We start from the raw sequence: 57671 nt of genomic DNA, 5'->3' as shown, positions 1-57671 counted from the left end.
GGTATCCCGGTTCTCCGAAGATCGTGGTGCCCAAGGACAGTGATCCGCTGAAGCCTGTTAATAATTACAGCGTCGACAACGGTGTGCTGTATAAGATCAACAAACTTTTTTATCCATTCAAATAAGCATTCAGCAATGATGATGCATCATCGCCATACAACCATCACAAGGTTCAGTGTACTTGCAGTGTTGCTGCTGGCAGCAGTTGCTTTCAACGGATGCAGCAAGGAAGATGATCTTCCTGTTCCGGAGAAGATCGACAGAACCCGCATCGGATATCTGATCGAAGACAATTTCAGTCTTTCCACGCTTTATAATATCCTGCATTACACAAAATATGATGCAGAGCTTCGATCAGGAAAAAGCTATACCATGCTTGCACCTACCAACGAAGCTTTCAACCTGGTAGGCATTGTAGCCTCCGGTAATTTTCAATCGGATGATCCCTGGTTCCCAACTGTTATGCGCAGCAGCATACTCACCGGAGCGCATCTGGTGGGAGGAATGCCGTTGGGTGAAAACCAGCCGCTGCCCAGCGCCAGCGGGTTCTCTGCCTACATCTCCAGAATCAAAGTGGGGGAGGATATCGTCACTACTGTAAATGGTGCCAGACTGCAGAATACCGATGTGAAGGCAGGGAACGGTTATATGCAGGTTACTTCGGAAGTGGTGCAGCCGGAACTCACTAAAAATATCTGGCATTTTTTTCTGAATGATACCACCTACACTTTGTTTTCACTGGCGCTGCAACATGCTGGCATCATGCCTGCACTGAAAACAGGCGACTATACAATACTGGCTATTCCCAATGAAATATTAAGAAAGGCAGAGAATATCAAACCCGGCATCAATCTCAGTTCCGCCGATATGGTGCTGGCCTCCGATCCCGTAGAACTTGCGGGTCTGCTGAAATACCATATCCTGGGCACTAAGTGTTTCATGGACCGGCTTTACAGACAGGCAAAGGCTTCAGGTGATGCAACTATTACAACACTGAACGGAGCAAAGATCACTGTGTCGGGAAATGAGAACATTTACAATGATATCTCCCTGAAAGGCACAGGCAACAGCATCGCTGCGAGGATCTACCGGCCGTCCTATGCATCTCCGAACTATGCGAACATACCTGCGGGTAACGGTGTGATTCATGGCATCAACCAGGTGCTGATACCTTAATACTGCATTATAAATTTTTTACGATGTTGAAGCAAACAATAATCATTGCCGCCTGCGCTGTTGCATTGTTTTTCTGCGGATGCTCAAAGGAGGTGGTGAACAAGCAGACCAATACAGCCAATAAAACATGCATGCAGTTCATTCAGCACGATCCTGAGCTTACCTGTTTCAGTGCTGCACTGGAAAGGATAGAACTGTCGAAAGATATTACCTGGCTCGAAAGCGGCCCCTATACCTTCTTTGCTCCTTCCGATGCATCTTTCAAAAAAGCTGGACTGGATCTGCAGACCATCAAAACATACGATAAGGAAGCGCTGAAAAAAATCATATACGGTCATATTCTCAATGGCAGACTCGGAGGCATCGGCGGCGGAGGTTTCTACAATATAAAAGCACGCAGTCTGCTGAAAGATTATCTGCCGGTAGTTTCACGAAACTATTTCGGACTCTTCCTGAATGGCTGCAACAGCACAGCAGCTGCGGATCTGGGAGATGGCGTGGTACAGAAAATCAATGGAGTGGCGCTTCCCGGAACCCAAACCATCTGGGAAACAATACAGACCTATCCTGAGCTCAGCATGTTTGTTGAGTTGATTAAGAAAAGTAAAAATGACCGTCATCCCGGCTACATGGACTTTACCCGTTTGCTTCAGGAAGGCGTGAACACCCCCGACCTCAAGTGGCCGAACTCAACGGCTCTTTGCCCTACCAACGAAGCATTTGCAAGAATAGGGTATCAGACACCGGAAGATTTCGACAGATTGGATCTGGTGCAGGTGATAGGTCTGATTTTTCAGCACGTCAGTTACGACTATTCATTCACGTCGGACTATCTGCAGAGCTATTTGCTGGAACCTGGCTCCAATGTGCTGAAGAAAGGCAGAAGCGTAGTTTTTCCCCGACTGCTGCAAACAAATATCAAAGCATCCAACGGTGCGATACATATCATCGATCAGGTTATCCTCTGATACTTCTAACACAATCGCAAGATGAAACATACATATACCGGTAGTATTTTCAGACAGCTCACCTTATTTTTTCTATTGGCAATTCTATTGTTTCAATCTTCCACATTGTCTGCACAGGAAACAAGCGGTGCATTGGAAGGTTGGATAAATACTGCCGGCAGCAAGCCCGTTGAAGGAGCAGCCATCACATTAACCCATATTCCTTCCGGAACGCGTTATGCACAGGCATCGCAGCGCGATGGTCATTACTATTTCGGCAACCTCAGAATCGGCGGGCCTTTCAGGCTGGAAGCCACGCACGTGGGTTTGAAGAAAACCGATACCATCATTGCCCGAATCACACTCGGAGATGCGCAGGTGGTGAACCTGAAGATGTTGGAAGAAGCTTCCGCACTCACTGCAGTAACCGTTACTGCCACTGCATCGAAGAGCAAGGCGATGCCGGTTGGTTCAGGCGAACATATCAGCCGTCAGATTGTGCAGAACATGCCCACCATTTCACGCAGCCTTACCGATATTACCAAGGTGGTACCTCAGGCCTCGAAAGACAATAGTTTTGGCGGAACCAATTTCAGATACAACAACGTTACGCTCGATGGCGCAGTGAACAATGATGCAATTGGGTTTAGTCCTTCACTGGGTGGACAAACGGGCACTTCCAACATGCCCGGAAGTTCCACCCGTACCAATCCTGTTTCACTCGATGCCATCGAAGACATGCAGGTATATCTTTCACCTTTTGATATCAAGATCGGCAATTTCACAGGAGGCAGTATCAATGCAGTAACAAGATCGGGATCAAACGAAGTTCATGGCTCTGTTTATTTTTATGGAAGGAATGCTTCATTGGTGGGCGTAGACCAAACGAACACGGAGAAGAGCAATAAGCTTCCTTCCTCTTTTCATGATCTGCAAACCGGCTTCCGTATTGGGTTTCCGCTGATCAAAAACAAACTGTTCTTTTTTACGAATATGGAGATCACCGATCGTAAAGAGCCGGTTCAGCAGGTGGCGGGCAGTGCAGGATCGGACAGAATCCTCAGCCTCGCAGATGCTGAAGCCATTGTGGCACATTCGAAGAGCCGGTACAATTTCGATCCGGGTGAACATCAGGTCTTCAACTCCAATGCACGATCGAGAAAATTCTTCAATCGCCTCGACTGGAATATCGATGCGAACAATCAACTGGTGATCCGTAACAACACGGTATTGTCCGAAGCTTTTCAGATGGAACGCGATCAGCTTAATTTCCGTTTCTCCAGCATCGGTTACAAACAGGTGAACAACCAATCCTCCACCGTAATAGATCTCAAAACGAAATTCAACAACAGAATTTCAAACAACCTGATTCTCGGTTTTACAACTATTCACGATTACCGCGAACCCGGCAGCAGGTCCGACTTTCCGCAGGTGCAGATTGTAGGCCGAACTCCCGGCAGTACCATCTTCTTTGGTACCGACCGCGAAGCCAGTATCTTCAATCTGAAACAACGCACATTCGAGCTCACCAATAATTTCAATGTCCGCACAGGTAAGCACAATCTCACCTTCGGTACACACAATGAACTGTACAATATCGATTATGGATTTGTGAACAGCTGGAATGGCCGTGTAACTTATCAAAGCATCGAGGATTTTCTCGGCAACAAACCACAGCGTGTGCAGGGGAATTTCAACTTCTTCAACAATACGCGTGAACATCTGTACAATAATCCTCCTGCAAGTTTTCGGGTGAATTTCCTCAGTGTGTATGCGCAGGATGAGATTAGGATCTCTCCGCGTTTCAAAGTTACACCGGGCATCAGATTAGACTGGGCTTACATTCCAGACAAAGCGCCCTTGAGTGGCAGAACGCAGAATGCGCTGCGTGATCCTTACTTTGGTAAAACATACACCTATACTCCGTTGGGAGAGATCTCACAGAAATATCTTTCCAAACCATTGGCATCGCCGAGGATTGGATTCAGAGCTGAGCTGAACGAAAGTCGTACAGTGGTGTTACGCGGAGGCTCCGGAATCTTCACCGGCCGTATTCCATTGGCTTGGATCGGATATGCCTACTACAATACCGGCAATGAATTCGGATCGATTGATATGCGTACCAACGGAGTGCCACCGAGTCCGTTCATTCCCGGAACTGATCCGTTGTTGCGTCCGCAGGATAGTCCGTATGCAGGCATTGCTGCTTTTGCGCATCAGCAGGGACGCGTAGTGGACGATGCCAATGCAGGACAAACACAGATCGATGTGATCGACAATAATTTCGTAATGCCCTCCGTGCTGCGAAACAGTCTGGCGCTGGATTACACCGATAAGTTTGGATTCACTTATACGCTGGAAGCCATCTACACCAAAACACTGAAGGATGTGAAGTTCCAGCAGATCAATCTTCGTGATAATCCATCCTGGTATGCTTATGATTCCGCAGCGGCATTGAGAAAGCAACCTATCTATTCCGGAAGTACCGACAGCAGACTCGCGAATGCTTACCTGCTCACCAATACCAGCAAAGGTTTCCGTTACAGCATTACCGGGCGTGTTGCCCGTAAGTTCAGCAACGGGTTCAATTTCTCAGTTGCTTACACATATGGACAATCAAAGGATATTTCAAACGGTATCCGTAATTCGATGGAATCGAACTGGCAATTGAATCAGGCACTCAATCCGAATGATCCTGCATTGTCGTGGTCTAACTTCGATGTGCGTCATCGTGTGATCGCACTTACTGGTTTCGATCGTCAATGGTCCGATCGCTGGCGTACTGTAGTGAGTGTGTTCTTCTCTGCACAGTCTGGAAGTCCCTTTACATATGGGTTTGTGAACTACACACCACAGAATACACCGCAGCAGGTTTCACTGGCATACATCCCTGCGAAAGGAGAGACAGTGAATTTCTTCACCAACATCTACGCAGCAGATGGAGTAACGGTTATCAGAACTGCAGATGAGCAGGCGAATGCATTCGATCAGTTCATCGACAACAACAAATACCTGCGCAAGAGAAGGGGAGATTTCACGGAACGCAATGCCGGTCGCACTCCGTGGAATATAAATGCAGACCTGCATATAGCGCAGGAACTGAGTTTGTTTACGAGTCGCCCGCGCAGTCAGCGGCATACCATAACCTTATCACTCGATATTGTGAATTTAACTAACCTCCTGAATAAAGAATGGGGATGGGTGTATTTTTCACCGAACACCTATAACTCTACTGCGAGTATCGGATTGCAGCCGTATATCCCGGCACGCAATGCGCAGGGGTATCCTTTGTATCAGTTCATAGATCCGGGTAAGCCATATGCCATCGATGCACTGGCATCGAGATGGCAGATGCAATTCGGTGTTCGATATAGCTTTTAGTTTTCCGGTTTGAGTAGAGAGTATTTCTTCCGCCTGTGCAGGGCCGCGACTGATTTTTTTCAAACACTACAGTCCGGCCTTGTGCAGGCGGTTTTTTAGAAACCGTTTTCTTTCAGCCAGCTTTTGAAATGGTTGAACCAGTTTTCACCACTGTTAAGGTCGGTCAATGCAAAGCCATGATCTCCGGATTGAAGTATATGCATCTCTGCTTTCACTTTCGATTTCAGCAATGCAGTGAAAAACTCCAGCGTATTCTTAACCGGAATTGTTTCATCATCTGCAGCGTGTACCAGAAATGTAGGAGGAGTATTGGGTGTGACGTGTTTGTTGGTGCTGTAATAATCCAATGCCTGCGCGGATGGATTCTTCCCGATCAGATTTTCTCTTGTTCTCGGAACTTCAGGATCGTAGATGATCACAGGATACAACAGAGCCATAAAATCCGGACGAAGATCGGTGTGTTCTTTGTTGTCGATCACAATTCTGTTGAGTTGAGTGCCGAGCATCGACACCAGGTGTCCACCGGCTGAAAGGCCCATCATACCTACTTTTTTCGGATCGAGTCCCCATTCCCTGGCGCGTGTTCTTACGAGCTTGATGGCTGCCTGAGCATCCTGCAAAGGGCCAATGGATTTATCATTCATAGTAGCATCAGAAGGAAGGCGGTACTTCACAATAAAGGCAGTGATGCCGGCTTTATTCAATGCCTTTGCAACTTCCACGCAGGCGGGCATAGACAATAGAAAATAACCGCCGCCTGGGAAGATCAGTACAGAAGTTCCTGTAGCTGTTCCTTTTTCGGGGAGGTAAGGGATGAGTGTCGGCTGTGTTACATATTTGATGCGGTCCGAGCTGTCGAGCTCTTTCGGATAATCGGCAGGTGGCGTTTTTGAATTGGGTACTGCCTGTTCATAGAGTGAAATAGGGGTTTGCTGTGCATGAGCTTGCAGGGTAATCAATGCAATGGCCAGCAGAAAAAAAGTAGTTCTCAATGTGTCAGTTTTTTGTGGGATAAATGAGTGCTTTCAAATATATCTCCGTGCAGGATGGGCCACTATGCAAAAATGCTCAATTTCAGGCGCGTTGTTTTCTGTAGGCGGTGGGTTGGAGGCCGTATGCAGATTTGAAGGCACGGCTGAAGGCGCTGAGATTTTCGAAGCCGCATTTCCAGGTGATATCCTGAACAGGAATATCTGTCTGCTGCAACAACCTTGCAGCATGGTCGAGTCTGATGCGGATCAGGTATTGATGAGGCGTACAATCAAAGGCAGATTTGAACTGTCGCACCAGCTGGGGCACCGAAAGAAAGGCCTGGCTGCTGATGGTCATGAGATCGAGCTGTTCGTTGTAGGATGAGTGCAGCAGGTCTTTGGCCATGCATAACCTTCTGTAGATCTCGTGGCGTGTACCTGCTTTTACAGCGGTCACCTGTTGTGTGCGCGTTAATTCCGAGCGGTGAGAAGAAATGAGTTGACGAAGCAGGAATACCATGGATTCATTCACTCTGTTCTCATCGTATCCGAATTGTTCGAGCTCGTTGATCAGTGTCGAAAAGTGTTGCTGCAATGCAGGGGTGACCTCATTCAGCGTTTGAAAGAATTCCGGTACTGTGCTGCCAACACCCCGATCGTCGAGCAGATTGTATTCATTGTGCTGAGCATCGTGCAGCACAGAAGCGGCAAAATCCCGTTGAAAGAAAATGGAAAGGCATTTGACCTTTGTTCCGGGATCGATGCGGCAACCGTATCGCTGCTCATTATTCAGCACCAGAAATTGTCCGGGACGGAGTATCAGTTTCCGCTGATCCACATCGTAGAATTCTTCTCCTTCCATTACAGTTTTGATGCTGAGACAACCAACGTGATCATCACAAAAACTTTCTGTATTCACTGCATTGACGATGATGTTCTGCTGTGAGAATTTTTTGAAGTAAGCAACTTCATCAAACAGGGGATCGGTATGGTCGGGAAGGCTGGTGAGGTACATGGCTTCAAAACTGAAAGTAATGTTACGACAAATCCCTGAAATGCCGGGGCAGGGGATGATTCAAATACTGTTAATGTTTCTGTTCCGTGGTAGCTCCGTGATTGTTCCGTGGTTGTTTCGTGGTGGGCCTGCACTAACCCCGTGATTATTCCGTGGTTACTCCATGGTTGGCCTGCAGTGGTTCCGTGGTTGACTCGTGGTCTGTCCGTGGTTGTTCCATGGTCTGTCCGCGGTTGTTCGTGGTCTGTCCGTGGTTGTTCCGTGGTCTGTCCGTGGTTGACCCGTGGTCCGTCCGTGGTCGACCCGTGGTCTGTCCGTGGTTGACATCGGCAAATCCCGCTCTGCATTGCGGAAATCCGCGCCTTATTGCGCCGGATTTCAATCCTGCCATATCAACCATCAAATAAAACGATCCGGATGATTTATGACGCTTTCAAATCCGAATTTTCACTACATTTCAGTATTCTTTCCCATCTCTCCGTGTGATCACAATTACTTAATCTGACTGACGTCGGCGAAGTCGGTTTTACTGCTATTTTTGGCCGCCTCCACGCAGCCATTCCTATCTGTAATTCACGTCCGGTTTTCTTTGAAAAACTGCAGGCCTCCTATTTAATTACACAACCAAAGGCACATGAACAAAATCTACCTGAACAGAATCTTATTGCTAATGGCTATGCTGCTTTCTGTAAGCATGTATAGCAATGCGCAGATTGCCGCATGGGATTTCACCGGCGAAAATACCGTGGCCACTTCTGATGCTGAAGTATTCAATGCTAATCTGGATGCTTCCAAAACACTTACCAGAGGAACCGGAGCTGCTGCCAGTGCAGGCGCCAACTCATTCAGAACAGTAGGGTTTAAGAATGATGGCATCAGCACAGCCAATACCGATTATTTTCAATTCACGCTTTCTGCAAGTCCGGGGTATACCTTATCGCTTTCAACTATCGATGCGAAGTTCGCAGGAACGGCCACTTTCGCGGTAACACCAGGCGTTTCCTCACAGTTCGCCTATAGCCTTGATGGAACCAATTTTACTTTGATAGCATCACCCGTTGCAACCGTGGGCACTCCCGCAACCTTGCCACAGGTGGATCTTTCATCGATCTCCGCCTTGCAAAATGTACCTGACGGAACCACCATTACATTCCGGTATTATGCAAGCGGACAAACCGCTACCGGTGGATGGGGATTCAATTCCCCATCAGCAGGACAATACGGATTAAGCATCGGCGGTTCGCTCACTGCATCTGTTCCTTCGCCGGTTACCAGTTCTATCTCACCATCTTCTGCAACAGCCGGTGCTCCTGCATTTCCATTGACAGTGATTGGTTCCAACTTTGTAAATGGCGCATCAACTGTTACATGGAATGGTGCATCGAGACCAACAGTTTTTGTCAGCGCTACAGAACTCACTGCAACCATTGCTGCTGCTGATATTGCAGCAACGGGTTCATTTTTGGTAGGGGTAACAACAACAGGCGCATCATCACCCTCCAATACACAGACCTTCACAGTAAATCCAGGTACTTCGCCGGTTGTAACGGTTGCTGCTCCGTTACCGGTGTTTGGAAATGTGTGTGTAAATACTACTGCCGGACCTAATTCATTCAAGATCGATGGCAGCAGTCTGAATGGAACCAACATCACCATCGACGCACTGCCGGGATTCAGTTATTCGGAAACATCCGGAGGTGCATATGCCGGTACGCTATCTTTCTCCTATGTTGGCAGCAGTTTTACAGGCAAAGAGATCTTTGTAAAATTCAATCCCACTGCTGTGCAGTCGTACAGCGGAAATATCAATATCAGTGGAGGAGGAGTAACAGGAGTTTCTGTCGCTGCTTCGGGAACTGGTGTGAATGCTGTACCAACAGTAACAACCGGCGGCAGCTCTGCTGTAACAGGCACTACTGCCACGGTTGCATCAGGCATCAACGATGCAGGTTGTTCGCCTGTTACCGATTACGGAATCGAGTACAGCACTGCATCAGGATTCCCCAATGGATCAGGAACGAAAGTATCTGCATCCAATCTCAGCGGAGGCAATTACAGTGTTAATCTCAGTGGTCTTTCACCCAATACAAGATATTATTACAAAGCCTACGCTACCAATGGCGGAGGCACAGCATACGGATCGCAACAGGCTTTCACCAATACTGCTCTGCCTGTTGTGATGTCGGCCCAGCCTGGATTGAGCTATACACAAACATTTGATGATATTGCCAGCTGGGGCAATTTCTTCACCAGCGGTAATGGCGCCAATCATTTCAGCGGATTATCTGCAGGTGGATCCGGAGCTATTCCAAATGCAACTGTTACAACTGCATCCACTTCCAACTTCCAAAGCAATTTATCTTCGGGTGGTGTTCAGCGCGGAACCGATCAAACACCTGCATCACAATCGATAGTGCTGTTGTCTACGGGTGGTACCGATAACACTTCAGCAGCCGCTCTCGATTTTTATATGGATTTCACCGGACTGAATGCCGGTACACTCAGCTTCGACTGGGCAAGTATCGATAATTCTACCGGCAACAGAAACGGATCAGTTCGTGTGTATGCCACTACCGATGGTGTGAGCTTCACTGAACTCACATTCGCCAATGTGCTCAACTTCACCAATAACGCGGCTACCAGCGGATCCAAGAACAATATTGCATTGCCCGCGATTTTCAATAACAGCGCTACTGCAAGACTTCGTTTCTATTATCACAATGGAACGGGAGGTACAACCGGATCGCGACCAAAACTCAGCATCGATAACCTCACTGTAACTGCTGTTGCTACCACGCCATGTTTAGCGCCAACCGCAGCGCCCACTGCGCTTGCATTTGGAACAATCAATGATGTTAGCATTCAGGGTAGCTTTACAGCCGCTGCTCCTGCTGCTGATGGATACCTCGTTGTGGCAAGCACCAGCAACAGCCTTACATCCAACCCTGTAAACGGGCAGATCTACAGTGTTGGCGATAATGTAGGAGACGGAACAGTTGTATCCAATGGAAGCAGCGTAAACTTCACTGCCAGCGGACTGAATGCTTCAACCACTTACTACTTCTTTATTTTCTCTGTGAACAGTATCTGCACAGGCGGTCCATTGTACTACACAACAACAGCACTAACCGGACAGGCAACCACTAACGCAGGACTTCCACCCTGTGCTGCGCCTGCATCGCAGCCCACCGGGTTAGTGTTTGGTACTGCAACGCCAACATCCATTCAGGGTTCTTTCACTGCTGCAACAGCTGATGAATATCTTGTACTCAGAAGCAGTACATCTACCTTGAGCAATAACCCTGTAAACGGACAAACATACAATGCCGGTGATCTGATCGGCACAGCAACAGTTGTGCAAAGAAGCAACAGCACCAGCTTTACAGCCAGTGGCCTCACTCCGAACACAGGGTATTATTTCTTTGTGTTCAGTATTGGTTCGCAGAATTGTGTAGGCGGACCAGCATACAATACGGTGAATCCGCTTACCGCTTCTCAATCCACAGCTCCATTGCCACCATGTGCAACACCGGTTGCGCAACCGGTTTCACTGGCGCTCAATGCAACCAATACAAGTATTTCCGGATCATTCACTGCAGCAAGCGGCGCTGATGATTATCTCGTTATCAGAAGCACAACAAGTACATTGTCTGCCAACCCTGCCAATAATGTGGATTACAATGTGGGTGATAATCTGGGAGGAGGTATTGTAGTTTCTAATTCCGCAGCAACTAATTTTGTGGCAACCGGTCTCAGTGCAAATACAGTCTACTACTTCTTTGTATTCTCAGCCAACAGAAACTGCATCGGCGGAACAAAATATCTTATCACCAATCCGCTGAAAGGAAACAAGCAAACCACCAATACGCCGCCGAACAATATTTACTTCGGCACATTGCATGCGCATTCCGATTATTCAGATGGCAATCAGGATAATCCCGGTTTCACGCCCGCGGACGATTACAACTATGCCATGAACTCGGATTGCATGGATTTCCTGGGCATTTCAGAACATAATCACTTTTCAACAGCCAATAACCCAGGCAACCAGATCAGCAATTATCATTCAGGCAGTGTGCAGGCGAACAATTTCTCCGCTGCGCATCCAAACTTCCTTGCATTATATGGCATGGAATGGGGCGTCATTTCCGGAGGAGGACACGTACTGATCTATGGAGACGGTATGGATCTGCTTTTCGGATGGGAGAGCGGAAGCGGCACATGGGGAGCTGGCAATAACTACGATGTGTATGTTGCCAAAAGCGATTACACTGGTGCCAACGGATTGTTCAAAACAATCAATGATTATGCTGCACAGAATACATTCGCATCGCTGGCGCATCCGAATTTCACTGATTACAACAACCTCGCAAATGCAGCGTACAACCCGGTTGCAGACGAGGCAATAGTAGGAACAGCAGTGGAAAGCGGACCAGCAAGTTCTACCAATACCACGTATTCCGATCCGGCTTCGCCCATGTCTTACCTGAATTATTATCAGGCATTGCTGGCGAAAGGGTATCATCTCGGACCCACTATCGATCACGATAATCATAAAACCACTTTCGGAAGAACCACACGTGCGCGCACGGCAGTGATTGCACCGGCGCTTACAAAAACGGAGATCATCAAAGCTATCCGCAATATGCAATACTATGCAACGCACGATTGCGACAGCAAGGTCGATTTCTCCATCAATGCACGCATCATGGGAGCAGTGTTCACAGATCGTAATGCACCGGTGATTTCAGTTACATTAACAGATGCCACCACTAATGTGAGCAATGCTGTGATCAACATTATGCACGGCATTCCGGGAAGTGGTGTTGCGGCGCAAAAGATTGCCTCTGTTACCGGAAGCTCCATCACCTATGCCGATGTGAATCTGGCGAATCATGCAACCGGTTACTACTACATCGATATCACCAATGGAACGGCAAGGATCATTACTTCTCCCATCTGGTATACGCGCGATGATCTGGCTACGCTTCCATTGCAGCTCGTTGCATTCACTGTGCAGAAACAACAGGAGGCTGTACAATTGAACTGGACCACATCACAGGAAGTGAACACCAAATCGTTCATCGTAGAAAGATCTATCAATAATGGAGGATGGGAAGCTGTAGGTACAGTAGCAGCAAAAGGCAAGTCTGCGAATTACAACACGATGGATGCGCATCCTGCAAAAGGATTGAACGTATACCGCCTGAAAATGATCGATCAGGATGGAGCCTTCAGCTATTCCGATCTTCGCCGCGTGAACTTCAACACAAGTTTCGTGTACAATGTGTATCCGAATCCTGCACGGTCGTTCCTGCATATCACAACAGACAACCTGAGTGCAGCTATCACCGTTGAAGTTTTGAACGTACACAGTCAGTTGTTGATCACGAAAAAATATGCAGACCATAACAGCAAACTGGAACTGGATATATCGAGGCTCACGCCCGGTGTATACTTCCTGAAGATCCTGTCTGCCAACGGCAGCTCACATATGGAAAAATTTGTGAAGCAGTAATTGGTTAGTCATAATAAAAAACTGCCCTTTGAACGCCAGTTCTGAGGGCAGTTTTCGTTTGTACAGCTGTTGCTGTTTAAGCCACCGCTTTCGTGGGGTGGGCTTTCTTTTTTCTGAACTCCGATAAGCTCATGCCGCGTAGCTTCTTGAAGAATTTATTCAGATGACTTTCGTCGGTAAATCCGAATTCGGTGGCAATTTCATTGATGCGCATATCACTCAGCTTCAACCGGTGCTCGATGAGGCGCAATTTGTAATTGGCAATGAAATGCTGCAATGTTTCTCCGCTGCGGTTTTTGAAGTAGCTGCCCAGATAAGTTTCTGAAATGCCGAACTCTTTGCTGAGATTCGATGCCTTCAGCTTTTCAGGGTCATTGATATTGCTTTGGATATAGGTGATGATCTCCTGTATTTTGGTTTCTGCACCCGAAGGAAGATTCTGGGGTTTTATCTGAGCAATATTTCTTGCAGCAATCACAACCAGCGAATTTACCAGATGGAACAGCAGGTCTACAGTGTATTGTCCCTCCGTCTTCATCGTGTGTATCATGCTTTCGATGATGCGCTCAATGAGAAAGCGGTCTGCAGAGTTCTTCATCATACATCCTGTAAGATGGCTTGAATGGTACAGCAGACTTTCTACATGATCGATGGTCTTCCATCGATATTCCCTGATGTAATCGTTGTTGAAACGTACAACCAGCTGCTCCGTTTTTTGATCCGGCCCGAAACGATGTTTATCGTTCGGTGTAATAAGATACAGGCTGCCAGTCCCATACCGGATCTGGTTTCCATTGAGTTCCAGAAAGCCGGTTCCTGAAACTATGTATATGATTTGGAAATAGAGATTGGCTTTTTCTCTGGGCGGGGTTTTACTGATTGTCTCGAAACTTACTTCGGTACAGTGCTTTAGGCTTGCGTTAGGCATATACCAAATTTACTTCTTTTTCATTGAAATGTACCGGAAGCCCGGAGCTGCTGCGGGTAGCTTTGCATCATAAATAACCAAACAATGGAAACTAAAATTATATCAGACACTGAACTGATCAGCGAAACAGGAAAAGATAAACTTCCGGTATCGGCATTGCTCGCACTGGCTATGACTGGCTTTCTCGCATTGCTTACAGAAGTTTTCCCTGCAGGATTATTGACGCAGATAAGCCGGGATATGAATGTCAGCGAATCCATGGCCGGTCAACTGGTATCGCTGTATGCTATCGGATCACTGATTTCCGCAATACCTCTTACCGCTGCTACCCGTGGCTGGAACCGTCGCCCACTCTTGATTACAGCATTGGGAGGTTTTCTGGTATTCAATATCATCACAGCATTTTCAACCAACTATATACTTACACTGGGTGTAAGATTTCTGGCAGGTATGGCAGGCGGATTGATCTGGGGAATGCTTGCAGGTTATGCACGCAGACTGGTGGTGGATAAATTAAAAGGAAGAGCCATGGCCATCGCAATGGTGGGTGCTCCGCTGGCACTTTCATTTGGTGTGCCCGCAGGCACTTATCTCGGATCGTTGATCGGATGGCGCAATACTTTTATCGTGATGGCTGCAATTGCGCTGCTGCTTATCCTTTGGGTGCTTTTCAAAGTGCCTGATTTCCGCGGACAGGATCAGCAAAATCAGATTTCAGTGAAGAAGGTGTTTCTTATTCCCGGCCTTCGTTCTGTACTCGCAGTGATCGCCGCATGGATCATGGCTCACAGCATTCTTTACACCTATATCGTTCCATTTCTGGGGCAATCAGGGTTAGACAGTAAGATAGATCTGGTGCTGCTTGTATTCGGACTCTTTGCACTGGTTGGTATCTGGCTCGCAGGTCTCTTTGTAGACAAGATGCTTCGTGCACTTGTACTTTTCAGTCTGCTGATCTTTTTGCTGGCAGCGCTGGTGCTCGCTATGGCTGGTGAAAGTAGCATCGCAGTATATTTTGCTATCGCAGTATGGGGCTACACATTCGGCGGTGCCGCAACACTGGTGCAGACTGCAGCCGCGGATACTGCCGGTGAAAATGCAGACGTAGCACAATCGATGGTGGTAACGGTATGGAACCTCGCCATTGCTGCAGGTGGTATTCTCGGAGGGATTTTGCTCACCTCCGGAGCCGGAAACTTAGCCTGGACGGCCTTTGCATTCACTTTCGCAGGATTGCTCATCGCAATGGGCGCACGCAAATATGGCTTCACGCCTGGCCCACGCGTGAGTCAGCAGAAACAGTAGCACTAACAACCTCAATAAAAATGGACGATCAGCAATGGTCGTCCATTTTTATTGAGGTGATTTCCTTCATCAGAATTTTACGTCAACACTCAGTATGGCTCTTCTTCCTCATAATGGCTCGTACAATCCGCTTCTGGCAAGGTATCCTGTCTGATCGGTGAGATTGGTTACATTGAATCTTGTAAAGAAATCTCCGATGCTGTAACCTTCGAAGTGATTCTACAAATGATAAAAGAAATTATTTGTTTCAAGTTGAGTGGATACGGAGTATTGTTAAATCTATGCTGCAATTGGCAGTAGTGCTGCGAACTCACCGTAACTCTCAGTAATATTATTGCATGAAGAAAATGTTACTCCTTTTACTGATGTGCAGTTTTATGGCAGGCCTGCATGCGCAGGAAATTAAATCGGGCAGTTACCAGACCATGTATAGAATCAGCAGTGATGGAACTATCAAAAACGGCAGCTATAATACTGTAGGATATATTAAGAACGGCACTATCAAAAACAAAAGTTATGCTACTATCGGATACATAAAAGACGATGGTAGTATCAAAAATTCCAGCTATTCCACCATTGGCTATGTAAAAAAGGATGGTACCGTTAAGAACTCCAGCTATAGCACCATCGGTTATGTAAGCGGTGTTCCGAAAGAATGGGCCGCTGTAATCTTCTTCTTCTTCCAGTTTTAGATCGGTTACGCCGGTTGAAAACTCAGCAACTCCATCAGTTCATTTCTCGACAATGCAGGCGCTAATGTGTTACCGGACTTAATCAGGTCATTGGCCAGTGACTGCTTCGCCTGCTGCATCTGCACAATCTTTTCTTCTACCGTGTTTGTGCAAATGAGGCGGATAGCTATCACTTTCTTGTTCTGCCCAATCCTGTGTGCACGGTCGATTGCCTGATTTTCCACAGCGGGATTCCACCACGGATCTACGATGTACACATAATCCGCTTCTGTTAGATTGAGGCCGGTACCTCCGGCTTTAAGACTGATCAGAAACACCCGTTTCTGCGGATTGCTCTGGAATGAATTCACCACCTCTCCGCGATTGCGCGTACTGCCGGTAAGTGTTTCATAACCGATGCCACGCATTTGCAGCTGCGCTGCAATCAGATCGAGCATGCTCACGAACTGAGAAAACACCAGAATTTTATGGCGTGGCGATTTGGTTTCTATCTGATCGATGAGTGTTTCGATCTTGGCCGAACTGCGGCCTGTGAGCGCATCGTCTCCAAGCAATGCGGGTGAGTCGCAGATCTGTCGGAGACGCGTCAATCCTTTCAACACGTTCATCGGGTTCTTCTTTATCTCATCTTCGGTGGTAGCGGAAATATAGTCTCTGAACTCCTTCTCATAGGCATCGTAGATACCTCGTTGCTCTGCATCCATTTCGCAGTGCAGCACCATTTCTGTTTTCTCCGGCAGTTCAGTAGCCACTTCTTCTTTGGTACGGCGAAGAATGAACGGCTTCGTTTTCTGTTGCAGCTCCACCGCCCGTTTGCTGTATTTGAATGTATCGATGGGAATAGAAAATATATCCCTGAAATATTGCTTATTGCCCAGCAAACCCGGACAGGCAAAGGAAAGCTGACTGAACAGATCGAAAGTGTTGTTCTCGATAGGTGTGCCTGTTATGGCAATCCTGTTCCTCGCATTCAGCAACCGGACTGCTTTGTAGCGTTGCGTTTCAGGGTTCTTGATATTCTGCGATTCGTCGAGGAAGATATAGTTGAAGTGATAATCTTTCAATAGTTGTACATCCGAAAGCAAGGTTCCGTAAGTGGTCAATACAATCTCGTACTGATCGAAAGTTTCTGTGCTGCGCACACGGTTCGCTCCCTGCATCACACAAATTTGGATGTCGGGTGCAAAGCGTTCCAGTTCTTCCTGCCAGTTGAAAACAAGCGAAGAAGGAACAATCAGCAGGTTGGTGTTCTGTTGCACTTTCTTACGCTGAGAAAGTATGAAGGCGATGATCTGAATCGATTTCCCCAATCCCATATCATCGGCGAGCACACCTCCGAAACTAAGATCGTCGAGGGCATTGAGCCAGTTGAGTCCTTCTTTCTGGTAAGGTCTGAGCACCGCGTTCAGTTCGGCAGGTACTGCTATTTCAGCAATCTCCCTGATGTTTTCGAGTTTGCTCCGGTATGCACTGATCTCCTGGCTGATAGTTTCATCGGGTATGGCTGCATTGTACAGTTCTTCAATGGCAGTGAGATTGGCCTTGCTGATACGAATGGTAGACTCATCGATGATCTCTGCCGCATTGAAATAATGAGAGAATTTCTCGATCCATTCTTCAGGCAGTATGCCCTGTGTGCCGTCGTCGAGCTGCACATATTTATTCCGGTTGCGGATGCTCTTGTACAGTTGTTTCAGCGAAGCCTTCTTCTTGCCAAACCTTACACTGATATCTGCATTGAACCAGTTGATGCCACTGAGTATTTTGATATTCACCTTTGCCTTGTGCGGGCTTCTTTTATTGTGATCGAGATCGTTGAATCCAAGCACCGTTATTCCTTCTTTCTCCCATTGTTCAAATGCCTGTAAGAACCAGTCTTCGGAGAGAAATCGATCGCGGTGCAGATACCAGTAATGCAGATCGGAATCCAACTGTTCTTCAAAATGCGGATGCTGGCTTAGGATCAGCGCTGTGAAAGCCGCTTCAGCAGCTTCGTTGCGCGGAAGCAGCACATCTTTACCCTTTGCATTGGTTACATGGATCAACCGTTTTGTACGGATGGGTATCTCCATTTCTCCATACCTGATCACGGGAATGATCATCACATAATTCTTCAGATCGGAGAGATAGATGATGCGCTGTATTTGCTTATGCAATTCGGGCTTCGCCATCTCCGATGTATCTGCAGTGGTGAGGTACTGGTAGTCGATAGGCAGTTTGTCTTCCAGTTTATTCAGCACCTGATCTTTGAACTCGTCGAACTTATTGCTGTGGATGAGAAAATGATTTCTTTTCTTCATCAGTTCTATCATGCCCAGCGCTGCGAGCTGATCGATGAGATAGAGATTGTCGTCCGCCTGCAAAAACCAGTTGAATCGAAGCAGTGCTTCACTGAGCGGGAATTGCCTGTTCTCCAGCAGCAGCTTTCCTCCCAGCATGTAGAAGTCGCTTTCTTTTGTAACAGTGAGGCGGATGCTGTTTTGCAGCAGCAATGTCTTTACCGGTTTGATGGAACTGACCGTTATGTTTTCCGATGCATCCGCATCATGAATAAAAGTTCTGTACTTCGCCGGATTCTTTATGATTGCTTTGAGCGCTTTCAGATCCGAGTCGGATCTTTTAGGATCAGGATGATTCTGGAATTTATGAACGGCTGTGTAGAATTTGAGATGTTCGGGATCATCCAGTTTCCACGCAAGATCGAGCGGAGCGATAGGTGTCAGCGGATTCTTGATCTTCCCATCCTTTGTTACACCTGCACTGTACAATTCAATCAGCAGATGTTTATGGTACTTGTGTTGTCTGAATACTGTGATGATGGTTTTCCCTTCAGCATTATGATCGTTGATGATCACCTCTTCCGTTGGAGGAAACAGCAGCTGGCTCATCGATTGCAAAGCATCACTGGTGATGGGCTGCATCGATGGATGCCTCGGAGTTATCACCAGTTTGTTTTCCCATCGTACTGAAAAATAATCATCGGGATTAGTCACATTCCCCAATCCGTAATCAGCGCCGAATTTTTTCAGTTTCTCATAACGCAGCGCCGGAATGAAGAATACGCCGAACTCCTCACGACGCAGCAATGCCATCAGCACCTGGCTTTCGTGAATGCATAATTGTGCAGGATTCTGATTGCACGCGCAGGAGATCAGCAGCTGCTGCTGTTGCACCAATACGGTAACCGGAGGAAAAACAGGGTAGGCGAGGCGGTTCAGAAAAACACCGTTTCCCAGTTCGAGCGAATGCGGAGAGATCAGGCGATAATCTTCCGGACGGGCAAAACTGCCGTCCCCGCTATTCGCCGCAATCAGCGACTCATTGAGCTCCGCAAGCTGAAATCTTCTGAAATGTACGCTGTGCCCCATCGGGCTACCTGATGCCTGACTCATAAGAAGGCAAATATCGGCGATTTAATGCCGCCTGCATTCGATAATTTTGCCAAAGAAAACACCGAACAAATGAATGGACAATACAGAAAAGATGTTTACCCCGGATTGGAAGTGGCCATCATTCTCAAGAAAGATCAGCGATCCGGAAAACTCACCTACGGCATTGTAAAAGACCTGCTGACCTCAGCGGCTTATCACTCACGTGGCATCAAGGTTAGACTGGAAGACGGACAGGTAGGAAGAGTAGCTGAAACCGACGTTGTAGACCCTGATGAGGATTAACCCATACGATCCCTTAATCTGGATTAACTTTTTGGCTTAATGTAGTTCATTGGCGAAAAATGTGTTAAGTAAGAATTTTGCTGTATTAAATCGATACACAATGAACGAACAAATACAAGGGCTTCATCATATTACCGCAATCGCAGCAGACGCCCAGCGAAACTTCGATTTCTATACAAAAGTGCTCGGTCTCAGACTGGTGAAAAAAACAGTCAATTTTGATGATCCCGGCACCTACCATTTTTATTATGGCAACGAGAACGGTACGCCCGGTACAATTCTCACTTTCTTCCCATGGGAAGGAATCGGTCAGGGCAGACCCGGCACCGGTATGGCCACTGATATCGCCTATTCAGTGCCTGCAAACAGTCTCGATGCCTGGAAAGAACGCCTCACCCGTTTCAATGTTTCATTTGCTGAACCAACGGTGCGTTTCGGCGAATCGTATCTTTCATTCACAGATCCTGATGGGCTCAGCATTAGTCTGGTTGCACCTGTGAAGGAAGACACCAGAGCGCCATGGGTATCCGAAGACATCACTGCCGCTATGGCCATCAGAGGTTTTCACAGCACCACCTTATCACTCAGGAGTACAGAAGCAACAGCCGCAGTGCTTACAGATATATTCGGTTATCGTCTGCTTGCGAAAGAAGGCAACCGCCATCGCTACGTAACCGATGCAGTGAACGAAGCCGGAGTGATCGATCTGCTCGAACTGCCGGATGGCAAACCGGGCTACAATGCTGCAGGAACCAATCACCACGTGGCTTTCAGGGTGTCGGACGATACCATACTGATGAAGTTCAGAGATAAAGTGCTCAGCAAAGGTTTGCAGATCACACCAAAGATCGACAGGGATTACTTCTTCTCACTCTACTTCAGAGAACCCGGTGGAGTGCTGTTTGAAATAGCTACCGATAACCCCGGTTTCACAGTAGATGAACCGCTCGATCAGCTGGGAGCAGGATTGAGATTGCCCAAACAGTACGAACCCATGCGCGCAGAGATCGAAAAAGTATTGCCCATCTTAAAGTAAGGAGACAATCATATGCATACAGAAAATATTATCAAAGCAGGCAAGCCGGTTGAACAGGCATCGAAAGCGATGATCATGATACATGGAAGAGGAGCATCCGCAGAAGATATTTTGTCGCTCGCCAATTATTTTCCTGTGAGTGATTTTGCACTGCTTGCTCCGCAGGCTACCAACAATACATGGTATCCGCAATCCTTTCTGGCTCCGCCTGCTCAGAACGAGCCCTGGCTGAGCTCTGCACTGGATCTGCTGAAAAAGATGGTCGATGATCTGCAAAAGCAGGGCATCACCAAAGAAAATATTTACTTCCTCGGATTTTCGCAGGGAGCCTGTCTCACACTGGAGTTCATTACAAGAAATGCAGCCCGGTACGGAGGTGCAGTAGCATTCACCGGCGGACTGATTGGCGATAAGATCTATCCCGAAAAATATGCAGGATCATTCGAAGGCACGCCGGTGTTCATCGGCAGTTCCAATCCTGATTTTCATGTACCGGTAGAACGGGTATATGCATCTACCAATATTCTGCGCAATATGGGGGCCGATGTTACCGAACAGATCTACGACAACATGGGGCATACCATCAATGCAGACGAAATCAGGCTGGTGAACGAACTGATATTCGGGAATGCTATCTTTGATGCCTGATATGGAGATATACATCAAAAATATGGTTTGCGATCGCTGCATACTTGTAGTGAAAGAAAAGCTCGATCAGCTTCAGTTCCCATACGACCATATCGAGCTGGGCGAAGTGCATCTCACGAAACAGCCCACTGCTCAGCAATTGCAGGCATTGAAACAAGAACTGCACAGTCTCGGATTTGAGTTGCTCGACGATAAGAAAAGGGCCACTGTTGAGAAGATCAAGAAAACCATCATACAACTGGTGCACGGCTCCGATGAGGTAAAGATGACGAAGAAACTCTCCGTGCTGCTGCAACAGCAATTGCAGCAGGATTACCAGTCGCTCAGCCTGCTGTTCAGTTCCATTGAAGGCATCACCATCGAAAAATACCTGATCCTCCAAAGGATCGAACGCGCAAAAGAACTGTTGATGTACGATGAGCTCAGTCTCGGCGAAATCGCTTCCAAACTGGGTTACAGCAGTGTGCAATACCTGTCCAGCCAATTCAAAAAAGTGATTGGATTAACCCCTTCTCATTTCAAGCAGATCAAAGAGAACAAGCGCAGACCGCTGGATAAGGTTTCCGGGTAATTGTATAAATCTTATCCGTTATTATGTAATTGGCTTTGAGTGAGTGGCGCCATCTTGCAGCATAAAACCACCTATTATGCAAGGCAGCCATAAAATATATATCAAAGGCATGGTATGCGATCGTTGTATCTTTACCATCAGAAATGAACTGGCCAAACTGCAGATGCCTGTAACGGAAGTGCAACTGGGAGAGCTTACATCGCTTTCCGCCTTGTCTGCGCTGGATCTGGGAATTATTCAGGAGAAATTGTCACCATTGGGATTTACCCTGCTGGAAGATAAAAGAGTGAAGCTCGTGCGCGAAGTAAAATCGCTGGTGGAGCAGGTGTATGCAGGCTCCTGGGATTTTGAACCGGGATTCACTTTCTCAGGGCTCGTTACAGGAATGATGCATAAGGAATACGAATCTGTAAGCACCACCTTTGCAATGCTCGAAGGAACTACACTCGAAAGATACATCATCAACTATCGCATCGAAAAAGTGAAAGAGTTGCTGGTATATTCATCGGATACACTTACGGACATCGCATTCAGACTGGGTTTCAGCAGTGTGGCGCATTTGTCGGCACAGTTCAGGAATGAAACCGGACTCACGCCTTCCCATTTCAAAAAGATCAGGCAGGATAAGTCGGAGATCAGTAAAACGCCGAACTAATATCGGCGAACCATTACAGTACTATGAATAAACTTTTTATCTGGAGAACGGCCTCTGTGACGCGGGAAACAAAAGATACTGTAACGATCCATTTCGATACGGGATCTCAACCATTCGACTATAAACCCGGACAATTTGTAAACCTCACCATACTCATCGATAGCAAGCCTGTTACGCGATCGTATTCGCTGTGCACTGCGCCGGGCATCGATCCCCGGCCAGCAATAACCGTGAAGAAGATCGAGGGCGGACTGATGAGCAGCTACCTCGTTGACAATGCAGCCCAGGTTGCCCACTGGCAGGTGGAGGGACCCTATGGCGCCTTCACGGCTCCTTCGGAAACAAAACACCTGGTATTGCTGGCGGCGGGTAGTGGCATCACACCTGTTTTTTCAATTGCAAAACAGGTACTGCATTCGCAACCGGAAACCAACATCACGTTTCTCTATTCCAACAGAACCACAGATGATATTATTTTCAGAGAACAGTTGAATCGCTGGAAAGAAGAGTTCGGTGCGCGATTCAATATGGTTCATGCATTATCCCAACAGGCTGATGAAACCTGCCTCTGTGCCGATGAAACCATTGCCGGCCGGTTGAACAGACTCGTTATAAAAAAGCTGCTCAAAAAATATGTTGCCGGTGAGCTTGATCATTCACAATTCTTTATCTGCGGGCCATCCGGCCTGATACAACTTCATCAGGAAGCGCTTGCTGCGCTGGAGGTTCCTGAGAACAATATCTTTTCTGAAAGATACCTTCCTGAAGAAACAGCACCACCGGTAGAACTTCCCACGCAGATGTTCGAAGTGATGCTGCACTACTACGAACAATCGAATCTGCTGGAAGTGCAACCTGGCTTCAACATCCTCAATGCTGCACTCACAGACAGGATTGCTGTGCCCAACTCCTGCAATAACGGTACCTGCGGCAAATGCGCAGCCCGCCTCACTGCCGGCAATGTAGTGATGAAACAAAACTATGTGCTGGGCAAAGAAGAGCTGGAAGCAGGCATGGTGCTGCTTTGCCAGAGCTACCCTCTCAACGATGAAGTAACCGTAGAGATCGGTTAACCAATAATTATGTAAAATCCTCCGGTTATTCTGAAAATGATTTGCTGATACCCATTCTACCTTAGTACTGCAATTAAGCAATACGAAATCTAAATCTTACAAATATGGTATCAGTACTTTTCAAAACGAATATCAAATGTTCCGGATGTGTGAATAAAGCTACTCCCTTTCTCAACGAAACAATCGGAGAAGACAACTGGGAAGTGGATGTGAACACACCCGATAAAGTGTTGACAATTTCAAACGAAGCAGTCTCTGCCGAACAGGTGAAGCAGGCTGTAGAGAAAGCTGGTTTTACAGCGGTTGAGATTCATTAACATTCAGAACGGGCAGGATGCCCGTTTTTTTATTGTCACTACTATATTATTGCGCATATGCATCGGTGATTACATTGATGGCTATGCGCAATTTCTGTTTTCAGCAACTTCAGTTGGTTTACAATGTATAAATCTTACCGTTCAAAGTGTAACTCCTCCGGCGGTACCCGCAGCTACTTTTGAATTCAATTTTTTGAATTGAATAATCAAGTATGCAAAAATCAACATTACATTCATGGATACTGGCTTCAGCAATCACAGCATCGCTGATGGCCTGCTCACCTAAAAAACAGGAAAGCGGAAAGCCGGCGCCAGCCGCTGATCCAGCCCCTGTTCCTGCTTTACCTGTGGACATTCTCGTTGCCAGTGAATCTCCTTTGCAGCAGTCAGAAACAGTTGCCGGTTCACTGATGCCCGATCGGTCAGTGGAAATTACTGCGGAGCTGATGAAGAAAATAACAGCCGTGCTGTTCAGAGATGGCAGCTATGTGCAGGCCGGACAAACACTCTACAGTTTGGACAATGCCGACATTCTCGCGCGTATCCGGCAGCTGAAAGCCGATCTCCAGCTCGCTGCCGCTACTGAAAAGCGATTGAATGCGCTGCTCAAAACAGAAACAGTGCGTCAGGAAGAATATGATATCGCTCTTGCGAAACTGCAATCACTGCAGGCTGCAGAAGAAGTGTTGCAGGTAGAGCTTTCCAAAACCACCATCAAAGCTCCTTTCTCCGGCCGCATCGGCATCAGTAAAGTATTTACCGGCACATTGGTTAATCCGGGTATGCCATTGGTGAGGCTGGAAGATCAGCACACGCTGAAAGTCTCATTCAGTATCGGAGAAAAATACCTGTCGCTGGTGAAGCCCGGCACACGCATTCAGTTCACTACAGTCCTGAGCGATGAGAAAGTAAATGCAGTAGTGGTATCTGCTGAAGCATCGGTGGATCTGTCGTCGCGCAATATCGTTGTTCAGGCAACCGTAGCTAACAACGGTGAAAAACTGAAAGCAGGCATGTCTGTGAAAGTATCCTTCCCCACAACTCCCGGCAATGCAAAAGGAGTGATGATCCCAACTGAAGCGCTGATTCCCGGAGGCAATGGCTACAGCGTGTTTCTGGTGAAGAACGGTGTGGCAAAGATCACAGGTGTAACAGTCGGCAGCCGCAATGAGAGCCAGGCACAGATAAATGCAGGCATCGTAAGCGGAGACACCGTGATGATCTCCAATATGCTCCGCGCATCAGACGGAATGCCCGTCAGTCCTGTGATCCATTAATTATTCTGCAAATAATCAATCATGAGTTTACCATCTCTGAGCATAAAGAAACCAGTGCTCTCTGCAATATTTTCTGCCCTCATTGTAATTGCTGGTTGGGTGGGTTGGCGTCAGCTGGGCGTAAGAGAGTTTCCTATGACGGAACCTCCGGTGATTGCCGTAGTTACTTTTTATCCCGGCGCCAGTCCCGATGTGATCGCCTCCAAAATTACCCGGCCACTCGAAGAAAGCATTGCAGAAGCAAATGGCGTTAGAACTGTTTCCTCCGAATCGAGAGAACAGGTAAGTGTTATCACCATCGAATTCAATCGTGATGTTGTGTTGGAAGATGCCCTTAATGATGTGAGGGATAAAGTTTCCAAATCAAAGAACCAATTGCCTGCGGATGTTGATCCGCCGATTGTAGAGAAAGCAAGTTCTCCCGATAACCTCGTAGCATTTCTCGAAGTGGAAAGTGATACGAAAGACATCAAAGAAGTAAGTCACCTCGCATCCACTGTAGTGAAAGACAGGATGCAGTCCATTCCCGGCATCCAGCGCGTAGCCATCGTTGGCGAACACAAATATGCGATGCGCCTGCGTTTCGATCCTGTGAAGCTCGCTGCCTATCAGCTGACGCCGGAAGATATCCGTAACGCGCTGGCAAAAGAAAATATCGATCTCCCTTCGGGCCGTATCGAAGGTAACACCACGGAACTCAGCGTACGCACCATCGGCAGACTGACAACACCGGAAGACTTCGACGAAATGATTCTTCGTCAGGTTGGCGGTGCAGTAGTGAGACTCCGCGATGTTGGCTATGCGCAACTCGGAGAACTGAATGAACGCAATGCGATCATCAACGGTACCGGAGGAAAAAATACTATCGGTATTGGTGTGGCCATTCAGATCCAGCGCGGCGCCAATGCCATTGAAGTGGTGGATGAATTTTACAAACGGCTCGATCAGCTTCGAAAAGAAATATCATCGGATTACCGTCTGATAGTGGGATTCGATTATACCAAGCCGGTGCGTGAATCCATCAAAGAAGTAGAAGAGACCATCTTCATCGCATTTGGATTGGTGGTGGTGATCATCTTCCTCTTCCTGCGCGACTGGCGCTCTACCATCATTCCGGTACTTGCTATTCCGGTTTCCATCATGTCGGCATTCTTCATTATGTATGTGGCAGGATTCTCCATCAACGTACTCACCCTGCTCGGACTTGTACTGGCTATCGGCCTTGTAGTGGACGACGCCATTGTGGTACTCGAAAATATTTACAAGAAAGTAGAAGAGGGTATGAGTCCCATCCAGGCTGCATTTGCGGGCAGCAAAGAAATCTACTTCGCAGTGATCTCTACCACCATCACGCTTGCAGCTGTGTTTATGCCCATCATTTTTATGGGAGGGATCAGTGGACAGCTGTTCAAGGAATTTGCCATTGTAGTATCCGGATCTGTAATGGTGTCAGCCTTTGTGGCGCTTACGCTTTCTCCCATGCTGAGCGCGTACCTGCTGAAGAAACCGGAGAAACACAACTGGCTGTATCGTAAAACCGAACCTCTGTTTGTTAAGCTGAACAATGGATACGCCTCCTGGCTGAAAGCCTTCATGAAACATCGCTGGCTGGCCTGGGTGTTTCTCGTGGGTGCTTCTTTACTGATCTATCTGGTAGGCAAGAAACTACCTTCAGAACTGGCACCAGTTGAAGACAGGAGCAATCTAAGTCTGATTGCCATTGCTCCCGAAGGCGTTTCATTCGACAAGATGAAGAAGAACATGGTAGAAGTGGGCAACTATGTAAACGATTCTACTGACGGGCTGTATCAGACCTACTCGATGGTGGCTATATCTTTTATTCCTGCACCAGCCCCTACAAGTTTTGCGGTGCAATCGATCTATCTGAAAGATCCGAAGGAAAGAAAAAATTCCATTCAGCAACTGTACAATCAATATGCGATGGCATCGGGAAAGTTCAGGAATATGCTGATCTTCCCGTACATGCCGCCCACTATTGGAACGAGATACGGAGGTGGTATGCCCGTGCAATTTGTTTTGCAGGCACCAGACCTCGACAGCATCTCTGCGGTGCTGCCCAGATTTCTCGGTGCAGTACGCCAGAGCAGTAAGCTGATGTTTGCCGACGCTGATCTGAAGATCAACAAACCCGAACTCAAAATAAATATCGACAGAAAGAAAGCAGCACTAATGGGCGTTTCCATTGCTGAAGTGGCACGCGCGCTGCAACTGTCTTTCTCCGGCCAGCGATATGGATACTACCTGCAAAACGACCGGCAGTACGAAGTGATCGGACAGGTAGAACATATCAACCGAAATGATGTGAGCGACCTTCGGTCCATCTACGTTCGTTCTGCAAACAATCAAATGATCTCATTGGATAATCTGGTAACGGTGGAAGAAGGGATCAGTCCGGCTGCGATCTATCGTTACGATCAATACACATCTGCAACAGTATCCGCCGGCCTTGCGCCCGGAGTGAGCCTTGCCGAAGGCATCGAAGAAATGGAACGCATCAGAAATGAAGTGCTCGGAGCGAATTTCAAATCAACCTTTGCCGGGCAATCGAGAGACTTCAAAGAGAGTCAGGGCAATATCAACATGACGCTGATACTGGCGCTGCTGCTGATCTACATGATACTCGCCGCACAGTTCGGCAACCTGCGCGATCCGCTCATCATCATGCTTACCGTTCCAATGGCTGTTACAGGTGCGGTACTCAGTCTGCACTGGTTTGGGCAAAGCCTGAATGTATTCAGTCAGATCGGCATTATCACATTGGTGGGATTGATCACCAAGAACGGTATCCTCATTGTTGAATTCGCCAATCACCTCAAGCAAACCGGCATGTCGAAGTTCGATGCAGCGATACATGCAGCAGAGCAAAGATTCAGACCCATTCTCATGACTTCGCTGGCAATGATCTTCGGCGCATTGCCCATTGCCATGACAGCCAACAGCAGACAATCGCTGGGGATTGTAATTGCAGGCGGACTGGTGTTTGCGGGGCTGCTCACTTTATTCATCATTCCGGCAGTGTATTCTTATTTCTCTTCTTCAAAAAGAGTTAAGGAAGTAGTGGAGATCCACGATGCGGAATAGTTTTCATCATTCAAAACTGATGTTCACATGAACATACATTATAGCTTCAAAAAAATAATCCTTGCTGCATTTGCATGGCCGGTACTTATTCAGGCAAAAGCACAGACTATGGAACTGAGTCTGGAACAGGCTTTGCGGACGGCAGCAAAAGGAAACCGGAGCCTGCTGATCAGGTCGCTGGAGTACAGCAAATCTGAGTTGGCCATCAAAGAAGCGAAGAGCTACCGGCTTCCAGAAGTATCATTGAATTCTTCTTATCTCGTAAATACAGAATTGCCGGTGATATATCTGCGCAATGAACAGGCAACTCCCAAGCCAGGCGATGTGCAGTTCAGCGGCCGGTATGCATTCCTTGCAACATTGCAGGCGCGTTATGCACTGATCAATCCAGCCAATAGATCCAATATCAAACTGGCTGGAATAGACAATGAATTGAAACGGGAAGAAGCAAAGAATACCGAAGAGTCGCTTGCGCTGGATATTTCAACGCTTTATCTGAGAATACTGCTGCTGAAAGAGCAGCAGACAGTACTGCAGCAAAGTCTGCAACGCAATGAGCTTGCATTGAGCGATTCAAGATTGCTGTTCATTCAGGGAAAGAATCTGAAATCCGATACGCTCAGCAATTTCATTGCAGTGCAGAATCTGCGGGCAGGGTTATCGGAGCTCAGGAATAATTCTGTGGTGCAGTTGCAGCAGCTGAAGCAGCTGCTTGGCCTGAATGCCGCCACAGAACTGATTCTTACAGATAGCTTGGTTCAATCCGGTTGGAATCCGGACCTGCTGCCGATCACCGAAAATGTATCGCAGTCGGTTGCAGGGCGTACTGATCTGAAAATGCAGTCACTTCAACTAAACAGGTCAAGAATTGCATTGGAGCAGGTGAAAGCTGTATTCAGGCCAAAACTGCATGCCATCGGTGCATATCAGTTACAGGCGCAGGCAGATCATCCGCAACCATGGAATTATGCATACCCCCGTTCATCTTTTGTGGGGTTGTCGCTCGATATCCCGATCTATTCGGGAAGCAGGCTTTCGCATAAGAGCAGGCAATCAGGAATCAGCATTCAGCAAAATGAACTGGCGCTTGCCGAGTTGGAAAGTGTTGCGCAAACAGAAGTGATAACGCTGAAAGCGAATCTGAATCAGGCATACGATCAATGGCAAATACAAAAACAAAATGTGGAAGCTGCGAAAGTGAACTTCGATATGGTTTCCGACAGATACCGCCATGGCCTCGGTACCAGACTCGAACTCTCCGATGCTGAGCTGGCATTAACTAAGAACAAACTGGGCATTCTCCAAACCAGCTTCAGCCTTCAATTAGCGGAGCTGCAATTGAAAAAAGCAACAGGACAACTGAAACTGAAAAGCGAATAACTCATCAGAAAAAGATCCACTGGAATGCTGAGGGATAATGATCGATATGTAAATCACAACCGCTAATGTGTAAGAGCCCTGCCTTCATCCGAGATTACTTTTGATTTAAATAACACAACATGGAAACAACAATAGTCAATTCAACACCAATGTATGAGAAGCGATGGATAGCGCTCGCTTTGCTCTGCACTGCACAGTTCATGGTGATCATGGATACGAGTATCATCGGCGTAGCATTGCCTGCTATCAAAACTGATCTCGGATATACTCAAAGCGGTTTGCAGTGGATCTTCAATGCATATGTGATCCTGTTCGGAAGCATACTGCTGCTGGGAGGCAGATTAGCTGATCTCTTCGGTCCGAGAAAAATATTCATGTGGGGTTTTGTGATCCTGTCTGCTGCCTCACTGATGGCAGGCGCAGCATGGAGCCCTGAAGCACTTAATGTCGCGAGAGGCTTGCAGGGACTGGGTTCTGCGCTGATCGCCCCTGCATCCATGACCTTGCTGATGACAACTTTCACCGACCCCAAAGAATTAGGCAAGGCTTTCGGATTCTGGGGAGCGGCTGCGGCTGCCGGTGGATCGGCAGGTGTATTCCTCGGTGGCGTGATCACCGAGTGGCTGAACTGGGCATGGGTGTTTTACATCAACATACCCGTAGGATTGATCGTACTCGCTATGAGTCCAAAATATTTGCAGGCAAGTCAACGCGTACGGGGAAAGATCGATTGGCTCGGATCATTACTGGTAACAGCTTCACTGATGATATTGGTGTATTCGATCGTGGCAGCTGAATCTGTGGGATGGATTTCTGTTCAAACCATCGGATTGATTGCTTTATCCATCCTGCTGTTCGTGTTGTTTGTGCAAACGCAGAAGAGGAGTGCGTTTCCGCTGTTGCCTTTGTCGATCTTTAAAGTGTTCAATCTGGCCGCAGGAAATATTTCGATGGCGCTGATGGCAGCTGCATGGATTCCGCTCTGGTTCTTCCTGAATTTGTATCTGCAGCAGATTCTGAAACTGAATGCATTTTACAGTGGGCTGGCATTGTTGCCTATGACCATCACCATCATGATAGTAATGGTAGGTGTTACAGGCAAACTCGTTGGCCGTTACGGATACAGGAAATTACTCATCACCGGCATGTTGTTTCTCACTGCATCGCTGATACTGTTCAGTTTTGCGCCGGTAGGTGGGTCCTTTTTAGTTCACGTATTGCCAGGCTCTTTGCTGGGTGCGCTGGGTATGTCGCTCGCGTATATTCCGGGAACCATGGCGGCAATGTCGGGAGCGAAGCCGGAGGAAACAGGGCTGGCATCGGGCATCGTGAACACGAGTTATCAGATAGGATCGGCACTTGGCCTGGCCATTATCGCAGTGATCGCTGCAACGGTAACAAAATCTCAGACAGGAACTGATACAATGGATGTGGTAGCGCTCAATGCCGGATTCCGTGCAGCCTTCATGGCAGCAGCAGTAGCCAGTGCAGCGGGGCTGCTGCTTGCATCATCAAAAGTAAAAACGGCAGGAAATTAACAAAGGAACAATCACCAAAAGATCGTTGCAATGATCGCTTGCGCATAAGAAGCATGATGGGCTTCTGGCAAAAAAGAACTTCCCCTGTGGAGGTTCTTTTGCTTTTCGGTTAATCATCAACCCTCGCTTCTCCACACACAACACCAATCACCGGGTTACACCCATTGCAGGTTTTTTCATATGTACATTGTTGCAACACAGTTCAGGTGTTTGGGGATCATTGAAAGAATAATGACATATATCAATCCATTGGCATAATGTTTGTCAATTCCCCCGCACTATTAACCATTACATCAATACTCAATTTGAAATCATGATCCAACCACACATGAGAATGCGCGGCATCGCCGCAGTGATGCTGGCTGCAATTTTTATGAGCTCCGCTGCCTGCTCCAAATCTAAAGACGAACCCAAAGAAGAACCACTCCCGGAAGGAACTATCCTCGTCAACGAAAAATTCGATGGAACCAACAGTGAGGTATGGGCCACTGCAGTTAAAGGTCCAGTTACTTATTCCATTAAAGATGGCTGGTACTCAGCTGACATCGCCATTGCAGATACGTATGTAACGGGCGCATGGGCTACCAAAACCTATTTTCAGAAAGGCGATAAACAGAACGTTGAAGTAATTCAAAAGAAAACAGCAGGACATGAATATGACAAAGCAGGTTTGACCTTCTGGTTTGTAAACACCAAAAACTACCTCAGCTTTCAGATCGGAGACAAAGCATTCAGAGTACTTCAGAGGTTGAATGATGTAGAATCAAATCTGATCACCTGGACCAATTCCGCTGCAATCAAAGGCAATATCGGCGAACAGAACAAACTCAAAATCTCACTCGCCGACGCAAAAATTCTCTTCTATATCAACGATGTTCATGTAGCCACCATGAATGCCGGTCCTGTTGAAACGCTAGATAAAATCGGCCTTCGCATAGATAAACTCGATTTTACTCCGCATTCAACTTATCTCTATGATAACCTGAGAATGTGGAAGAGCAAATAGTTTCCCAACCTTAACCATAACCTATCCCGCCCGCCGCTGCATTGCATCGGCGGGCATTTTGTTTTAAGTTGTTATCTTTAAGCATACGCAAAACATACCGGATGAAGTACTTGACTAAAACTGTCTGGATACTTTCTTTCATCAGCCTGCTCACCGATGTGGCCAGTGAGATGCTCTATCCGGTAATGCCCATCTATCTGAAAAGTATCGGGTTTTCCATTCTGCTCATCGGTATTCTCGAAGGCGTGGCAGAAGCCACTGCCGGTTTAAGCAAAGGTTATTTCGGAAATCTCTCCGATCACAAGGGAACCCGTGCTCCATTTGTACGATTGGGCTATCTCATGAGTGCCATTTCCAAACCAATGATGGCGATGATGATCTATCCCGTTTGGATCTTCTTTGCGCGAACCATCGACCGGCTCGGTAAAGGCATCAGAACCGGCGCCCGTGATGCCATGCTTTCGGATGAATCCACTCCGGAAACAAAAGGACGCGTTTTCGGATTTCATCGTTCTATGGATACATTGGGCGCTGTGATGGGACCCGCACTGGCATTGCTCTTTCTGCATTTCTATCCCGGTAGTTATAAACAATTATTTCTCTGGGCTTTTATTCCCGGCATGCTGGCAATACTGCTCAGCTTTTATCTGAAAGACAAAAAAAATGCTCCAAAGAAAAACACCAGCAGTCCCGGGTTGCTGAATTTTCTGAAATATTGGAAAAAGAGTCCGGTCGCATACAGAAGGCTGGTGGCAGGCTTGCTGGTGTTCACACTTGTCAACAGCTCCGATGTATTTCTGCTGTTGAAAGTAAAGGAAGCCGGTCTCAACGATACAGCCACCATCGGCGTATATATTTTCTACAACCTCATTTTTGCCATCGCTGCTTTTCCGTTGGGCATGCTTGCAGATCGTATGGGGCTGAAAAAAATATTTGTAGCAGGATTGCTCCTCTTCGTAATAGTGTATGCAGGTATGGCTGTAAAAGGAAGTATAGCCTGGTATGGGTTTTTGTTTCTGCTCTATGGCATGTATGCAGCGGCAACGGAAGGCATTTCCAAAGCCTGGGTCAGCAACATAGCCAGCAGATCAGATACTGCCACTGCAATCGGCACCTATACTGCGTTTCAGAGCATCTGTACCATGCTGGCCAGTGCGCTGGCCGGATGGATATGGTTTCAGTTCGGGTCGCAGGCAGCTTTCCTTGTTACAGCTGCCGTAGGGTTCCTCGTGTTTTTGTACTTCCTCGCTATGCGACATTAAAATTGTTTTAATCTGCTGTTCTCTTCCCCAGTTACACAAATCGTTAAGAGTCTCCAATAACTTCATCCTATATTTTTGCCGGATAATCAACTATCGTGAGAACCCTGCTAATTGAAGATGAAGCAGCTGTAGCTGTAATGATCAATAAAGGATTGAGCGAATCGGGCTATTCCGTTACGGTGGCGCCTGATGGCCATATCGGATTGGAAATGGCGCTCAACAATCACTTCGACATCATCATACTCGATATCATGTTGCCCGGCATCAACGGGCTGGAGCTCTGTAAAAAACTCCGGCGCAATGAAGTATCAACACCAATTTTGATGCTCACTGCACTCGACTCCACCGAGAACATCGTAACAGGTCTCGATAACGGCGCTGATGATTACATGACCAAGCCTTTCAAATTTCCTGAACTCGAAGCCCGGCTGCGAAATCTCGCCCGCCGCAATGGCAATACCATCAAGGCTTCCGATCTGTTGCAGGCCGGAGAGCTGGCGCTGAATACTGCCGCCAAATCGGTTCACCTCAGTGGCAGCGAGATAAGCCTCACCGCCACTGAATTCAGGTTGCTCGAATTTATGCTGCGCAATAAAGGCCGTGTGTTATCCCGCATCGAGCTGCTGGAAAATGTATGGAGCATCAACTTCAACATGGGTACCAACGTGGTGGATGTATATGTGAATTATCTCCGCAAAAAAATCGACCGTAACAATTCTTCCAAACTCATCCATACCGTAACTGGCATGGGCTATATCATCAAAGGGTAGCACTATGAGGATCCAGCTGAAGACCGCTCTTTTATTTACTGCTGTAACTGCCGCTCTCATTCTGGCCATCAGCATGAGTGTGTATTATTTTACCAGCCGTTTTGCTTTCAACGATTTTCAGAAGAGGCTGGAGCTGCGGGCTGCCATTTCATCCCGCATTCTTTTCGAGCAGGATCCCAGCTCCGCAGACGCATTCAGCGAATTGAAACAGCAATACCTCGAAGTACTTCCGCAGGAAAAGGAATACGTTTTCAGAGCAGACAGTGTGAACGCTCAAACGCTGAAAGCACAAGGGTTTCCGTTGAATATGTCGTTCATCGAAGATGTGGTCGGCAATCACGGTCAAACCATTTTTGCACAGGAAAAGAACGTGCATTATGCAGGCATCATCTTCAATAATCCGAGAGGCGGTAAATACGTGATCATCAAATCAGCTGTTAACAAACACGGAGAAGATCTGCTGCGAAATCTGCTCAATACAAAAGCCATTGCGTTTATTTTCTCGGTAGTGGCGGTGTTCTCCATCAGTATTTTCTTCTCACGAAAAACATTCGAACCCGTTCGGGATATCATCAACAGGGTAAACAATATCAGCGCGCATAACATGCACCTGAGGCTCGAAGACAAGGGCGGTAAAGATGAGCTGGCCGAGCTGGCCGGTACATTCAACAATATGCTCGACCGCCTGCAGACCTCTTTTGAAACGCAGAATAATTTCGTGAGCAATGCTTCGCATGAATTGCGAACACCCCTTACCGCCATCATCGGCGAAGCGGATATCGCGCTCTCCAAAGCCCGCTCTCAGGAAGAATACAGGAACGCATTGCAGATCATTTCGCGCGAAGCGGGCAAGCTGCATAAGCTTACCAGCAGCCTGCTGAATCTTGCCAAATCCGGCTTCGATGGCAAAAAGCAAAGCTGGGAAATGTTGCGCATGGATGAAATGGCATTCACGGTAAAAGAGTCCATCGATGAGATCGATCCGCTCAATCAGCTTCAGCTCGATTTCACTTCGCTGCCTGCCGATGAAAACAGAATGGTTGTTCATGGCAATGTAAACCTGCTGAAACTGGCGCTCACCAATGTGGCGATGAACGCCTGCAAATATTCCAACAACAGAATAGTGAAGCTCAGTGTGGAGGCCTCCGGAAAGAAAGTGCAGGTGGCCATCACGGATGAAGGCATCGGCATTCCCGCAGATGAGCTGAAGTATATTTATGAGCCTTTCTTCAGAGCATCCAATACCAGCAACTACGAAGGGTATGGGGTAGGATTGCCTTTAACGCAGGCCATCATCCGCCTCCACAGCGGACGGATAGATGTTCGTTCGGAAGAGGGAAGAGGCACTATCGTGATCATCACATTGCCAGCGGCGGACAATACAGATCAGTACACATAAAGTTCAACTCTTACCATATTCTAATTTCTCTTATCAGATTCTAATTACATTCTTATGGTTCTTTTAAGTGCGTCTTAAACGCGCCTAATGCCGGCAGTACAACTTTGCATTCATTAATTGATTACTGAATTCAAAGTGTACAAAATGAGAAATGTATTGATTCCCACAGATTACTCGCTGGCATCGCTGGAACTGGTGGAGAAAACCGTTCAGAGTTTTCCGCAGCAGCAATTGAACATCATTCTCTTTCATGCTTTCGAGATTCCTTACTTCGACAGTGATATGGGCAGCAGCAATGCGAAGCCACCCTACAGAGATATTGTTACAGATGCCTTCCGCAACGGCTGCAAACGCCTCAAAGATCAGTATCCGAAATCCATTCAGGGCATATTGCTCCGTCATCTGTATGGCAATACCACAGCGGTTTTCCACAATTTTATAGATGCCAATGAGATCGACCTGATTGTGTTCCCCGATCATTGGACATTTACGCCTGTGCATCCGCAGAGTGTAAACCCTGCTGCCATGTTCAGAAAGTCCGGCGTTCGGTTGCTGAAAACATTTACAGCTCCTGTGCAGCAAAAAGAACAGGCGCCGGCAGCAAAACCACCTGTGAGCAAGCAAGTGAAGACAGAGAATGAACACACCGAAAACGAAATCTATGCTGTTAAAAAACAATATTCCACTGCGGTACATCTTCGGAAAGATCCGCAATGAACTGATATTTATCCTGATCTACACTACTGCCATTGCGATCTTTCATAAATACGTAGAGTTTGCTCCCATCAGCATTCCGATTGCAGTGCCTGCAATATTGGGTACCGTAATTTCACTGCTGCTTGGTTTCAGGAGCAATCAGGCATACGATCGCTGGTGGGAAGCAAGGCATGTGTGGGGCGCCATCGTGAACGACTCGCGCACGCTTGCGAGACAGGTACTCACTTATACAGACGTGCTGTATCCCGGAGATCAGGTGCAGCAATTCCGCGAGCGGATGATCAGAAGACAGATCGCCTGGAACTACAGCCTTGGGCAATCGCTGCGCAATCTCTCCGCTGCAAAAGGATTGAATGCTTACCTCAGCGCAAAAGAGCAGCAGTTCATTTCGCATTACGATCACGTGCCGGCGGCCTTGCTCGAAATGCACGGACGCAATCTCCGCGAAGCGCAGGAAGAAGGATGGATCAACAGATACCAGCAGGTGGAAATGGATCGCACGCTCACACGCCTCTGCGACAGCATGGGCAAGTGTGAACGAATCAAGAACACGGTGTTCCCTGCCACGTACAGTTTGTACATCCATTTCTCTTTGTTGTTGTTCATCTGCCTGCTTCCCTTCAGTCTGATCGAGTATTTCGGATTCTTTGAAATACCAGTGGTGATGGCTGTTTCAGCCTGTTTTCTGCTGATCGAGAAAATGGCGATTCACCTGCAGGATCCTTTCGAGAACAAACCCACCGATACTCCCATGACCACCATCGCAAGGAATATCGAAAAGAATCTCCGGCAGATGCTGCAGGATCAGGAACTGCCTGAACAACAGGAAGAAGCCGGCAAAAAGAAATATTTTATCATGTAAGTCAGTACATCGTTGCGGGCGCATTGTTGCCCGCAACGATTCTTGAATGAGAAATAATTTCTATATTGTTTCGGCAAACCCGAAACATCCATGCACAGCATTCTGCCTTTTCTGCTGGCCATGATACTGGCCATTGTGTTGCTTGAAATGTGGGCAAGCAAACTCAAAATTGCTTATCCTATCCTGCTGGTAACGGCAGGGCTTCTGATCAGTTTCATACCCGGATTGCCGGTAGTGAAGATCGATCCTGATCTCATCTTCTTCATCTTCCTTCCGCCATTGCTGTTCGAAGCGGCCTGGTCCATTTCATTCAAGGAGATGAAGAAATGGTATCGCATCATTACCAGCTTTGCATTTCTGGTAGTGTTCTTCACGGCCTTGTCGGTAGCCGTGGTCACCAATCATTTCATTCCCGGATTTTCACTGGCATTAGGTTTTCTGATCGGCGGCATCGTGTCTCCGCCGGATGCCGTGAGCACAGGTGCGATCACGAAGTTTGTAAAGATCCCCAGAGCTACTTCAGCCATTCTCGAAGGAGAAAGTCTGCTGAACGATGCTTCCTCACTGATCATTTTCCGCTTTGCATTGGTGGCTGTAGGAACCGGACAGTTCATCTGGCAACAGGCCGCTGTCGATTTTCTGTGGATGGTGATCGGCGGTGCAGGCATCGGCATTGCACTCGCCTGGTTCTTTGTGCAGGCCCATAAACGATTGCCTACAGATGCTCCATCTGATATTGTCTTCTCCATTCTCGAACCATATATTTTTTACTGGGTGGCGGAGCAGGTGCACAGTTCGGGTGTGCTGGCAGTAGTGTGCGGTGGATTGTACATGGCCAATCGCAGAATGAGCTACCTCAACAGCACCAGCAGAATCAGAGGCGCCAGTGTGTGGGAGAGTTTTGTATTTGTATTGAATGGCATCGTGTTCTTTATCATCGGCCTCGATCTCCCTGAAATTGTGAGTGGATTGCGGTCGGAAAATATTCCGCTCAAAACGGCCATTGGTTATGGAGTGCTGGTTACCGGTGTACTGATCCTTGCGCGGATAATCAGTGCGTATGCGGCATTGATCGCTACACTTATATTCCGGCCACAGGTTGCGCCCCGCGCAACTATCAGGCGAAGCAGGTTTCTTACACCATTGCTGCTTGGCTGGACGGGTATGCGCGGCGTGGTATCACTTGCTGCAGCACTTTCCATTCCGGTTATGGTAAACGGACAAGCATTTCCGCAACGCAACCTGATACTCTTCATCACTTTTATTGTAATTCTGCTGACGCTGCTGGTACAGGGACTTACATTGCCATACCTCATTACGCGCACTAAAATATTCGATAGCATCCCTCAGATACCGGAAGAAGATACCAAACTGAAAGTAAAGGAGGGACTTCGTGAGCACACACGCCTCTTTTTGAAAAACAAATATGAGAACGAATTTCAGGATCATGAAGGCATGCAGCGCATGCTGATGCTCTGGGACGAAAAGAGCAAAGCCGCCAATGATGAACTGATCAATGAAAAAACGAAATTGGTTTTCCTGGAACTGCTGGAAGTTCAACGCAGGTTTCTGCTGGAAATAAATAAAGATCCGCTGACCAGTGATGAAGTAGTGAGGCATCACTTGTTTCTGATAGACCTTGAAGAAGAACGATTGAGAACCCTGTAAGAAACAATTAACAAATATTAAGGCCTGAGCCGGAATGCTACCGGACTCGGGCCTTTTGTTTGATGGTTTATGCTTAAACAGTTGTTCAGCATTGCCTGTTCCGGCAGTTTATTCAGCGGATAGCCTTGCAGTGTGGATACAATCCGGCGAAGTAATATCTGTTTGGACCGGAATTTGTAAATCAGAAATAGCGAAATCATTCATCAATAAAACCTGTTACCATGAAAAATACTATGCTGTATCAACGTTTGATTGCGTCTGTACTGATTGTTATTTCAGCCTGCTCCGGAGCCGGTGCACAGATAGGAAATCCGGGATTGATGTATCAGGGCGCATTTGACAACGCTATGTTTCTCACTACGAAAGCCGCCATCGAAAAATCTGTAGCCAAAAACAAACCGGTTGCTGCGGAAAAGAAGAACCCGACAACCTCTGCAACAAACAATGCTACGCTCAATTTTACTTCTTCTCCTGAAGTGCATAAGAAAGTACTTCAGCTCATTGCAGGCATTGCGGCAAAAGGCGATAAAGCCAAACAGGAAAAACATGCCAGCGTACTTGAAAATGCTGCATTACTGACGCAGTTCGATAAACTGTTGGCCGACTTTGGTTACAACAGCCATAACCTGTCGGATGTATTCGCAGCATACACCATTATCGCATGGCAGATTGCTACAGGAAATGATGCTGCTCAATATACACAAGGGATCAGTTTGTTCAGGAAACAGATGGCACAAACAATGAGCGGCAACAAGGCAGTGACAGCTCTGAGCAGCGATCAGAAACAGGAAATGGGAGAAACGCTGGCTTATATCTCCATGATCTTCAGAATTGCTGTACAGAATCAGGCTAATGAAAACAATGCAGCAGTACTGAACAATATCAGAAACAGCATGCAATCCCTCACATTAAGGGCCACAGGTCTCGATCTGATGAAATATACATTTAACAACGAAGGTTTCTCACTGAAACAATAATGCCGATTTCAGTGCTATAAAAACTTCCTGCGCTGATCGCGTATCTGCCGGAGCGTTTTATTCGTATCCGGATCTCCTGACTGAATCTTTGAAAAGCCCACACGCTGCGACAGATATATGCCCGTATGTCCACTGAAATAATATGCAGTGAAGCAGGCGACGGCATAATACAAAATATGCTCCCCACCGAACAGCTCAACACCCATGATGGTACAGGCTATCGGAGTATTGGTAGCAGCAGCAAATACTGCGATGAAACCAAGTCCGGCCATCAGATCTGCAGGAGTCCCTGAAACCATTGCAATGGCATTTCCCAAAGCCGCTCCGATGAAGAACAGCGGCGTTACTTCTCCGCCTTTGAATCCCATGCCTATTGTGATGGCAGTGAATAATAATTTCCAGAACCAGCTGAAATAACCAGCACCACCCCGTTGAAATGACGATACGATAGATACGCCTCCTTCATGAGGATTGGTAACGCCGAGACCAAGATAATCTCCTGTGCCGAGTGCGAATGTCAGTCCGATAATGATCAATCCTCCTATCGCAGGAATCAGCCATTTGGTTTTGATAAGCTTGTTACTGTAATTCTTAATTGAGTGGGTGAGTTCGGAGAACATATATCCTGCAAGACCAAAACAAACACCAGCTAATATTGCGTGAATGAGTAATTCATATTTGAAATGCAGAAATGAAAAGCCGGTGATGATATCTGAATTGATGATCTGATATTTCGTATGCTGAATGCCATACATGGTGCAGGTGAAATCGGCCAGCACACTGGCAATGAAACAAGGCATCAACGCTTTGTGATTGATCTTTCCGATAGCAAGTACTTCCAGTGCGAAAACAGCACCTGTTACCGGTGTGCCGAACACTGCGCCGAAGCCTGCAGCAATGCCGCACATGAGCAGAATACGGGTGTCTTCAGTATTCAGTCTTATCAATCTGCTGAAGAGCGCTGCCATGCTTCCTCCCATCTGAACGGCAGTTCCTTCGCGGCCTGCAGAGCCTCCGAATAAATGAGTGATGATGGTTGTAGCCAGCACCAGCGGCGTCATGCGCGCAGGAACACCTCCGCCGGGTTCATGAATTTCGTCCATGATAAGGTTGTTGCCGGCTTCGGCATTTTTGCCTGCAAATTTGTATAGAAAATAGATGAGGATCCCCGCAATTGGCAACAGGTAAAGCAACCATCCGTTGAGCCAGCGCAATGCAGTAACCTCATCGAGAAGCCAGAGAAAAAAGGCTACAAGCGAACCCACTACCAATGAAACGGGAATTGTGAGGATTGTCCATTTTAAGAGGCGCTGAGCGATGGCAATCTGTTCGAATTGTTGTTTCAGTTGTTTGATCATCCTACAAATGTTTTAGTGATGGCTGTAAACGCCATGTAGTATTTGTAGGCGCCATCAGTTCCGGGAAGAACGGTTAAATAGGAAGACACCATTTCCTTGGCAATAAAGATATACAAAAAAATAATGCCGGAGAGTATCGAATCCCTCCGGCACGAGTTATGAATGCACACCTGCTGATTTCACAGCAGTAAGTTTATACGGCCATCTTGCTGCCGTGGTAGGTGGGATAATCTGTATATCCTTCCGGGCCGGCACCGAAAAATTTTTCAATGATGGGGGCATTCAATGGCAGCCCATTCTCCAGGCGGTAGGGCAGATCGGGGTTTGCAATGAATGGCCGTCCAAATCCGATGAGGTCGGCCCATCCGTTCTTCAGCGCTTCGTGTGCACGTTCGCGCGAATACTTCCCTGAATAAATGAGCGTTCCCTTGAATGCTTCGCGATAAGCTTCTTTGAATGCAGGAGCCATTACAGGCGCATCTTCCCAATCTGCTTCTGCGATGTGGATGTATGCAACACCAATTTCATTCAGCATGCGGGCCGCTGCGATATAGGTTTCTTCGGGGTTATCGTCCACTGCGCCCATCTGCGTGGTCAGCGGAGCCTGCCGTACACCTACTCTGTGGCTTCCGATGGCTTCGGACACGGCAGTGGTTACTTCTTTCAGAAAGCGAAGGCGTTTTTCCAAAGTTCCTCCATACTCATCTGTACGAAGATTGGTCTGTGAATCTGTGAACTGTTCCAGCAGATAGCCATTGGCGGCATGCAGTTCAACACCATCGAAGCCCGCAGCAATGGCATTCTTCGCGGCTTGTGCATAGGTCTGAATGATCTGCTGTATTTCGGGAATGGTCAATTCGCGGGGCATGGAGTGCTGCACCATTTCTCCTTGTCCGGATTGGGCATCTGCGTTTTGTTTGGGCACATATACTTTCACGCCTTTGGCGAGAATGGCGGATGGAGCAACCGGCGCTTCTCCGTTTTCCTGAAGTGATGTGTGTGAGATTCTGCCTACATGCCAGAGCTGAGCAAACATTTTTCCGCCTGCTTTGTGAACGGCGTCGGTTACTGTTTTCCAGCCTTTGATCTGTTCGGGTGTGTAGATGCCGGGCGTCCAGGCATAACCCTGACCCTGGCGGCTGATCTGCGTGCCTTCTGAGATGATGAGTCCCGCTGAAGCGCGCTGTGCGTAATACTCAGCCATCAGTTCTGTTGCCACTTCACCCACTGCGGACCTCGCTCTGGTCATCGGTGGCATTACTATTCTATTGTTCAGTTGTAACTGTTCAAGTTTATAAGGTTCGAATAACATAGCCATGAATTTTAATTGAGGATGTAAAATTCAGCATTGCGTTTCTATAGATGAAATAGCATAAATAGTAGATAAGTATCAGAATAGTGATAGATGAAAATGTTGTGAATTTTCAGTCGTAATGAGTATCATTATGGTCAATCCTTTAACCCGATAAACCGGAAGCATGAATTACTTATTGCAGATTCTGATTGTTCTTTCAGTGGTATTGATTGTAGCGAAAATTTTCATTGCAAAACACCGGTGTCTCCCATGGAGACAGGGATTTAAAGGAATTTTAAAATATTATCTAAGCTTACTTTTTCACCGGAACGAAGATCCTAACACGAGGATTTACCTGTTTCTCACCTGGGAATAATTTCGTGAGTGGACCTTCATCGAATTGAATGCTGGGTTCGAAACCTGAATTGATAGCAATGGTGTAACCTATTTTGCCTTCAATCTTATTGCCATCATCATCTTTGCTCCAGCCGGGCCCGCCAATTGGTGTGAGTACGCCATCTTCATCCAATCCGGCGCCACCGGGAATGGATCCTGAGAAACCGTGTCCGGCTGATACGCCCGCGCCGAACTTCATGCCGATATCTGTCATTTTCTTATCTCCATCGTAGGTGATGTAAATGCTTTGATTGATGCTTGCTTCTACTTTGCCCTCCACACCCGGAATTTTTACAGCTTTGCTGATGCTGGTGCCAATGCCTGCTGTGAATGTATACTGATGTGTTTTGAAATTCTGACTGAAGTTGAAACTAGCTCCTTCACCGAGGCTGAAAGAAGCTTCTTCACAATTGGTTTTTAGTTTTCCAACAAAGAATGGTATCTCCATATCAACCGGGCATTTGAATTCCCAGTTCATTTTAAGATCGATATCTTTTTTTCCATAGTTGTATGGTGGAGGGCAGGTGCTCCAACTGGCTACATCGCTCTTGGGTTCTTTATCTTCTCTCCACCGATCTACGATCTTCAGGTATTGATCGGCTTCATAGTAATAGAAATATTGAGCTTGTGGTAGGTTTATGCCAGATAGAAAACGCCAGTAAGAAAGCATATAAAATTCTCTCAGCGCTTCAACCTGCATTCTTCTTCTGTAAGTGGAAAGTGCACTGGCTTTGTCTTTCAGAAATTCGTTGTAAACAACCAGGATTTTGCTGCAAAGCTCTTTCTGCAACTTTAGCAGCTTATCACAATCGTCATTTCTGGGATCTTTTCCGGGGCAAATCAATCCTTTCATAAGTGCCTTGTATTGCGCAGTGATTGAGCCGGCTTTCTTATCATAGTTGTTTTTGATTTCCTGTATTGCCGATACATAATCTGCCTTAAACCCCGGAAGTGGACTGCGATATACTTTTCTCATTCGGTCCAGTTGTTTGGCCGCCATGTAGGTAAATGTTCTGCCAGGTGGTGGAAGCCTCACGGTTGGATTTTTGATCCTTTGCTCGGTGAAATAGTCTACCTGTTGTTGAGTTTTTGCTTCTTCTTCTTTGCTGAATTTGTTTTTGAGGTTCATTACAAGTTTCTCTTCTGCATGGAATTTTTGTTCCCATGCTTCGAGAGTAGCATTGTGGAGAGGAATATCGTACACACTCTGCAATGGAGCAGGCAGATTAACCCTGAATTCATTGAAGGCGTCCGGCATATTGATTTCCGGAAAATGCGCCGGCAGCTGGTCTTTCGCTGGCATCTTGCTTTCAAAATTTGCGGCAGCATTGGTATAACCTCCCTGCAGCGAAGCTGCAATATGCTTTGATGCCTGAGCCATATTGCCTGCTGCTGCTTCGAGATGCGCCATGGTGTTGTTGGCTTCAGGATGAAGCGGCGCCAGCTTAATGCAGGCCATCAGGTATTGTTTTGTTTTTTCCTTTTCTCCCAGAAGTGCGTAGGCCTGACCAATATTGTTATTGGCCACAGCACTCTGAGGGTGTTTTTCAACAAGGTATTGCAGAATAGGAATCGACTTCTGCGGCCATCCGGAGAGCTGCAGCATAGCCGCCAGATTATTGAAATCAAGAGCACCGGTCTGTGGTGCAGTACAGGCTTTGGTTGCCAATGCCAGTGCGGTAAATGGATTGCTTTTGTAAAACCAGCCAGTCACCGCAAGCAGGGTTAGCTCAGCAGGCTTTCTGTTGACAGATAATTTTGCGATCTCCTGCAATTGAGAAGCAGGCAGAGTGGACGTTACAGCAGTGGAAATTTTCTGAATAAAAGTTTGCAGAGCAGGCAGGCTAAGCGTTTCTTTCGGAATGGTAGCTAGTATTGCAGCATCTCTTTCCGGGAAAAAAAGCGAGAATTTTTGTGATGCAGATTGCTGGGAAGCTGCCAGCAATTTGTCAATGTTCCCTTCCATTTGCTTTCTCATTTTCTCCCGCTGATCGGGCGGGAGGTTCTTGAGCGCCTCCTCCATCAATGCCTGCAATTCAGTGGCTGTAAGTGGTTTGCCCTTCTCCTGCGCGTTCACTGCTCCAGATAGAAACAATGCAAACACTAGTGCGATCATTATTTTCATGCTGCATCTTTTTGAGAATGCTAAACCTATGAAAACAGACTGGTGTAACAATCGTAGCACAGACGGGCTTGCCTGGAAGCCGCTCTGAACTGCCGGTATATTCTAACGGAAATCCCTGCCATTGCGAATTTTACCGTAGTTTGCAACTATAATCCGCACCCCTTGCCGCCTAACCGTACATACGATGAGAGAGCGCTGCTATTGCAAATAGCGGAAGGGGATGCAATGAGTTTCGGCATACTCACCAAACACCACTGGCCCCAGGTATACGGCACTGCACTCCGCCTCACCAAATCTCCCGAACAGGCCAAAGACCTCGCACAGGAAATGTTCATGAAGCTCTGGAACAGCCGGCACAGGCTGCCTGAGGTGGAAAATATCAATACCTACATCTATGTTGCGGCGCGAAATCTGGTGATGGATTTTATGGAAAAGAAAGTGTTCCATCCTTCCAATATTCAAAACCTCACAGACTATCTCACCGATAATTCCGCCGAACATCCACTCACCAGTCTCGAATTCAAAGAGCTTGAACAGACTGTTTCTGCCGCCATTCAGGCGCTTCCCGAAAAAACCAGACGGGTTTTTGAGCTGCATCGCTTCGCCGGAAAAAGCCATAAAGAAATTGCCGCCCTGCTCGATATCTCCGAAGTAAGCTCTAAAACCTATATTGTACGGGCACTTAGAGACATTCGGGTGTATCTCTCCAAACATGCCGGCGACAATCCGCTGCTGCTGGTTTTCCTGCTCGGAAAATTTTTCTGATCTACTGTCTTACCCCTCGTTAGTTTTCCGTCCTGTATGTATAAACCTTATATCATGACCGGGAATTCGGTTAAAGAACTTTGGGAAAAGTACATGCAGGGCACCGCCACACCTGCCGAAATGGAGCAGCTGAGTACCCTTTTCAGCCAGCCTCAGCATCGTGCAGCGTTTGATGATCTGTTGCAGCAGGCATTCACTGATCCCCGCTATATTGAAACAGCTGATCATAATGTTGATGATGTGGTAAGCAGTCTGATGCAAAGACTGAATGAGAACAGCAGTGCCACTGCTATCCGCAGAATGCCCAACAGGCGCTGGTTCTGGGCTGCAGCTTCGGTAATTGTGCTGGCCGTTGCCGGAACATATCTATGGAATAGCAGAACCGTAAAAAATAATCCGGGTACTGCACCAGTGGTTGTAAAAGAAGATTTGCCGCCAGGTGGGGAAGGGGCCATTCTTACCTTATCCGATGGCAGGCAGGTTTCGCTGGACAGTCTGAAGAATGGCCTCGTGGCTCATCAGGATGGAAGCGATATAAAATTGGAGAATGGCAGGCTGCTCTACGATCCGAAAGAGCAGGCAAACCAATCGCTCGTGTACAACACCATGTCCACACCAAGAAAACGGCAGTTTCAGATGACATTGCCCGATGGCAGTAAGGTATGGCTGAATGCCGAATCATCGATCCGCTTTCCGGTAGCATTCGCTGCCACCGAGAGAAAAGTAGAAGTAACCGGAGAGGTCTATATCGAAGTAAAGAAAAATGCAGCCGCACCATTTACGGTGAATGGAACTGATTTTGTAATTCAGGTGCTGGGAACCGGTTTCAATATCAATTCCTATGCAGATAATGGATTGGTGAAAGCCACGCTGGTAGAGGGTTCTGTGAAGTTGAGCACAACCGGCAGTAACAGCGTGCTGCTTAAACCCGGAGAACAATGGATTTACAATAAGAAGGGAGGAACATTCAACATCAGCAGATCTGCAGATATGCAGCATGTTCTTGCCTGGAAAGAAAAACGCTTCTCTTTCAATGGCAATATCAGAAGCATCATGAAGGAACTGGCAAGATGGTACGATGTAGAACTGAAGTACGAAGGAGATATATCCGATAAAGAACTGGAAGGCGGTTTTCCGCGCGATAAGGAACTGCAAAAAGTATTGGAGATTCTCGAAAGCGTAGCTGATGTAAAATTTGAACTGAAAGGAAAACTGCTCACCATCAGAGCATCGAAATAGCTGGCCATGAAAAAACCGCACCGGATTTGCGTCCGGGCGGTTCTGCAAGGCTAATGAGTTTGTCACCCACTGTACGGAACGAATTGAGAGCCGGACCGTATAGTTTTTATTAACCTAAACGCAAATAAAGTTATGCATTTTATGCTTATGGGATCCCCTATGCCCGAAAGGTGCATCGGGGGAAGTGTGAAGTGGAGCAATCCATGGAAACACAGGCTCACCAAAACGATTTTGATCATGAAAATGATTTGCGCACTGCTTATTATCTCTTTAACGCACGCATACGGAAGCGGCAAAGCCCAGTCCGTAACGCTCTCCGGTAAAGACATTCCGATGAAACAGGTCTTTGAAAAGATCCGTATCCAAACCGGAATTGAATTCATCTGGGAAAAGAATCTCATCGAAGAAGCGTCTGCCGTTACAGTGGACATCAGGAATCTGCCGCTGAAACAGGCGCTGGACATCTGTTTCCGGGGACAGAACCTTCGTTATTCATTCATCGACAATGTAATTGCGGTTACCAGAAAACCTGCCATCAGTCTGCCCGTTTTTGCAGAGGCTGCACTGATAACAGGCCGCGTGTTTTCCGAAGAAAAGAAGCTGCCGCTCGAAGGCGTAAATGTTGCAGTGAAAGGAACCACGCAAGGCACCACCACCGATGCGCAGGGTAATTTCGTAATCGCGGCCGATGCCGGACAAACCCTCGTGATCAGCTCCGTGGGATATATTTCACAGGAAGTGAAAGTAAGCGCTGCCACCAACTATCCCGTTTACCTCAAAGTTGCTGTTGCCAATCTCGATCAGACAGTAGTGGTGGGATACGGAACACAAAGCAAAAGAAATGTAACCGGCTCCATTGCCAAAGTAGGCGAACTGAAAGCCGAAGAAAATATCACCGGAAATGTATTCAATGCACTGCAGGGCCGCGTAGCTGGTCTGCAGGTTCGTGGCTTCGACGGATCGCCGGGTTCTGAGCCCAGCTTCAGCATCCGCGGTGTTCAAACCCTCAGCAGTGGAAATATCAATCCGCTGATTGTGATCGATGGACTGATCGTAGACGCTGGTTCTGGTGTAGGCGGATCGAACGCTCCTAACTTTAGATTCAGCAATATCAATCCGCAGGACATTGAATCTATTGAAGTACTGAAAGACGCTTCCTCCTCTGCCATGTATGGAGCAAGAGGCGCTCAGGGCGTAATTCTCATCACAACAAAAAAAGGAAAGGCCAACACCAGACCTGTTGTAAACCTGAGCACTTATTACGGCCTCACCAACTCAACCCTCGGTTACAGGTCCATGAACAACCAGCAGTATGAGAGCACCTTCAAGGAAGCCCGTAACAACAGAGTAGCAGATATCGATAAACTCCTTGCTACACCTGGTCTGCCTCAGGATAGGATCGATATGCTTGTTGAAGAAAAAGATCAGCTGGAGTATGAGATCGGCGCATTCAAACTGGGTACATCACTTGGTGTATTCGATCAGGACTGGGTGAAAAAAGTAACCAATAAAAACGCGGCTACAAAAAATATTCAGGCCAGTGTTTCTGGTGGTAATGCCAGCAATACTTATTACTTCTCATTCGGAAAATTCTCCGAAGAGAATTCTATTGGCCGCGGATTCTTCAACAGATACTCAGCAAAACTGGCGCTTACACAGCGTGTGAACAAATGGTTCAGGATCGGCGGTGATATCAGTGTATCACTCACTGAAACCAAAGACCTCACTTCTCCGCTGACCAACGCTCTCAATGCACGTCCGGATATGCCGGATTCCATTCCATTCAATGCAGATGGAACCCTCGGATACTGGATCGAAATGGATACACATCCGCTCGCAAGCGAATACCAGACCTACGGAAGATCGAAGAACTGGAATTACCTCGGCAATGCCTTCGGTGAAATCACCATCATGCCAGGGCTTACTTTCAAATCTACACTGGCAGGTGTGAACAGCCAGAGCAGCAGCACATTGTTCTACAGTCCCTTCTCTTCATGGGGGCAGTACAATAAAGGGCAGTATAACAACAGGGGAGGAAGTGGCATTCAATACACTTTCAACAATACCCTTACCTATCAGCTTGCAGTAAGCGGCCTGCGTGGCGATCTGTTGCTGGGACAGGAATACTACGAGAACAAACTCACCAATACCGGATTTTCCATCATCGGTTTCCCTTCCAGCGAAGGACTTTGGAATCCAGGTAATGGTTCACAACCTTTCAATGCTGAACAGTTCAACAACCGCACTTACGGCGAAGCAGGTGAATCTTATTTCTTCCGTTCGAACTTGAGCTGGGATAATAAATATCTGCTGAGCGCCAGCATTCGTCGCGATGGAACTTCCAAACTGGTTTCCAAAAACAGGTACTCATGGTTCCCTGCATTGTCGGCCGGATGGATTGTTTCTGATGAAGCCTTCTTCACTAAGAACAATATCATTTCTTTCCTCAAACTTAAATCGGGTATCGGTCTCACGGGAAATATCAGAACGCTCGGATATTTCGATTACGCAGATCTGGTGAACACCGGCAGTTATCTGGGAAGGCCAACACTGGTGCTGAACAACGTGCGTGGTAACCGTGATCTGAATTGGGAAAGAACCAAACAGTTCGATGCGGGCATTGAAGCGAGATTCTTCAACAACAGAGTCTCTATGACACTGGAGTTCTACGAAAAAAGAACCGACGATCTTCTTACAACATTGCGCATCCCCACATCTTCCGGTGGCTTTGCATCTCAAAAAGGTAACCTCGGAACGGTGCGCAACAGAGGTATCGATCTCGAATTGAATTATCGCAGCAAACCTTCCGGTTCCGGCAACTTCACCTGGAATGCAGGCGTGGCACTGAACATCAACAAAAACAAAATCCTTTATCTGAGAGACTCGGTAATGGGATATGGAATGTACTGGCCTGGTGGCCCGATGGGATATACCAAAACCGGGCATTCTGTAGGTTCATTGTTGTTGTACAGATCACTCGGTGTTGATCCCAATACTGGCGATCTGATATATGAGGATAAAAATAAAGACGGACAAATTACCACAGCAGATCAGGAGTATGTACAAGTAGCGCAACCCAAACTGGCTGGTGGTTTCAATCTCGGAGCAAACTGGAAAGGCTTCTCTCTTTCTGCCAACTTCACTTTCAGTGCAGGCAACAAAGTGTATAATCTGGAAGATCAGTACAGCCGGATTTTTGGAATCGATGATTTTTCAGGTGTGATGTCCAACAAGCCTCAATATGCAAACGACAGATGGAGAGCGCCGGGCGATAAGAGCTATTATCCCCGCGCCATTGTTGGACCGCATGGGCAAGGTCAGGCATCCGACTGGAACAGCAGACCATCTACTCATTATCTGTTCGATGCATCTTATGTGCGTCTCAGAAACCTCACCGTTGCATATCAGTTCGATGAGAAATTGCTGAAGAGAGCCGGTATCCCTGCTGTTCGCATCTATACATCATTCCAGAATCTCTTTATGATCAAGAACAAATCGCTGAAAGTTGCCGACCCAGAACTCGGTATCGAGAGTGGGGTTCAGAATTCTACTGTTCCTATTCCAAGAGTTATTGCGTTCGGAATTGATGTCACTTTATAATCAGATAAAAATTTTGATATGATCCGGAAATATTTCCTTCCAATAAATATATGCATATTCATCAGCTGCATTTTTTCTTCCTGCAGTAAAAAGCTGGATGGATTCTCGCCCGATACCAGCATCAGCGAGAACGAGATCAGGCCGTCAGATATTCCATTGCTGGTAAATGGAGTTTACTCCAAGATGCAGGGCAATCCATACTACATCTATCCAATGTTCGATATCTATGCGGATGATGTGATTTCTATTCAGGGTGGAACCGCTACCCGTTTCAATCCGCAAAACTATGAAGCATGTAGTGTGCTTCCGAGTGATGGCTTCGGTATAGGATCTTACTACAACTCTGCTTACACTGCCATCGGTAATGCCAATTTCATTATCAACTTTATCAGATCAAGAGGTCTCACCAGTTTGAATAAGGAGTTGGGAGAAGCATTGGCCATCCGCGCGTTTTCTTACTACCGCCTGGTGGATGCATTCGGCGGTGTGATCATTACGCTCGGAGGCGATAAAGATCCGGCTGATCTCAAACGTGTAAAGAATACTGAAGCAGAAGTGTATCAGCGCATTTTTACTGATCTGACGGATGCAGAAATCCTGCTGCCTTCTTTCACCACTTCTCATGCAATGTCTAAAGAAGCGTTGCAGTTGCTGCGTGCAAGAATTCATTTGAACAGAGGTGAAAAAACAGAAGCTAAAAAATACGCAGAATTGGTGATCGGTTCTGCAGCAGTAGCGCTCACTTCCAATTTTACCAGCAACTTCAGATACGACAATGCAGGGAACAAAGAATTGCTTTTCCGTTTGCACGAAGGGCCTTTGACATATAGTTATGACAAGGCATCTATGTTCCTTCAGTATAGTCCGGGTTTACCATATCGCAGGCCAAACGGAGCAACAGGGTATGGGCAAACATGGCTGAATACTGCTCTGGTGGCTGCTTACGAACCAGGTGATGTACGCGCAGGTATGCTGAAAGAGCAGTTTGCCAGCGCCGCCGGTAAAGTGGTAACCTTTCTGATGAAACACTCTGCAGATACACTGCAAACAACCAATCCGGTTGTTACCTATCCGATGATCAGACTGAGTGAAGCCTATCTCATCTCAGCCGAAGTGGATGCACGCAATGGAGTGGTAGATGTAACACGCTACAATCAGCTCAGACAAAAACGTAATCTGGCTGCAAAGAATAACAGTGATTTCGCTGGCGCCGCTGCTTTCCTCGAAGAGATCGAGTGGGAACGCAGAAGAGAGTTTGTCGGCGAAAGTCTGCGTTGGCAGGATATGAAACGTTTCGGCAAAGCCATTCCTTTTCTCGCATCGAAAGGGCAGGATGAAAAAAGACTGCTGATGCCGCTCCCCGCAGCCGAAATCGCCAGAAACCCCAATCTGAAGCAGAACCCAGGATACGATTTTTAAAGCAGCAAATAGAAAGTTATGAAGAAGGGAATATTGTTAACGCAGATTTTGATAGTGGGCATAGCAGGCAGTGCAGCTGCACAGCAGTTCAGGCTCGAAGGTTCATTGGGAAAGAAAGCCGAAGGCGCCACTGTAACCATCAACTATTTGAAAGGAAACGGATACCAGACGGATTCTGCGAAAGTAAAAAATGGGAAGTTCCTCATCACCGGTGATATGAAAGAACCGGTGAAGGCTTTTGTAAGACTGATCCCGGCCGTTAAGCCCGGAGAAACAAATACGCAGAACAATGATTACACGGAGATTTTTCTCGAACCGAGAAAGACTACGATGAAGTCGTCCGACGGATTGTTGAGCACTGCCACCGTAAAAGGTGGCACTGGTCAGAAAGAGCTGGCAGAGTTGCAGAGGCGACTCAAACCGGTGAATGCCCGCATGCAGGCGCTGGTCGATAGCATGACCAAAAGAATCAGCGAAGATGAAACAACCGCCAGCAAATTCAGAGTGGTGAGTCAGCCATTGTACGATGAGATGGACAGCATCAGAGCTGCATTTGTTGCTGAATATCCTGATTCGTATCTGAGTCTTTCAATTGTAAAAGATAAAAGCGCCATCATCGATCCGGTGAAGTTTGAGCCCCTGTTCAATTCATTGAGCGAACGTCTCAGAAATACCGATGGAGCTAAAGCAATCGCAGCCAGATTAGTCGTTGTGAAAAAGCTTGCCATCGGACAAAAAGCGCCGGACTTCACATTGAACGATACCACAGGTACGCCGGTTTCACTTTCATCACTGAAAGGTCAATATGTGTTGATCGATTTCTGGGCAAGCTGGTGCGGCCCCTGCCGTCAGGAAAATCCCAATCTCGTGAAAGCATATGCTAAATACAAACCGCATAATTTCCAGATTCTCGGCATTACACTCGATAAGCAACCTGCGCCCTGGATCACAGCGATCAATGAAGATGGATTGAAGTGGCTCCACGTGCGAAACATCAAAGACACACCAAACGATGTTGCGAAGCAATATGATATCAGGGCTGTTCCTCAGAGTTTTCTGATTGATCCCAATGGAGTGATCATCGCCAGAAATCTGAGAGGGAAAGAACTGGAAGATAAACTGGAAGAAGTTCTGAAAAACTAATATAGATCTGATATTCTCCTGTACCATTAATCCCCCCTGTTGCTAACCTGAAAGGGTTAGAAACTCAATCGGCCTGCACCGCGTTTTATCGTGGTCAGGCCGTTTGAGTTTTACGGATATCTACATAATGTAGAAAGTTCTTGTGTCAGGTTCTTCAGTGGGTGTTTGTTCTCCCAGCAATTGCCTGATATTTTTTTCAGCAGTTCTTGCGATCTCTGTAATAGGAACATCACTTGGCCTGTTTTTGAAAGGATCCTGCAGATGATAGGCAACTTTTTCAATGAGAAAGAAACCGGCAGAGATCAGTAACAACAGTGGTACAACCAATCGGTTGTCAACATCTTTCAGGGAAATGGCCAGCGTAACAACAAAGAGGTAAATGATGGAATGGAGTACCAACCGATAGGTAGATGGAAAGACGGTACTGCTGATTCTTTCTGCGCTTCCCATCGAATCGGTGAGACGTATAATTGTTTCCTGCAAGTGTATATGGGCATGTACGTCGAGTATTTTTCGAAGACGCAAATCCTTCAGGTTGTTGGATGTAGTTTGCAATAAGAAAAGCGGCTGATTGTTTTGTTTGGCTGCTGCTGCGAGTTCGTCATCGGAAATCAGGTGGGCGATATTTTTCAGCGTATCGAGTTTGCGCAATGATCTTCCCAGTACATATCCCCAGGCTATCTGACGGTAGGCGATTTGTTTTATTTCCTTGCTATGTTCCGTACCCATAAAAGATTGCACCTGAATGATCAGACTTCTCGAGTCATTCAGAATTGTTCCCCATATTCTTCTTGCCTCCCACCATCTTTCATAGGACTGGTTCATCTTAAAGGATAGTAGAACTGATATAGCCGTACCTAAAAATGCCGGAATAGCAAGTGGCATCACTGGTAATATATTCGTTAATTCACTGGCGCCCAAGCGGGTTGCCAATCCAACAAAAAGTACAACTAACAACTCATAAGTGATAATGCCGAATGAATATCTGAGAGGGATCCTTGATTCTAACAACATAGTATGTAAGGTAGTTTTAATTGCAGCGTACCTGTGTTATTTATTATTTCACTATTGATTACAGGTGCCTGCATTTGGTGAAAAATGACCTAACTTTATTAACTGCCCTATTTTCAATAACACGGATGCATGTGAAGCTTTTCATCAAAAATATGGTGTGTATTCGCTGCAAAATGGTAGTGAGAGACGAGTTTACAAAACTTGGATTGCATTGTGTTGTAGTAGAACTGGGTGAAATAGAGATCGTTGAAACTATTTCTCCGCAACAGCGTGAACAGATAAAGGTTGTATTGTTGCGATCGGGCCTTGAGCTCATGGACGATAAGAAGAGCATGCTTATTCAGAAGATCAAGCAGGTTATTATAGAACTGGTTCACTACTCCGAAGAACCCTTGCGGGTTAAGTTTTCTGAATACCTGAGCCAGAAGCTCAACTACGATTACACCTACATGGCCAATATTTTTTCGGAAGTGCAGGGTACAACCATCGAGCAATTTATCATTGCCCATAAGATTGAACGGGTAAAAGAATTGCTGGTTTATGATCAGTTGACGCTTTCCGAAATCGCCTTTCTGATGCACTATAGCAGTGTGTCTCACCTCTCCGCCCAATTCAAAAAGGTTACGGGCCTTACACCTTCCCATTTCAAGCAGATCAAAACCCAACGACGAAATATGCTGGATGAGCTGTAATGGTTGCCTGCAAAAGTGTGAATCATGTGAATTATTGCTGGAATCATATAACCTCCGGCTAAATTAATTGTGTCAACTTTAGCAGGTATTGTCATCTTAATTCAAAGTACAAAAGGAGCGTGTGATGCCTAAAGTAACATTTAACAACCGAAACCGGTTATTTTATCAGGCCATCAGGAAACCGGTGGAAGATTATTTTGAAAATAATCGTCTCAGAAAAACAGGGAATATGAAACTGTATATGAAAGCGATCATTCTGATACCGCTTTCTCTGGGGTTATATCTTTTTCTGTTATGGGGAAGCTACCATTGGATCACCGGTGTCTTACTCTCTGCATTGCTGGGACTGGCGCTGGTTTGCATTGCATTCAATATTATGCATGATGCCTGCCACGGCAGTTATTCCAGCAAGAAATGGGTGAACGAATTCATGGGACTAAGCATGAATGCATTAGGAAGTAATGCTTTTATATGGAAGATCAAGCACAATGTAATACATCATACATATACCAATATTGATGGCATCGATGATGATCTCGCCAACAGCGTACTGATCAGGATGTGCAACACACAGAAATGGAAACCGATGCACAGGTTTCAGTTCATCTATATGTATCTGCTGTATGCCATCAGCACATTAGCCTGGATGTGGGGTACAGACTTTGTCAAGTATTTCTCGAAAAAAATATATCGTACACCGATCAATAAATTCCCTCTCCAGCAGCATGTAATATTCTGGACCAGCAAATTGTTGTATCTGTTCTTTTATGTGGCGATACCCGTTTACTTTATCGGATGGCAGCCCTGGCTCACAGGATTTTTGATTATTCATGTAGTAATGGGAGTTGCCTTATCATTCGTTTTTCAGTTGGCGCATGTTGTAGAGAAAACAGCATTCGAGTATGTTGCTGAAAAACCCAAAATTATTGCATCGGAATGGGCAGTACATGAAATAAAAACCACTTCAGATTTTGCTCCTGACAATAAGGTGATCAGCTGGTTGGTCGGAGGTTTGAATTTTCAGATTGAACATCACCTTTTCCCTCAGATCAGCCATATCCATTATCCTGCATTGAGTAAGATAGTGCGGCAGCAATGTGAATTGTTTGGGCTTCCTTACAATTACTATCCAACTATGAGGCAGGCTATATGTTCGCATGTGCGCCTCATGAAGCAACTTGGACGTCCTTAAACCTCCTGATGTGAAACCTGCCTGGTTGTTATCTACTCGTATCCGCTTTTAATGGTAGTTGAGATCATCTTGAATCGCCCATTCGGCTTGATATAATGAAGTGAATGCGAAGGAATGATAATACCCTGACCGGTTTTCAGTTGACTGGCTTTTGCGTCGATCACGATTTCTGCCTCTCCTTCAACAATCTGAACAAAGGTTTCGAAAGGACTTGATTTTTCCGTCAATCCTTCTCCATAATCAAATGACATCATACTAACATTCCCTGTTGACTTTTTTATGATGGTTTTTATTACCACTGAATTGGGAACATATTCAATGATCTCTACAATGATATGCGCTGTAGACCTTTCCAGCTCGTCATTTCCGGGCATTTTATCTTCTGTTGAACTATTCATAATGTTTATTTTATCTCTTCCTATGCTGCAGTAACTACAGAATAATAAAAGGGCCAGGATAAATATCCAGCCCCGTTTATGATCCAATATCCTATGAAAAACCTGACTAAAGGTAGTCTGTTGAATACTGATGTTTGTTATCGAATCCTTATTTGCTTTTATATAATTGCCACATTGCTCATTCTGGAGCGTTTTACCCGGAAAGTGTGAATATCACTACATTTTAAGATGATTGTATAATAGGGGAGCAAGAAATAGAGCAGACCTTTGATGCAAGTAAAAATCATGTATGAAAAAAGTATTGGGCATTTCCCTGTTGTTGATCATTGCGGCATTTGGTTCGGCAAATGCACAAAACAAGGCTAAGAAAGATACCTCAGGAGGCAAGAACGTTGTTGAACGCGTTGCGAATAAAACAGCAGAAATTGCTGTTAAAGGAAAAGCAACCATTGTTGATAAAGTATATAAAGATAAGGTAGGACCCAAAGGACAAACCATCTACATCGACAGACACTCCAAATATTATTGGGTAGATAAAAGAGGGCATAATGTATACATCGCAAAAAGTAAACTGAAACCTAAACAGGATTAACCCGGTATCATAAACTTAATCATTAAATGAAACAAGTACAGTTAGCGCTGCTGTTTGCAGCAACCTGCTTATCCTCCCTGTCAGTTATGGCGCAGGTCAGCGAAACTTCTTTCATAATCAATAATGAAAAAAGGAATGCAGTAATGCTGACGATAAATCAGCCTGATAAGGAAATAAGAGAAGCATTGCGGTTGCGTCTGGAACGTTCAGGTTTGAAAGAAAAATTATCAGGCAATGTTTCGATATACAAAGGTGTAATGTTGCGGGACATCAGTTCCGATAGGATCGATATGTATACAAAAGTGGAAGCTGGCCCCTACAATACCAGCGTTGTGTACATGGCCGTTGCCAGGAAATACAACAACTTTTCACCTGGTGGATACGATAGTAGCCTCACAAAACATGTGAAATTATTTCTGCAATCCTTTCTCGCCGATTTAAACGATCGGTCTACAGATACGGATATTTCGGGTATGATGGATGACATCAGTAAAGAAGAAAAATTCTTTCAGCAATTATTGGATAACCAGGCCGAATTGCAGAAGAAAAGACTATTGCTTGATGATCAATTGCTCGAAA

44 protein-coding genes and 1 riboswitch (2 of these 45 cut by a window edge) are annotated in these 57671 nt (G+C 46.6%); of the genes, 35 read left to right on the top strand and 9 right to left on the bottom strand.

Annotated features, from left to right (window positions below; translation table 11 throughout):
• The 4 genes in view from HHL16_RS17165 to HHL16_RS17150 are tightly spaced (at most 23 nt apart) and all read left to right on the top strand, a layout consistent with a single transcriptional unit that may run on beyond the window.
• Positions 1-125, top strand: the end of a protein-coding gene (locus HHL16_RS17165; protein WP_169426402.1) for a fasciclin domain-containing protein. The gene continues 1174 nt to the left of window position 1, outside the view; the window shows 125 of its 1299 coding nt (coding positions 1175-1299); the start codon falls outside the window, past its left edge; it ends in the stop codon at positions 123-125.
• A gap of 10 nt (positions 126-135) precedes the next feature.
• Positions 136-1176, top strand: coding sequence for a fasciclin domain-containing protein (locus HHL16_RS17160; protein WP_169426401.1), 1041 nt, complete (start codon positions 136-138; stop codon positions 1174-1176).
• 23 nt (positions 1177-1199) lie between these two features.
• Entirely contained in the window at positions 1200-2144 is a 945-nt protein-coding gene (locus tag HHL16_RS17155; protein WP_169426400.1) for a fasciclin domain-containing protein, read from the top strand.
• A gap of 21 nt (positions 2145-2165) precedes the next feature.
• Entirely contained in the window at positions 2166-5504 is a 3339-nt protein-coding gene (locus HHL16_RS17150) for a TonB-dependent receptor (RefSeq protein ID WP_169426399.1), read from the top strand.
• A gap of 95 nt (positions 5505-5599) precedes the next feature.
• Here the strand turns inward: HHL16_RS17150 and HHL16_RS17145 are convergent, their stop codons facing one another.
• Entirely contained in the window at positions 5600-6496 is an 897-nt protein-coding gene (locus HHL16_RS17145) for an alpha/beta hydrolase (RefSeq protein WP_169426398.1), read from the bottom strand.
• Between the two features lie 82 nt (positions 6497-6578).
• A complete protein-coding gene (locus tag HHL16_RS17140; protein WP_169426397.1) occupies positions 6579-7490 on the bottom strand; it encodes an AraC family transcriptional regulator in 912 nt (303 codons plus the stop codon).
• A 634-nt stretch (positions 7491-8124) separates the two neighbouring features.
• Between HHL16_RS17140 and HHL16_RS17135 the strand changes: the two genes are divergently transcribed.
• The gene (locus HHL16_RS17135; protein WP_169426396.1) at positions 8125-13008 is read left to right on the top strand and encodes a T9SS type A sorting domain-containing protein; all 4884 of its coding nucleotides are present in this window, start codon (positions 8125-8127) and stop codon (positions 13006-13008) included.
• A 76-nt stretch (positions 13009-13084) separates the two neighbouring features.
• Here HHL16_RS17135 and HHL16_RS17130 read toward each other — a convergent pair whose 3' ends face one another.
• Positions 13085-13936, bottom strand: a complete 852-nt coding sequence (locus HHL16_RS17130; protein WP_169426395.1) for a helix-turn-helix domain-containing protein — start codon at positions 13934-13936, stop codon at positions 13085-13087.
• Positions 13937-14020: 84 nt separating this feature from the next.
• On the opposite strand from HHL16_RS17130, the gene HHL16_RS17125 reads away from it, so the two are divergent.
• Entirely contained in the window at positions 14021-15241 is a 1221-nt protein-coding gene (locus tag HHL16_RS17125) for an MFS transporter (protein ID WP_169426394.1), read from the top strand.
• Between the two features lie 338 nt (positions 15242-15579).
• Positions 15580-15933, top strand: coding sequence for a 5-fold beta-flower protein (locus HHL16_RS17120; protein WP_169426393.1), 354 nt, complete (start codon positions 15580-15582; stop codon positions 15931-15933).
• A gap of 5 nt (positions 15934-15938) precedes the next feature.
• On the opposite strand, the gene HHL16_RS17115 is transcribed toward HHL16_RS17120, so the two are convergent.
• Positions 15939-19325: a DEAD/DEAH box helicase gene (locus HHL16_RS17115; protein ID WP_240966213.1), complete on the bottom strand. Its 3387-nt coding sequence runs from the start codon at positions 19323-19325 to the stop codon at positions 15939-15941.
• Positions 19326-19349: 24 nt separating this feature from the next.
• Here HHL16_RS17115 and HHL16_RS17110 point away from each other — a divergent pair, with 24 nt between their 5' ends.
• The 19 genes from HHL16_RS17110 to HHL16_RS17020 all read left to right on the top strand — a co-directional run bounded on the left by HHL16_RS17110 (position 19350) and on the right by HHL16_RS17020 (position 39865).
• Positions 19350-19607, top strand: coding sequence for a YwbE family protein (locus HHL16_RS17110; RefSeq protein ID WP_346766846.1), 258 nt, complete (start codon positions 19350-19352; stop codon positions 19605-19607).
• Positions 19608-19707: 100 nt separating this feature from the next.
• The gene (locus tag HHL16_RS17105) at positions 19708-20643 is read left to right on the top strand and encodes a ring-cleaving dioxygenase (RefSeq protein ID WP_169426392.1); all 936 of its coding nucleotides are present in this window, start codon (positions 19708-19710) and stop codon (positions 20641-20643) included.
• Between the two features lie 12 nt (positions 20644-20655).
• Entirely contained in the window at positions 20656-21291 is a 636-nt protein-coding gene (locus tag HHL16_RS17100; RefSeq protein WP_169426391.1) for a dienelactone hydrolase family protein, read from the top strand.
• Position 21292: 1 nt separating this feature from the next.
• The gene (locus tag HHL16_RS17095; RefSeq protein WP_169426390.1) at positions 21293-21862 is read left to right on the top strand and encodes a helix-turn-helix transcriptional regulator; all 570 of its coding nucleotides are present in this window, start codon (positions 21293-21295) and stop codon (positions 21860-21862) included.
• Positions 21863-21938: 76 nt separating this feature from the next.
• Complete coding sequence (locus HHL16_RS17090; RefSeq protein ID WP_169426389.1) at positions 21939-22517, top strand: AraC family transcriptional regulator; 579 nt, start codon at positions 21939-21941, stop codon at positions 22515-22517.
• 23 nt (positions 22518-22540) lie between these two features.
• The gene (locus tag HHL16_RS17085) at positions 22541-23590 is read left to right on the top strand and encodes a ferredoxin--NADP reductase (RefSeq protein ID WP_169426388.1); all 1050 of its coding nucleotides are present in this window, start codon (positions 22541-22543) and stop codon (positions 23588-23590) included.
• 104 nt (positions 23591-23694) lie between these two features.
• The gene (locus HHL16_RS17080) at positions 23695-23907 is read left to right on the top strand and encodes a heavy-metal-associated domain-containing protein (protein ID WP_169426387.1); all 213 of its coding nucleotides are present in this window, start codon (positions 23695-23697) and stop codon (positions 23905-23907) included.
• Between the two features lie 212 nt (positions 23908-24119).
• Positions 24120-25184, top strand: a complete 1065-nt coding sequence (locus HHL16_RS17075; RefSeq protein WP_169426386.1) for an efflux RND transporter periplasmic adaptor subunit — start codon at positions 24120-24122, stop codon at positions 25182-25184.
• A 21-nt stretch (positions 25185-25205) separates the two neighbouring features.
• The gene (locus HHL16_RS17070; RefSeq protein WP_169426385.1) at positions 25206-28286 is read left to right on the top strand and encodes an efflux RND transporter permease subunit; all 3081 of its coding nucleotides are present in this window, start codon (positions 25206-25208) and stop codon (positions 28284-28286) included.
• Between the two features lie 27 nt (positions 28287-28313).
• A complete protein-coding gene (locus tag HHL16_RS17065; RefSeq protein WP_169426384.1) occupies positions 28314-29666 on the top strand; it encodes a TolC family protein in 1353 nt (450 codons plus the stop codon).
• A 119-nt stretch (positions 29667-29785) separates the two neighbouring features.
• Complete coding sequence (locus tag HHL16_RS17060) at positions 29786-31204, top strand: MFS transporter (RefSeq protein ID WP_169426383.1); 1419 nt, start codon at positions 29786-29788, stop codon at positions 31202-31204.
• Between the two features lie 313 nt (positions 31205-31517).
• A complete protein-coding gene (locus HHL16_RS17055; protein ID WP_169426382.1) occupies positions 31518-32210 on the top strand; it encodes a hypothetical protein in 693 nt (230 codons plus the stop codon).
• 101 nt (positions 32211-32311) lie between these two features.
• Positions 32312-33472: an MFS transporter gene (locus HHL16_RS17050; RefSeq protein ID WP_169426381.1), complete on the top strand. Its 1161-nt coding sequence runs from the start codon at positions 32312-32314 to the stop codon at positions 33470-33472.
• A gap of 95 nt (positions 33473-33567) precedes the next feature.
• Complete coding sequence (locus HHL16_RS17045; protein WP_169426380.1) at positions 33568-34242, top strand: response regulator transcription factor; 675 nt, start codon at positions 33568-33570, stop codon at positions 34240-34242.
• 4 nt (positions 34243-34246) lie between these two features.
• Entirely contained in the window at positions 34247-35641 is a 1395-nt protein-coding gene (locus HHL16_RS17040) for a HAMP domain-containing sensor histidine kinase (protein ID WP_169426379.1), read from the top strand.
• Between the two features lie 144 nt (positions 35642-35785).
• Positions 35786-36358 (top strand): hypothetical protein, encoded by a 573-nt coding sequence (locus HHL16_RS17035; protein WP_169426378.1) that lies wholly within the window; start codon positions 35786-35788, stop codon positions 36356-36358.
• Positions 36303-37220, top strand: coding sequence for a bestrophin family ion channel (locus HHL16_RS17030; protein WP_169426377.1), 918 nt, complete (start codon positions 36303-36305; stop codon positions 37218-37220). The genes HHL16_RS17035 and HHL16_RS17030 overlap by 56 nt, the downstream gene beginning before the upstream one ends.
• 90 nt (positions 37221-37310) lie before the next feature.
• Entirely contained in the window at positions 37311-38888 is a 1578-nt protein-coding gene (locus HHL16_RS17025; RefSeq protein ID WP_169426376.1) for a Na+/H+ antiporter, read from the top strand.
• Between the two features lie 221 nt (positions 38889-39109).
• Entirely contained in the window at positions 39110-39865 is a 756-nt protein-coding gene (locus HHL16_RS17020; protein ID WP_169426375.1) for a DUF6683 family protein, read from the top strand.
• A 14-nt stretch (positions 39866-39879) separates the two neighbouring features.
• On the opposite strand, the gene HHL16_RS17015 is transcribed toward HHL16_RS17020, so the two are convergent.
• From HHL16_RS17015 to HHL16_RS17005, 3 genes are all read right to left on the bottom strand, one after another.
• Complete coding sequence (locus HHL16_RS17015) at positions 39880-41223, bottom strand: voltage-gated chloride channel family protein (protein WP_169426374.1); 1344 nt, start codon at positions 41221-41223, stop codon at positions 39880-39882.
• Between the two features lie 38 nt (positions 41224-41261).
• Positions 41262-41328: riboswitch (Fluoride riboswitch) on the bottom strand.
• Between the two features lie 88 nt (positions 41329-41416).
• Entirely contained in the window at positions 41417-42541 is a 1125-nt protein-coding gene (locus HHL16_RS17010) for an alkene reductase (RefSeq protein ID WP_240966211.1), read from the bottom strand.
• 289 nt (positions 42542-42830) lie between these two features.
• Entirely contained in the window at positions 42831-45038 is a 2208-nt protein-coding gene (locus HHL16_RS17005; protein WP_169426373.1) for a hypothetical protein, read from the bottom strand.
• A gap of 162 nt (positions 45039-45200) precedes the next feature.
• Here HHL16_RS17005 and HHL16_RS17000 point away from each other — a divergent pair, with 162 nt between their 5' ends.
• The 5 genes from HHL16_RS17000 (at position 45201) to HHL16_RS16980 (ending at position 53204) form a co-directional block, all read left to right on the top strand.
• The gene (locus HHL16_RS17000; protein ID WP_169426372.1) at positions 45201-45803 is read left to right on the top strand and encodes a sigma-70 family RNA polymerase sigma factor; all 603 of its coding nucleotides are present in this window, start codon (positions 45201-45203) and stop codon (positions 45801-45803) included.
• A gap of 54 nt (positions 45804-45857) precedes the next feature.
• A complete protein-coding gene (locus HHL16_RS16995) occupies positions 45858-47042 on the top strand; it encodes a FecR domain-containing protein (RefSeq protein ID WP_169426371.1) in 1185 nt (394 codons plus the stop codon).
• A 237-nt stretch (positions 47043-47279) separates the two neighbouring features.
• Complete coding sequence (locus HHL16_RS16990) at positions 47280-50642, top strand: TonB-dependent receptor (RefSeq protein WP_169426370.1); 3363 nt, start codon at positions 47280-47282, stop codon at positions 50640-50642.
• A gap of 18 nt (positions 50643-50660) precedes the next feature.
• Positions 50661-52061, top strand: coding sequence for a RagB/SusD family nutrient uptake outer membrane protein (locus tag HHL16_RS16985; protein WP_169426369.1), 1401 nt, complete (start codon positions 50661-50663; stop codon positions 52059-52061).
• Positions 52062-52079: 18 nt separating this feature from the next.
• The gene (locus HHL16_RS16980) at positions 52080-53204 is read left to right on the top strand and encodes a TlpA disulfide reductase family protein (protein WP_169426368.1); all 1125 of its coding nucleotides are present in this window, start codon (positions 52080-52082) and stop codon (positions 53202-53204) included.
• Positions 53205-53324: 120 nt separating this feature from the next.
• Here the strand turns inward: HHL16_RS16980 and HHL16_RS16975 are convergent, their stop codons facing one another.
• Complete coding sequence (locus tag HHL16_RS16975) at positions 53325-54218, bottom strand: bestrophin family ion channel (protein WP_169426367.1); 894 nt, start codon at positions 54216-54218, stop codon at positions 53325-53327.
• A 125-nt stretch (positions 54219-54343) separates the two neighbouring features.
• On the opposite strand from HHL16_RS16975, the gene HHL16_RS16970 reads away from it, so the two are divergent.
• Together HHL16_RS16970 and HHL16_RS16965 are read left to right on the top strand one after the other, a co-directional pair.
• The gene (locus tag HHL16_RS16970) at positions 54344-54910 is read left to right on the top strand and encodes an AraC family transcriptional regulator (RefSeq protein ID WP_240966206.1); all 567 of its coding nucleotides are present in this window, start codon (positions 54344-54346) and stop codon (positions 54908-54910) included.
• A 229-nt stretch (positions 54911-55139) separates the two neighbouring features.
• Complete coding sequence (locus HHL16_RS16965) at positions 55140-56102, top strand: acyl-CoA desaturase (protein WP_240966205.1); 963 nt, start codon at positions 55140-55142, stop codon at positions 56100-56102.
• A 32-nt stretch (positions 56103-56134) separates the two neighbouring features.
• On the opposite strand, the gene HHL16_RS16960 is transcribed toward HHL16_RS16965, so the two are convergent.
• Positions 56135-56500, bottom strand: coding sequence for a cupin domain-containing protein (locus tag HHL16_RS16960; protein ID WP_206022453.1), 366 nt, complete (start codon positions 56498-56500; stop codon positions 56135-56137).
• Positions 56501-56789: 289 nt separating this feature from the next.
• On the opposite strand from HHL16_RS16960, the gene HHL16_RS16955 reads away from it, so the two are divergent.
• Together HHL16_RS16955 and HHL16_RS16950 are read left to right on the top strand one after the other, a co-directional pair.
• Positions 56790-57092, top strand: a complete 303-nt coding sequence (locus HHL16_RS16955; RefSeq protein WP_169426365.1) for a hypothetical protein — start codon at positions 56790-56792, stop codon at positions 57090-57092.
• A 26-nt stretch (positions 57093-57118) separates the two neighbouring features.
• On the top strand, positions 57119-57671 hold the 5' portion of the coding sequence (locus tag HHL16_RS16950; protein ID WP_169426364.1) for a hypothetical protein. The gene runs 92 nt beyond the window's last position; the window shows 553 of its 645 coding nt (coding positions 1-553); the start codon lies at positions 57119-57121; its stop codon lies off the right edge, out of view.

Origin of the sequence: Pseudoflavitalea sp. G-6-1-2, assembly GCF_012927185.1 — a bacterium.
GTDB lineage: Bacteria > Bacteroidota > Bacteroidia > Chitinophagales > Chitinophagaceae > Pseudobacter.
Note: the sequence above shows the minus strand (reverse complement) of the source record. Positions and strands in the feature narration are given on the sequence as shown.

Coding starts and splice junctions, on each gene's coding strand:
- HHL16_RS17095 (WP_169426390.1), top strand. CDS start 21,293: ATGGAGATATACATCAAAAATATGGTTTGCGATCGCTGCATACTTGTA.
- HHL16_RS17155 (WP_169426400.1), top strand. CDS start 1,200: ATGTTGAAGCAAACAATAATCATTGCCGCCTGCGCTGTTGCATTGTTT.
- HHL16_RS16995 (WP_169426371.1), top strand. CDS start 45,858: ATGACCGGGAATTCGGTTAAAGAACTTTGGGAAAAGTACATGCAGGGC.
- HHL16_RS17060 (WP_169426383.1), top strand. CDS start 29,786: ATGGAAACAACAATAGTCAATTCAACACCAATGTATGAGAAGCGATGG.
- HHL16_RS17115 (WP_240966213.1), bottom strand. CDS start 19,325: ATGAGTCAGGCATCAGGTAGCCCGATGGGGCACAGCGTACATTTCAGA.
- HHL16_RS16975 (WP_169426367.1), bottom strand. CDS start 54,218: ATGTTGTTAGAATCAAGGATCCCTCTCAGATATTCATTCGGCATTATC.
- HHL16_RS17030 (WP_169426377.1), top strand. CDS start 36,303: ATGCTGTTAAAAAACAATATTCCACTGCGGTACATCTTCGGAAAGATC.
- HHL16_RS16985 (WP_169426369.1), top strand. CDS start 50,661: ATGATCCGGAAATATTTCCTTCCAATAAATATATGCATATTCATCAGC.
- HHL16_RS17050 (WP_169426381.1), top strand. CDS start 32,312: ATGAAGTACTTGACTAAAACTGTCTGGATACTTTCTTTCATCAGCCTG.
- HHL16_RS17090 (WP_169426389.1), top strand. CDS start 21,939: ATGCAAGGCAGCCATAAAATATATATCAAAGGCATGGTATGCGATCGT.
- HHL16_RS17125 (WP_169426394.1), top strand. CDS start 14,021: ATGGAAACTAAAATTATATCAGACACTGAACTGATCAGCGAAACAGGA.
- HHL16_RS17135 (WP_169426396.1), top strand. CDS start 8,125: ATGAACAAAATCTACCTGAACAGAATCTTATTGCTAATGGCTATGCTG.
- HHL16_RS17110 (WP_346766846.1), top strand. CDS start 19,350: ATGCCGCCTGCATTCGATAATTTTGCCAAAGAAAACACCGAACAAATG.
- HHL16_RS16970 (WP_240966206.1), top strand. CDS start 54,344: ATGCATGTGAAGCTTTTCATCAAAAATATGGTGTGTATTCGCTGCAAA.
- HHL16_RS17040 (WP_169426379.1), top strand. CDS start 34,247: ATGAGGATCCAGCTGAAGACCGCTCTTTTATTTACTGCTGTAACTGCC.
- HHL16_RS17080 (WP_169426387.1), top strand. CDS start 23,695: ATGGTATCAGTACTTTTCAAAACGAATATCAAATGTTCCGGATGTGTG.
- HHL16_RS17150 (WP_169426399.1), top strand. CDS start 2,166: ATGAAACATACATATACCGGTAGTATTTTCAGACAGCTCACCTTATTT.
- HHL16_RS17120 (WP_169426393.1), top strand. CDS start 15,580: ATGAAGAAAATGTTACTCCTTTTACTGATGTGCAGTTTTATGGCAGGC.
- HHL16_RS17085 (WP_169426388.1), top strand. CDS start 22,541: ATGAATAAACTTTTTATCTGGAGAACGGCCTCTGTGACGCGGGAAACA.
- HHL16_RS17025 (WP_169426376.1), top strand. CDS start 37,311: ATGCACAGCATTCTGCCTTTTCTGCTGGCCATGATACTGGCCATTGTG.
- HHL16_RS17130 (WP_169426395.1), bottom strand. CDS start 13,936: ATGCCTAACGCAAGCCTAAAGCACTGTACCGAAGTAAGTTTCGAGACA.
- HHL16_RS17100 (WP_169426391.1), top strand. CDS start 20,656: ATGCATACAGAAAATATTATCAAAGCAGGCAAGCCGGTTGAACAGGCA.
- HHL16_RS16965 (WP_240966205.1), top strand. CDS start 55,140: ATGAAACTGTATATGAAAGCGATCATTCTGATACCGCTTTCTCTGGGG.
- HHL16_RS16960 (WP_206022453.1), bottom strand. CDS start 56,500: ATGAATAGTTCAACAGAAGATAAAATGCCCGGAAATGACGAGCTGGAA.
- HHL16_RS17075 (WP_169426386.1), top strand. CDS start 24,120: ATGCAAAAATCAACATTACATTCATGGATACTGGCTTCAGCAATCACA.
- HHL16_RS17065 (WP_169426384.1), top strand. CDS start 28,314: ATGAACATACATTATAGCTTCAAAAAAATAATCCTTGCTGCATTTGCA.
- HHL16_RS16980 (WP_169426368.1), top strand. CDS start 52,080: ATGAAGAAGGGAATATTGTTAACGCAGATTTTGATAGTGGGCATAGCA.
- HHL16_RS17010 (WP_240966211.1), bottom strand. CDS start 42,541: ATGGCTATGTTATTCGAACCTTATAAACTTGAACAGTTACAACTGAAC.
- HHL16_RS17055 (WP_169426382.1), top strand. CDS start 31,518: ATGATCCAACCACACATGAGAATGCGCGGCATCGCCGCAGTGATGCTG.
- HHL16_RS16955 (WP_169426365.1), top strand. CDS start 56,790: ATGAAAAAAGTATTGGGCATTTCCCTGTTGTTGATCATTGCGGCATTT.
- HHL16_RS17015 (WP_169426374.1), bottom strand. CDS start 41,223: ATGATCAAACAACTGAAACAACAATTCGAACAGATTGCCATCGCTCAG.
- HHL16_RS17070 (WP_169426385.1), top strand. CDS start 25,206: ATGAGTTTACCATCTCTGAGCATAAAGAAACCAGTGCTCTCTGCAATA.
- HHL16_RS17105 (WP_169426392.1), top strand. CDS start 19,708: ATGAACGAACAAATACAAGGGCTTCATCATATTACCGCAATCGCAGCA.
- HHL16_RS17005 (WP_169426373.1), bottom strand. CDS start 45,038: ATGAAAATAATGATCGCACTAGTGTTTGCATTGTTTCTATCTGGAGCA.
- HHL16_RS17160 (WP_169426401.1), top strand. CDS start 136: ATGATGATGCATCATCGCCATACAACCATCACAAGGTTCAGTGTACTT.
- HHL16_RS17140 (WP_169426397.1), bottom strand. CDS start 7,490: ATGTACCTCACCAGCCTTCCCGACCATACCGATCCCCTGTTTGATGAA.
- HHL16_RS17020 (WP_169426375.1), top strand. CDS start 39,110: ATGAAAAATACTATGCTGTATCAACGTTTGATTGCGTCTGTACTGATT.
- HHL16_RS17035 (WP_169426378.1), top strand. CDS start 35,786: ATGAGAAATGTATTGATTCCCACAGATTACTCGCTGGCATCGCTGGAA.
- HHL16_RS16990 (WP_169426370.1), top strand. CDS start 47,280: ATGAAAATGATTTGCGCACTGCTTATTATCTCTTTAACGCACGCATAC.